The organism is Pseudomonas sp. zfem002, assembly GCF_032621685.1.
Taxonomy (GTDB): domain Bacteria; phylum Pseudomonadota; class Gammaproteobacteria; order Pseudomonadales; family Pseudomonadaceae; genus Aquipseudomonas; species Aquipseudomonas japonica.
This window is the reverse complement of record NZ_JAVYJH010000014.1, coordinates 171767-220171: the sequence shown is the minus strand read 5'-3', so window position 1 is coordinate 220171 and position 48405 is coordinate 171767. Positions and strand designations below refer to the sequence as shown.

General features: G+C 66.0%; 45 protein-coding genes, 1 rRNA gene and 1 pseudogene (1 of these 47 running past the window's edge). 22 read left to right on the top strand and 25 right to left on the bottom strand.

Annotation, left to right across the window (positions count from 1 at the left end):
* Window positions 1-95: ribosomal RNA gene (gene rrf / locus RTI28_RS17650) — 5S ribosomal RNA — on the top strand; the annotation flags it as partial.
* A 134-nt stretch (window positions 96-229) separates the two neighbouring features.
* On the opposite strand, the gene queD is transcribed toward rrf, so the two are convergent.
* Both queD and RTI28_RS17640 read right to left on the bottom strand, forming a co-directional pair.
* On the bottom strand, window positions 230-586 hold the full coding sequence (gene queD, locus RTI28_RS17645; protein ID WP_316921653.1) for a 6-carboxytetrahydropterin synthase QueD: 357 nt from the start codon (window positions 584-586) through the stop codon (window positions 230-232).
* Window positions 587-638: 52 nt separating this feature from the next.
* On the bottom strand, window positions 639-1718 hold the full coding sequence (locus tag RTI28_RS17640; RefSeq protein WP_316921652.1) for a patatin-like phospholipase family protein: 1080 nt from the start codon (window positions 1716-1718) through the stop codon (window positions 639-641).
* A gap of 157 nt (window positions 1719-1875) precedes the next feature.
* Between RTI28_RS17640 and RTI28_RS17635 the strand changes: the two genes are divergently transcribed.
* The 4 genes from RTI28_RS17635 to RTI28_RS17620 are packed head-to-tail and all read left to right on the top strand — an operon-like array spanning window position 1876 to window position 4485.
* Window positions 1876-2184 (top strand): PepSY domain-containing protein, encoded by a 309-nt coding sequence (locus RTI28_RS17635; protein WP_316921651.1) that lies wholly within the window; start codon window positions 1876-1878, stop codon window positions 2182-2184.
* Window positions 2184-2498 (top strand): PepSY domain-containing protein, encoded by a 315-nt coding sequence (locus tag RTI28_RS17630; RefSeq protein ID WP_316921650.1) that lies wholly within the window; start codon window positions 2184-2186, stop codon window positions 2496-2498. Before RTI28_RS17635 ends, RTI28_RS17630 begins: the two co-directional genes overlap by 1 nt.
* Window positions 2498-3166 carry a response regulator transcription factor gene (locus RTI28_RS17625; protein WP_316921649.1) on the top strand — a complete coding sequence of 223 codons (669 nt, stop codon included), beginning with the start codon at window positions 2498-2500 and terminating at the stop codon, window positions 3164-3166. Before RTI28_RS17630 ends, RTI28_RS17625 begins: the two co-directional genes overlap by 1 nt.
* Window positions 3163-4485, top strand: coding sequence for a sensor histidine kinase (locus tag RTI28_RS17620; RefSeq protein ID WP_316921648.1), 1323 nt, complete (start codon window positions 3163-3165; stop codon window positions 4483-4485). The genes RTI28_RS17625 and RTI28_RS17620 overlap by 4 nt, the downstream gene beginning before the upstream one ends.
* 163 nt (window positions 4486-4648) lie before the next feature.
* Here the strand turns inward: RTI28_RS17620 and RTI28_RS30390 are convergent, their stop codons facing one another.
* Together RTI28_RS30390 and RTI28_RS30385 are read right to left on the bottom strand one after the other, a co-directional pair.
* Complete coding sequence (locus RTI28_RS30390) at window positions 4649-5404, bottom strand: methyl-accepting chemotaxis protein (protein ID WP_401253566.1); 756 nt, start codon at window positions 5402-5404, stop codon at window positions 4649-4651.
* Between the two features lie 102 nt (window positions 5405-5506).
* Window positions 5507-6577, bottom strand: a pseudogene (locus RTI28_RS30385) (HAMP domain-containing protein); the annotation flags it as partial.
* Window positions 6578-7067: 490 nt separating this feature from the next.
* Between RTI28_RS30385 and RTI28_RS17610 the strand changes: the two are divergent.
* Complete coding sequence (locus RTI28_RS17610) at window positions 7068-8387, top strand: Na+/H+ antiporter family protein (protein WP_316921646.1); 1320 nt, start codon at window positions 7068-7070, stop codon at window positions 8385-8387.
* Between the two features lie 155 nt (window positions 8388-8542).
* Here RTI28_RS17610 and RTI28_RS17605 read toward each other — a convergent pair whose 3' ends face one another.
* The 3 genes from RTI28_RS17605 to RTI28_RS17595 all read right to left on the bottom strand — a co-directional run bounded on the left by RTI28_RS17605 (window position 8543) and on the right by RTI28_RS17595 (window position 13166).
* Window positions 8543-9559 (bottom strand): FecR family protein, encoded by a 1017-nt coding sequence (locus RTI28_RS17605; protein ID WP_316921645.1) that lies wholly within the window; start codon window positions 9557-9559, stop codon window positions 8543-8545.
* Window positions 9560-9745: 186 nt separating this feature from the next.
* Window positions 9746-11515: an acyl-CoA dehydrogenase C-terminal domain-containing protein gene (locus RTI28_RS17600; RefSeq protein ID WP_316921644.1), complete on the bottom strand. Its 1770-nt coding sequence runs from the start codon at window positions 11513-11515 to the stop codon at window positions 9746-9748.
* A gap of 28 nt (window positions 11516-11543) precedes the next feature.
* A complete protein-coding gene (locus RTI28_RS17595) occupies window positions 11544-13166 on the bottom strand; it encodes an acyl-CoA synthetase (RefSeq protein ID WP_316921643.1) in 1623 nt (540 codons plus the stop codon).
* 209 nt (window positions 13167-13375) lie between these two features.
* On the opposite strand from RTI28_RS17595, the gene RTI28_RS17590 reads away from it, so the two are divergent.
* Both RTI28_RS17590 and RTI28_RS17585 read left to right on the top strand, forming a co-directional pair.
* On the top strand, window positions 13376-15172 hold the full coding sequence (locus RTI28_RS17590) for a PAS domain S-box protein (protein ID WP_316921642.1): 1797 nt from the start codon (window positions 13376-13378) through the stop codon (window positions 15170-15172).
* A gap of 14 nt (window positions 15173-15186) precedes the next feature.
* On the top strand, window positions 15187-15813 hold the full coding sequence (locus tag RTI28_RS17585; protein WP_042125594.1) for a response regulator transcription factor: 627 nt from the start codon (window positions 15187-15189) through the stop codon (window positions 15811-15813).
* Between the two features lie 80 nt (window positions 15814-15893).
* On the opposite strand, the gene RTI28_RS17580 is transcribed toward RTI28_RS17585, so the two are convergent.
* Entirely contained in the window at window positions 15894-16214 is a 321-nt protein-coding gene (locus tag RTI28_RS17580) for a YqjD family protein (RefSeq protein ID WP_042125592.1), read from the bottom strand.
* Between the two features lie 132 nt (window positions 16215-16346).
* On the opposite strand from RTI28_RS17580, the gene RTI28_RS17575 reads away from it, so the two are divergent.
* Window positions 16347-16613, top strand: coding sequence for a hypothetical protein (locus tag RTI28_RS17575; protein ID WP_316921641.1), 267 nt, complete (start codon window positions 16347-16349; stop codon window positions 16611-16613).
* A gap of 3 nt (window positions 16614-16616) precedes the next feature.
* Here the strand turns inward: RTI28_RS17575 and RTI28_RS17570 are convergent, their stop codons facing one another.
* A complete protein-coding gene (locus RTI28_RS17570) occupies window positions 16617-17090 on the bottom strand; it encodes an LEA type 2 family protein (RefSeq protein WP_316921640.1) in 474 nt (157 codons plus the stop codon).
* Window positions 17091-17281: 191 nt separating this feature from the next.
* Here RTI28_RS17570 and RTI28_RS17565 point away from each other — a divergent pair, with 191 nt between their 5' ends.
* From RTI28_RS17565 to RTI28_RS17550, 4 genes are all read left to right on the top strand, one after another.
* The gene (locus tag RTI28_RS17565) at window positions 17282-17575 is read left to right on the top strand and encodes a hypothetical protein (RefSeq protein ID WP_316921639.1); all 294 of its coding nucleotides are present in this window, start codon (window positions 17282-17284) and stop codon (window positions 17573-17575) included.
* 24 nt (window positions 17576-17599) lie between these two features.
* Window positions 17600-18748 carry a PQQ-dependent sugar dehydrogenase gene (locus RTI28_RS17560; protein ID WP_316921638.1) on the top strand — a complete coding sequence of 383 codons (1149 nt, stop codon included), beginning with the start codon at window positions 17600-17602 and terminating at the stop codon, window positions 18746-18748.
* Between the two features lie 134 nt (window positions 18749-18882).
* Entirely contained in the window at window positions 18883-19992 is a 1110-nt protein-coding gene (gene zapE / locus RTI28_RS17555; RefSeq protein ID WP_316921637.1) for a cell division protein ZapE, read from the top strand.
* A gap of 10 nt (window positions 19993-20002) precedes the next feature.
* A complete protein-coding gene (locus RTI28_RS17550) occupies window positions 20003-20593 on the top strand; it encodes a DinB family protein (RefSeq protein WP_316921636.1) in 591 nt (196 codons plus the stop codon).
* On the opposite strand, the gene RTI28_RS17545 is transcribed toward RTI28_RS17550, so the two are convergent.
* The 5 genes from RTI28_RS17545 to RTI28_RS17525 all read right to left on the bottom strand — a co-directional run bounded on the left by RTI28_RS17545 (window position 20583) and on the right by RTI28_RS17525 (window position 26178).
* On the bottom strand, window positions 20583-21017 hold the full coding sequence (locus tag RTI28_RS17545; RefSeq protein WP_316921635.1) for a YqaA family protein: 435 nt from the start codon (window positions 21015-21017) through the stop codon (window positions 20583-20585). The genes RTI28_RS17550 and RTI28_RS17545 overlap by 11 nt on opposite strands.
* 75 nt (window positions 21018-21092) lie before the next feature.
* A complete protein-coding gene (locus RTI28_RS17540; RefSeq protein WP_316921634.1) occupies window positions 21093-22880 on the bottom strand; it encodes a monovalent cation:proton antiporter-2 (CPA2) family protein in 1788 nt (595 codons plus the stop codon).
* Between the two features lie 128 nt (window positions 22881-23008).
* Entirely contained in the window at window positions 23009-23437 is a 429-nt protein-coding gene (locus RTI28_RS17535) for a DUF411 domain-containing protein (protein WP_316921633.1), read from the bottom strand.
* Between the two features lie 136 nt (window positions 23438-23573).
* Window positions 23574-24464, bottom strand: coding sequence for a copper resistance protein B (locus tag RTI28_RS17530; RefSeq protein WP_316921632.1), 891 nt, complete (start codon window positions 24462-24464; stop codon window positions 23574-23576).
* Entirely contained in the window at window positions 24457-26178 is a 1722-nt protein-coding gene (locus RTI28_RS17525; protein ID WP_316921631.1) for a copper resistance system multicopper oxidase, read from the bottom strand. The genes RTI28_RS17530 and RTI28_RS17525 overlap by 8 nt, the downstream gene beginning before the upstream one ends.
* A 158-nt stretch (window positions 26179-26336) precedes the next feature.
* On the opposite strand from RTI28_RS17525, the gene RTI28_RS17520 reads away from it, so the two are divergent.
* Window positions 26337-27083, top strand: coding sequence for an SDR family oxidoreductase (locus tag RTI28_RS17520; protein WP_316921630.1), 747 nt, complete (start codon window positions 26337-26339; stop codon window positions 27081-27083).
* Between the two features lie 79 nt (window positions 27084-27162).
* On the opposite strand, the gene RTI28_RS17515 is transcribed toward RTI28_RS17520, so the two are convergent.
* The 4 genes from RTI28_RS17515 to RTI28_RS17500 all read right to left on the bottom strand — a co-directional run bounded on the left by RTI28_RS17515 (window position 27163) and on the right by RTI28_RS17500 (window position 32509).
* Entirely contained in the window at window positions 27163-29232 is a 2070-nt protein-coding gene (locus RTI28_RS17515) for a PAS domain-containing sensor histidine kinase (protein ID WP_316921629.1), read from the bottom strand.
* 56 nt (window positions 29233-29288) lie between these two features.
* Window positions 29289-30698: a GntR family transcriptional regulator MpaR gene (gene mapR, locus RTI28_RS17510; RefSeq protein ID WP_042125561.1), complete on the bottom strand. Its 1410-nt coding sequence runs from the start codon at window positions 30696-30698 to the stop codon at window positions 29289-29291.
* Between the two features lie 40 nt (window positions 30699-30738).
* Complete coding sequence (gene ccoG / locus RTI28_RS17505) at window positions 30739-32148, bottom strand: cytochrome c oxidase accessory protein CcoG (protein WP_316921628.1); 1410 nt, start codon at window positions 32146-32148, stop codon at window positions 30739-30741.
* A 121-nt stretch (window positions 32149-32269) separates the two neighbouring features.
* Window positions 32270-32509, bottom strand: coding sequence for a DUF3203 family protein (locus RTI28_RS17500; RefSeq protein ID WP_316921627.1), 240 nt, complete (start codon window positions 32507-32509; stop codon window positions 32270-32272).
* A 144-nt stretch (window positions 32510-32653) separates the two neighbouring features.
* On the opposite strand from RTI28_RS17500, the gene RTI28_RS17495 reads away from it, so the two are divergent.
* Window positions 32654-33169 carry an MgtC/SapB family protein gene (locus RTI28_RS17495; RefSeq protein ID WP_316921626.1) on the top strand — a complete coding sequence of 172 codons (516 nt, stop codon included), beginning with the start codon at window positions 32654-32656 and terminating at the stop codon, window positions 33167-33169.
* Between the two features lie 573 nt (window positions 33170-33742).
* Here the strand turns inward: RTI28_RS17495 and RTI28_RS17490 are convergent.
* From RTI28_RS17490 to RTI28_RS17480, 3 genes are all read right to left on the bottom strand, one after another.
* The gene (locus RTI28_RS17490) at window positions 33743-34642 is read right to left on the bottom strand and encodes a hydroxymethylglutaryl-CoA lyase (RefSeq protein WP_316921625.1); all 900 of its coding nucleotides are present in this window, start codon (window positions 34640-34642) and stop codon (window positions 33743-33745) included.
* Between the two features lie 23 nt (window positions 34643-34665).
* Window positions 34666-35067: a MerR family transcriptional regulator gene (locus RTI28_RS17485; RefSeq protein ID WP_042125551.1), complete on the bottom strand. Its 402-nt coding sequence runs from the start codon at window positions 35065-35067 to the stop codon at window positions 34666-34668.
* 203 nt (window positions 35068-35270) lie between these two features.
* Window positions 35271-35930 carry an HAD-IA family hydrolase gene (locus RTI28_RS17480; RefSeq protein ID WP_316921624.1) on the bottom strand — a complete coding sequence of 220 codons (660 nt, stop codon included), beginning with the start codon at window positions 35928-35930 and terminating at the stop codon, window positions 35271-35273.
* A gap of 80 nt (window positions 35931-36010) precedes the next feature.
* On the opposite strand from RTI28_RS17480, the gene lexA reads away from it, so the two are divergent.
* From lexA to RTI28_RS17460, 4 genes are read left to right on the top strand one after another with little or no spacing between them, the layout of a single operon-like run.
* On the top strand, window positions 36011-36628 hold the full coding sequence (gene lexA / locus RTI28_RS17475) for a transcriptional repressor LexA (protein ID WP_042125548.1): 618 nt from the start codon (window positions 36011-36013) through the stop codon (window positions 36626-36628).
* Window positions 36628-37245 carry a translesion DNA synthesis-associated protein ImuA gene (gene imuA / locus RTI28_RS17470; RefSeq protein ID WP_316921623.1) on the top strand — a complete coding sequence of 206 codons (618 nt, stop codon included), beginning with the start codon at window positions 36628-36630 and terminating at the stop codon, window positions 37243-37245. Before lexA ends, imuA begins: the two co-directional genes overlap by 1 nt.
* A gap of 6 nt (window positions 37246-37251) precedes the next feature.
* On the top strand, window positions 37252-38673 hold the full coding sequence (locus RTI28_RS17465; protein ID WP_316921622.1) for a DNA polymerase Y family protein: 1422 nt from the start codon (window positions 37252-37254) through the stop codon (window positions 38671-38673).
* Complete coding sequence (locus tag RTI28_RS17460) at window positions 38649-41747, top strand: error-prone DNA polymerase (protein WP_316921621.1); 3099 nt, start codon at window positions 38649-38651, stop codon at window positions 41745-41747. Before RTI28_RS17465 ends, RTI28_RS17460 begins: the two co-directional genes overlap by 25 nt.
* Before the next feature lie 3 nt (window positions 41748-41750).
* On the opposite strand, the gene RTI28_RS17455 is transcribed toward RTI28_RS17460, so the two are convergent.
* A complete protein-coding gene (locus tag RTI28_RS17455; RefSeq protein WP_316921620.1) occupies window positions 41751-42572 on the bottom strand; it encodes an aldo/keto reductase in 822 nt (273 codons plus the stop codon).
* Window positions 42573-42721: 149 nt separating this feature from the next.
* Complete coding sequence (locus tag RTI28_RS17450) at window positions 42722-43618, bottom strand: LysR family transcriptional regulator (protein WP_316921619.1); 897 nt, start codon at window positions 43616-43618, stop codon at window positions 42722-42724.
* A 132-nt stretch (window positions 43619-43750) separates the two neighbouring features.
* Between RTI28_RS17450 and RTI28_RS17445 the strand changes: the two genes are divergently transcribed.
* Together RTI28_RS17445 and RTI28_RS17440 are read left to right on the top strand one after the other, a co-directional pair.
* Complete coding sequence (locus tag RTI28_RS17445; protein WP_316921618.1) at window positions 43751-44449, top strand: CoA transferase subunit A; 699 nt, start codon at window positions 43751-43753, stop codon at window positions 44447-44449.
* 37 nt (window positions 44450-44486) lie between these two features.
* A complete protein-coding gene (locus RTI28_RS17440; protein WP_316921617.1) occupies window positions 44487-45143 on the top strand; it encodes a CoA transferase subunit B in 657 nt (218 codons plus the stop codon).
* 208 nt (window positions 45144-45351) lie between these two features.
* Here RTI28_RS17440 and RTI28_RS17435 read toward each other — a convergent pair whose 3' ends face one another.
* A complete protein-coding gene (locus RTI28_RS17435; protein WP_316921616.1) occupies window positions 45352-46278 on the bottom strand; it encodes a LysR family transcriptional regulator in 927 nt (308 codons plus the stop codon).
* A 138-nt stretch (window positions 46279-46416) separates the two neighbouring features.
* Between RTI28_RS17435 and RTI28_RS17430 the strand changes: the two genes are divergently transcribed.
* The gene (locus tag RTI28_RS17430) at window positions 46417-47646 is read left to right on the top strand and encodes an acyl-CoA dehydrogenase (RefSeq protein WP_316921615.1); all 1230 of its coding nucleotides are present in this window, start codon (window positions 46417-46419) and stop codon (window positions 47644-47646) included.
* 60 nt (window positions 47647-47706) lie between these two features.
* Here the strand turns inward: RTI28_RS17430 and RTI28_RS17425 are convergent, their stop codons facing one another.
* Window positions 47707-48405, bottom strand: partial view of a TerC family protein gene (locus RTI28_RS17425; protein WP_316921614.1) — the 3' portion only. The gene runs 297 nt beyond the window's last position; only the last 699 of its 996 coding nucleotides appear in the window; its start codon lies beyond the right edge, outside the window; the stop codon is at window positions 47707-47709.

Here is a 48405-nt window from a genome sequence, read left to right as displayed (position 1 = left end):
GAACCACCTGATCCCATCCCGAACTCAGTAGTGAAACGACGCATCGCCGATGGTAGTGTGGAGCTTCTCCATGTGAGAGTAGGTCATCGTCAAGATTCAATTCCGAAACCCCTATCTGCTGATGCAGGTAGGGGTTTTGTCTTTTCCGCTGCGAAAAATCGATGTGCAGAAAAAAGGGCTTGCCGGATAACCACAGCAAGCCCTTCTTGATTGCCTAAAAACGATAGCGTCAGTCGCCGGTGTACTCGCAACCGCTGGTGCAAGTTTCGTGGATACGTACCTTGCTCAATTCTGGCAACAGCGGCTTGACCTGATCCCAGATCCACTTGGCGATCACTTCGCTGGTCGGGTTTTCCAGGCCGGGAATGTCGTTCAGATAGTTATGGTCCAGTTGCTCGTAGAGCGGCTTGAAGATCGCCTTGATCTCGGCGAAGTCGCGAATCCAGCCAGTATGCGGATCCAGCGGGCCGCTCAGGTGCAGGGCGACCTTGAACGAGTGGCCGTGCAGGCGACCGCACTTGTGACCGGCGGGGACGTTCGGCAGGCGGTGTGCCGATTCGAAGGTGAATTCCTTGAAGATTTCCACGGATTAATAACTCTGAGAACCAATGCTGGGGCGCAGTTTACCAGCAAGGTCGCTACAAGGGTTGCAGATGGTCGCCCAGCGCGCCGCGCTCGACCCATTCGAGAAACTGGTCGCCCAGGCGCCGGCTTTCGCTCATTGCCGTGTGCCAGTAACGCTGGCGTCCCGCGGCGTCACCCATGAAGCGCTTGAAGTCGCCGCGGTCCGGCAACTTGCCGTATGGCAAGCGCGCCAGATACTGCGGCGATGGCGCGAGCAGCAGCACGTCCTGCAGGCGATCGGTATCGCCGCGGCGCCAGGGCAGGGCCTTGTCGAACCAGCCGGGAATCACTTTGTCGGTGAAGTGCGGGTAGAGCACGATGTCCTCACCGCTGTAGGGCAGGTCCAGGTGATAGTCGAGCAGACCGCCGTCGCGGTAGGTGCCGGCCCCGGCGCCGGGAATGTCGCGCACACCTTCCATCACCATCGGGATCGATCCGGACGCCAGCAGTGCATGGCGCAGGTTGTCCCCGGCCAGTGGCAGGTAGCGCGACGGGAAGTCGGTCAGCGCATGCAGCGGCGGCGCGCTGCGGGCGTCATGCAGGATGATGCGTTCGAAATGGCGGGCCAGGCGCGGCCGACCCAGCAGGTTGTCGGCGATCACCGACGACAGGCCGATGCCCAGGCGCCCGCGGTGATCGTCGGCGAGCAGGCCATGGCTTTTCACCACGACGATGTTCAGCCGGTAATCGGGGTTGTCGAGGATGCTGGCGTCACGTCCTTCGAGCAGGTCGTCGAGCATGCGCTGACAACTCGCCGAGACCTCGGCCTGGGTCACGCCCCTGGCGAAGTCCTGCGCGGTATACAGGTCGCCAAGGCGGCGGATGGCCGTGGCCGGGTCCGGCAGACAGGCGCTGGCGAAGCGCCAGGAGCCGATCGAGGCGCCGATCAGCGCGCGCTCCCGTGGCGCACTCGGTAGCCAGTCGCCGAACAACGCCAGGTCCAGCCCCTGGATACCCAGGGCCTTGGGGCCGCCGGCGGCGCCCGGTAGTACGCCGACATCCGCCGCGCCGAGACCGCGTTGGTGAATCCGGGCCAGCGCGCGTTTGCCCGCCTTGAGGGTCAGCGCAGGATAGTTGCTGTGGATGGCGGTCATAAGGGTCTCGCTCTGCCGAAGCCGGCAAGTATAAGGAATCCCCGCGAGGGTGCGGGGCAGAGCTGCGCTATCATGTCGCCAGCCGTTTTCAGGTTCAATTAAGTTCGCCTGGGTAGACTTTCCACCGTACCCGATTGACCTTTCTGGAGAAACCAACATGAAAATCCTGACTACCCTGTTCGCTACCGCCGCCCTGGCCCTGAGTGCCAACGTCGCCCTGGCCCAGGACGTACAACCCGATGAAGTGGTGAAACTGGTGCAGAGCCAGCAGATCCAGCCCCTCGATGCCCTGAAGCAGAAAGCCCTGGCCCAGCATCCGGGCGCGACGGTGAAGGACAGCGAGCTGGAAAACGAATATGGCCGCTACATCTACAAGGTCGAGTTGCGTGACAGCAAGAACGTCGAGTGGGACGTGGACATGGATGCCAAGACCGGCGAAATCCTGAAGAACGTCCAGGACAACTGATGCCGTACCTCTCGCGCAAGGCCCGCTGGGCGTTGCCTGCCCTGCTGGCCTTCTGCTCGCTGGCCCTGGCTCGCGACCTGGACCAGGACGAAGCCCTGCACCTGCGTCGCGAAGGCGTGATCCTGCCGCTGGAACAGCTCCTGCAATCGGCCCTGGGGCGTTATCCCGGGGCGCGCTTGCTGGAGGCCGAACTGGAGGAGGACGATGATGTGTATGTCTACGAAGTCGAGCTGCTGACCGGCGAAGGCGTGGTCCGCGAGATCAAGCTGGACGCCGCCAGTGGCACGCTGCTCAAAGATGAGGAAGATGACTGATGCGCCTGCTCCTGGTCGAGGACAATGTCTCCCTCGCCGATGAACTGACTGCCAGCCTGCAGCGCCTGGGCTACGCGGTGGATTGGCTGGCCGATGGCCGCGACGCGGTCTGGCAGGGGGCCAGCGAACCCTATGACCTGATCGTGCTCGACCTCGGTCTGCCCGGCATTCCCGGGCTCGAAGTGCTGCAGCAGTGGCGCGCCGGTGGCTTGCTGGCGCCGGTGCTGATCCTCACCGCGCGCGGCTCCTGGGCCGATCGCATCGAAGGGCTCAAGGCCGGTGCCGACGATTACCTGAGCAAGCCGTTTCATCCCGAAGAGCTGCAACTGCGCATCCAGGCCCTGTTGCGCCGTGCCCGCGGCCTGGCCAACCAGCCGACCCTGGAGGCCGCCGGCCTGCATCTGGACGAAGGCCGCCAGTGCGTCAGTCGCGACGGCGAGGATGTGCAACTGACCGCCGCCGAGTTTCGCCTGCTGCGCTATTTCATGCTGCATCCGCAGCAGATCCTGTCCAAGAGCCATCTGGCCGAGCACCTCTACAACGGTGAAACCGAACGCGACTCCAACGTCCTCGAAGTGCATGTCAACCACCTGCGCCGCAAGCTCGGGCGCGGGGTGATCGAAACCCATCGCGGCCAGGGCTATCGGTTCGGCGGGGCGGTGCAGTGAGGTCGATCCAGTCACGCCTCAGCCTCGGTCTGGTCGGGGTGCTGGTGGTGGTCGGACTGGCCCTGGCCCAGGTCAGCCTGTGGTTGTTCGAAGTGGGCCTGCATCGTTACCTGGAAAGCGGCCTGCGCAAGGAAAGCGAAAACCTTCTGGTGGCCATGGTCCAGGGCCCGAATGGCATCGAACTGGACCAGCGCAGGATTTCCGCAGCCTACAACCGGCAGTTCTCCGGTTACTACTTCCGCATCGACTTCGACGGCAAGACCTGGCGCTCCCGCTCGCTCTGGGATGCCGAACTACCACAACCGCCGGCCGCCGGACTGCGCGATGACCTCGAACTCGGGCCGGAAGGCCAGCAACTGCTGGTGTTGCGTGCCGACTATCGCCGCCAGGGCCAGGCGATCTCCATCAGCGTGGCGCAGGACTACACACCGATGCGCGACGGCTTTCGGCGCCTGCAGCAGATCGGCCTGGGGCTCGGCCTGCTGGCGCTGATCCTGGTCCTGGTCCTGCAGCGCCTGATCGTCAAGCGCTCGCTGAGTCCGCTGGAGCGCGCCCGCGAACAGATCGCGCAACTGCAACAGGGCAAGCGCACGCAACTGGACAGCCAGGTGCCGAGCGAGCTGGAGCCGCTGGTAGCGCAGATCAACCATCTGCTGGCCCATACCGAGGACAGCCTGCGCCGTTCGCGCAACGCCCTGGGCAATCTCGGCCATGCCCTGAAAACCCCGCTGGCGGTGCTTCTCAGCCTGGCGTCCAGCGAGCGTCTGCGCGACTCGCCGGAGCTGGCGGCGCAGTTGCGCGAACAGCTGGAGCAGATCCAGCAGCGCCTCAGTCGCGAACTGAACCGCGCCCGCCTGGCCGGCGATGCCTTGCCCGGTGCGCATTTCGATTGTGCTGTCGAGCTGCCTGGTCTGCTGGCGACCCTGGGCATGATTCATGGCGATGGTCTGCTGATTCGCCATGAAGTGGCCGCCGGCCTGTCCCTGCCCTGGGATCGCGAGGATTTGCTGGAACTGCTCGGCAACCTGCTGGACAACGCCTGCAAATGGGCGGACAGCGAGGTCTGCCTGGGCATCCGGCAGGCGCCGGACAGCTATCAGCTATGGGTCGACGACGACGGCCCGGGCATTCCTGCCGATGCCCGCCAGGGGGTGCTGGAGCGTGGTGCGCGGCTGGACGAACAGGTCGCCGGGCATGGTCTGGGACTGGGTATCGTGCGCGATATCGTCGAGGCCTGGCATGGCCGGGTGGAGTTGCGCGAGAGCCCGCTGGGTGGGCTACGGGTGCATATCGAGCTGCCGCGCAGGGCAGGGCGCTGACTTCGCCGGCTGCAAGGCCCCTGTAGGAGCGCAGCTTGCTCGCGAAAGGACCGCGCAGCGGTCCCGGCGATTTGATTGAGTCCACCCATCTGGGACCACTGCGCGGTCCTTTCGCAGTGGTTCGTCACACGACAAGCCAGCGCCTGCAGAACGCGCGTGAATATCAGACCTGGAAGTGATCCATCAGGCTCTGCTGCTGGTTGGCCAGGCTGTTCAGCGCCTGGCTGACCCGCGCCGATTCCTCGGCCTGGTGCGACAGCGACTCGGTGACGTCGCGGATGGTCGCCACGTTGCCGCTGATTTCCTCGGCCACTGCGCTCTGTTCCTCGGCGGCGCTGGCGATCTGCAGGTTCATGTCGGTGATCACCGCCACCGCCTCGCCGATCTGGCGCAGCGCGGTCACCGCCTGGCCGACCTGCTCGACGCTACCCTGGGCCTGGCGATGGCTGCTGTCCATGGCGCCCACCACCTCGCGGGTACCGGCCTGCAACTGCTCGATCACCTGGCGGGTTTCCTCTACCGACTCCTGGGTGCGCTGGGCCAGGTTGCGCACTTCGTCGGCGACCACCGCGAAGCCGCGTCCGGCTTCGCCGGCACGAGCTGCCTCGATGGCCGCGTTGAGCGCCAGCAGGTTGGTCTGTTCGGCGATGGAGCGGATCACTTCCAGGACCGAACCGATCTTCTCGCTGTTCTCGGCCAAACCTTCGACCTGACCCATGGCGGTGTTCATGTTGGCGGCCAGGGCATCGATGCTGCTGGTGGTCTGGCCGATCACCGCCAGACCCTGGCGGGTGGCCTGGTCGACGTCGCGCGCCGCCTGGGCCGCCTGGGCCGCGCTGCGGGCGACGTCGTGAGCGGTGGCGCTCATTTCATGGGACGCGGTGGCCACCTGATCGACCTGGCGATACTGCTGCTCCATGCCGGCGCTGGTCTGGCTGGCGATGACCGAGGACTTGTCAGCGGTATCGCGGGCGGCATGCACCGAGCTCTTCACTTCGGCGATGGTCGGCTGCAGCTTGTCGAGGAAACGGTTGAACCAGCCGGCCAGCTCGCCCAGCTCGTCCTGCTTGTTGTAGGCCAGGCGGCTGGTCAGGTCGCCGTCGCCGCTGGCGATCTCGCGCAGGCGGTGGGCGACATGCAGGATCGGCCGGGTCACGCCGCGGGCCAGCAGCCAGATCAGCAGCAGGCCGATCACCGCGGCCAGCAGGCCGAGCCCCAGTTCGATCATCGCGCCGCTGGTGTTGCGCTGGTCGAGTTCCTGCTTGAGCGTTTCGGCCGGGCCGGTCAGGGCGCTTTCCGGGACGTCCAGCAATACGCCCCAGGGCTTGGCGCCCGGGGTCGGCGAGAACGAGGCGAGGACCTTCAGCCGGCCAGCATGCTGGATGCTGTGCAGCGCGGTGCCGTCACCGAGCAGGCGCATCAGTTCGGCGCCGCTGTCCTTGTCCACGTCGGTATAGCGCTGGGCCAGCTTGCCGGCATCCGGGCTGTAGCCGGCGAGCAGGCCGGCCGGAGTGATGATGCCGATCTGCGTCTGGCCGCCGTACAGGTTGGCGCTGGCCTGCTTGCTCAGGGCCTGCAGGCTGTTCAGGTTGATGTCGATGGACAGGGTGGCGATGACTTTGTCATTGACCATCAGCGGGAACACGATGCTGGTCATCAGCACCTGCTGGCCGGCGATCTCGTAGAAGTAGGGTTCGGTGATGCAGGTCTTGCGCGTGGTGCGCGGGCACACCGACCAGGTGTTGGCCGGCTCGCCGCTCGGGCCGATGGTGGTGTCGGCCATGTCCCGCTCGGGCAGGGCCATGGAGGTCAGCTGGCCCGGGCTCGGCTGCGACCAGTAGAGGGCGAACCGTCCGGTTTCGTTGCTGCCGATGGCGGCCTGGTCGGCGAACAGTTCGTCCTTGCCGTCCAGCGCGTTCGCTTCGAACACCAGCGACAGGCCGAGCAGTTCGGGGTTGGCCTGCAGCGCCGAGCGCACCTGGCGAGTCAGGTCCTCGCGCAGGTCGAAGGCATCGAGGAAGCGTTTTTCCGCCTGTTCGCGGAGGAACAGCACCTGGCGCGAGAAACCGGCGCCGTACTGGTAGGCATCCATGAACTGGCGGCGGATGTTCAGCGCCTGGACTTCGCCCTGGGACTCGATGCGGCCTTCGGCGGCTTCGGTGAGCATCTGCATGCTGCTGGCCTTGACCAGATCCGTGGTGTGCTCCATGCGATACAGCGAAAGACCGACCAGCAGGGTGACGATGCCAGCGAGGCAAAGTCCGGCCAGCAGGGTGATCTTCCATTGGATGGAAAGCTGTCTGAGGGACATTTGGCGAATCCTTTGAACCAGAAGAAATGGGCACTGCCGTCTGTAACGGCCGCTGCACCTGTTTCTTTATTCAAACAGTCAATTGAATTGCGCCGTTTTCGGTCATTCAGGCGACCCTCGCACCTCTATGGAGCGTTGTACTTTGACAACGGGGGAGGGCTGCTTCAGAGTGTGCGCCTTCCAAAAAACATACCGTCAATCGGCCATTGCCTGAGGGCAAATCTGTCGCCGACGCTGTCGCTTTTTCTTCGTTTCAAGGGGTTCGCAGAGAATGAATGCAGTCATTGCCGCGGTCGGCATCATGCTGATACTGAGCCTGTCCCGCGTGCATGTGGTCATCGCCCTGATCATCGGCGCGCTGGTGGGTGGGCTGGTCGGTGGTCTGGGTATCGAGGGCACGCTCAAGGCCTTCAACGGCGGTCTGGGCGGCGGTGCCACGGTGGCGCTGTCCTATGCCTTGCTTGGCGCCTTTGCCGTGGCCATCGCCAAGTCCGGCCTGGCCCACGCCCTGGCCGATCGCGCCCTGGCGATGTTCCATGGGCAGAGCGAAGCCCGGGGCGTGCGGGTCAAATGGCTGCTGGTCGGCCTGATGCTGGTGGTGGCGATTTCCTCGCAGAACATCCTGCCGATCCATATCGCCTTCATTCCCCTGCTGGTACCGCCACTGCTGTATGTCCTGACCCGCCTGCAGATCGACCGGCGCCTGGTGGCGTGCGTCATCACCTTCGGCCTGATCACTCCCTACATGTTCCTGCCGGTGGGCTTCGGCAACATCTTCCTGAATGAAATCCTGCTGGCCAACGTGGCCCGCAGCGGTGTCGACGTCAGTGGGGTGAACGTCACCCAGGCCATGGCCATTCCCGCCGCGGGCATGCTCGTCGGGCTGCTGATCGCGGTGTTCTTCAGCTATCGCCGCAAGCGGGTCTATGACCTGGAAAAGATCGAGCAGGTCGAGCAGGTGGCGGTCAGCTACAACCCCCTGACCCTGGTCGTGGCGGGCTGTGCCATTGCCGCGGCGTTCATCATCCAGTTGTGGCTGGACTCGATGATCATCGGTGCGCTGGTCGGGTTCCTGATCTTCTCGGTGTCCGGCATCGTGCGCTGGAAGGACACCGACAGCCTGTTCACCGAGGGCATGAAGATGATGGCGATGATCGGCTTCATCATGATCGCCGCCTCCGGTTTCGCCGAAGTGATGAAGGCCACCGGCGAGGTCAAGACCCTGGTGGAAACCTCGGCGGCCTGGATCGACCACAGCAAGGGCATCGGCGCCCTGCTGATGCTGCTGGTGGGGTTGCTGGTGACCATGGGCATCGGCTCGTCGTTCTCCACCGTGCCGATCCTCGCGGCGATCTTCGTGCCGCTGTGTGTGCAGTTGGGCTTCGATCCGATCGCCACCGTGTGCATCGTCGGTACCGCGGGTGCCCTGGGCGATGCCGGCTCGCCAGCCTCGGACTCGACCCTGGGGCCGACCTCGGGGCTGAACGTCGATGGCCAGCACCACCATATCTGGGACACCGTGGTGCCGACGTTCATCCACTACAACCTGCCGTTGCTGGCGGCGGGGTGGGTGGCGGCGATGGTGTTGTAAAACCCGGTTCCTGGCCGACAGAAATCCCTGTAGGAGCTGGCTTGCCTGCGAAANGACCGCGCAGCGGTCCCCGATAGCGGTGAGGTCTGGGACCGCTGCGCGGTCCTTTCGCAGGCAAGCCAGCTCCTACGGGGGGCGCATTGAGGGGAGGGGCTTCAGCCCTTCTTCGGCGGTGGCGAAATCCGGTTCAGCACCGTATCGCCATTCTTGTCCTGGGTCAGATACACCGGCAGCACCTTGGGCAAGGTGCGCACCAGGCGCTTCACGTCGCCGGTGTTGTAGATCCCGCTGATGCGGACACTGCCAGTGCTTGCGTCGGCCAGGCGCAGCGGGTTTTCCAGGTAGCGGTTGATCAGCGGCAGGGCCTGGTCGAGGGTCAGGTTGTCGATCACCAGCTTGCCGTTGCGCCACGCCAGGCTGCTGTCGCTGGCGTAGGTCTGGTTCAGGCTCGGCTCCAGGTCGCCGGCCTTGTAGCTGGCCTGCATGCCCGGGCCGAGGCGATAGCCGCTGCCGAGCTTGAAGCTGTCGCTGCTGACCAGCACCGAGCCTTCCACCAGGGTCACCTTGACCTGGTCCTGGTACTTCCACACGTTGAACTGGGTTCCGGTGACCTGGGTCTGGCCGCTGCCGGCGCGCACCACGAACGGGTGCTGCAGGTCATGGCTGACCTTGAAGAAGGCCTCGCCCTTGCTCAGGACAACGCGGCGCTCGTCCTTGAAGCGCAGGTAGCGCAGGGACGTGCCAAGGTTCAGCTCCACCTCGCTGCCGTCCCCGAGGGTCACGGTCCGGCGGCTGTCGCTGCTCTGCTCCGATTGGTAGTCGTTGGGCAACCAGCCCTGTTCCCAGCCGACCCAGCCGGCCAGTGGCAGGGCCAGCAGGGTGATCACCGCCGCCGACGCATAATGGCGCGCACGCTGCGGTTGGGGCTTTGGTTTCACCGGCAGTTGTAGGATCTGCGCAGGGGCGGGAGGGCGCGGCAGGTGGTCGGCGGTGATCCAGATTTCCTGCATCGCTTCGAATTCCTGGCGATGCAAGGGGTTGGCATTCAGCCATTGTTCGAACTCGGCGTGTTCCTCGACGGTACAGTCGTCAGCGTGCAGGCGCATGCACCAATGCGCGGCGGCATCGGTGATGGCATTGAGTTCGGCATCGCTGGGGCTGACCTGATTCATTGAAACTCCCGGTTTTGGCCATTCTACCCTTGGCAGGCAGGCAGCAGGAACCAAGATCATGGCGAATCACTATCAGTTGTAAGATTTATTTGCAGGAAACCCCCTGCAAAATCGATTTTTCCCGCACAAACCGACCAAAGGTCGGCAGATCATGGCAAACCGTGTGGCTTGCCATGTCCCGCTCACTCAGAACTGCTCGGCCTCGAGCCCGAACAGGCTATCGCTGCCCGCCTGGATGCTGGCCTGCAAGGACAGTGCCCGCGGCAGCAGGCGGGCGAAGAAGAACGCTGCCGTGGCCAGCTTGGCCTCGTAGAAGTCCGGCTCGTCGGCACGCCTGGCCAGGGCGGTAGCAGCCATGCGCGACCACATGTAGGCGTAGCTCACGTAGCCGAACAGGTGCAGGTACTCCACCGACGCCGCACCGACCGCGTTGGCATCCCGGGTGGCCTGTTCACGCAGCCACTGGCTGGTGCTCTCCAGGCGTTGCAGGGCGTCCAGCAACGCTTCGGCATGGGGCGGCGCGCTGGCGCAGAAGGTGCGGATTTCTGCCGCCAGCAGGGCCAGGGACTGACCGCCGTCGGCCACCACCTTGCGGCCCAGCAGGTCGAGGGCCTGGATGCCGTTGGTGCCTTCGTAGATCTGTGCGATGCGCACATCGCGCACCAGTTGTTCCTGGCCCCATTCGCGGATGTAGCCGTGGCCGCCGAACACCTGCTGGCCGAGCACGCAGCTTTCCAGGCCGGTGTCGGTGAAGAACGCCTTGGCCACCGGGGTCAGCAGCGCCACCAGGCGTTGCGCCGCCTCGCGGTCGCCGGCGTCCTCGGCGTACTTGGCGCTATCCAGCTGCTGGCCGACGTAGGTGGCGAAGGCACGTCCGCCCTCGGTCAGGGCGCGCATGGTCAGGAGCATGCGCCGCACATCGGCGTGGACGATGATCGGGTCGGCGATCCGGTCCTGCGCCTGTGGGCCGGTGGCCGCGCGGCTCTGCAGGCGATCCCGGGCATAGGCCACCGCGCTCTGGTAGGACGCCTCGGCGCAGCCGATGCCCTGGATGCCGATGGACAGGCGCTCGTAGTTCATCATGGTGAACATCGCCGCCAGGCCGCGGTTGGGCTCGCCCACCAGGTAGCCGACGGCGCCGTCGAAGTTCATCACGCAGGTGGCGGAGGCCTTGATGCCCATCTTGTGCTCGACCGAGCCGCAGCTCACTGCGTTGTCCACGCCCAGGCTGCCATCGTCGTTGACCATGCGCTTGGGCACCAGGAACAGCGAGATGCCCTTGGGCCCGCTCGGCGCGTCCGGCAGCCTGGCCAGGACCAGGTGGACGATGTTCTCGGTCAGGTCCTGGTCGCCGCCGGTGATGAAGATCTTGGTCCCGCTGATGGCGTAGCTGCCATCGAGCAGCGCTTCGGCCTTGCTGCGGATGATGCCCAGGTCGGTACCGGCGTGGGGTTCGGTCAGGCACATGGTCCCGGCCCATTCACCGCTGTACAGGCGCGGCAGGTACAGCGCGCGCAGTTCGTCGCTGGCATGGGCGTCGATGGCCAGGCAGCAGCCGGCGCTCAGCGCCGAGTACAGGCTGAAGCTGCAGTTGGCGGCGTAGAGCATTTCCTCGAACTGCACCGCGAGCATCTTCGGCATGCCCATGCCGCCGTGCTCGGGGTTGCCCGCCAGGCCGACCCAGCCGCCGTCCTTGTAGGTGCGCCAGGCCTCCTTGAAGCCGTCCGGCGTGGTGACCTTGCCCGCGTCGAAGCCGACCCCCTGTTCGTCGCCGCTGCGGTTGAGCGGGGCGATCAGCTGGCCGGTGATCTTCGCCGCTTCTTCGAGGATGGCGTCGGCGGTCTCGGCATCCACCGCGGCGGCCAGGGCCGGCAGGCGTGCCCACTGGGCCGGGCCCTGGAACACTTCATGGAGGACGAAGCGCATGTCGCGCAGCGGGGCATTGAATTCAGGCATCGTGTTTCTCGCAAATAAGGAAGAGGGATCAGAGCGCCTTGGTCCAGTCGCGCAGCAGGTACTTCTGGATCTTGCCGGTGGAGGTCTTCGGCAACTCGCGGAAGACCACGGTCCTGGGCAGCTTGAAGCCGGCCAGGTGTTCGCGGCAGAAGGCGATGATCTCGGCTTCGCGGGTGTCTTCGTAACCGGCCTTCAGGGTGATCCAGGCACAGGGGGTCTCGCCCCATTTCTCGTCCGGACGGGCGACCACCGCGGCCTCCAGCACCGCGGGGTGGCGGTAGAGGGTGTCTTCCACCTCGATGGTGGAGATGTTCTCGCCGCCGGAAATGATGATGTCCTTGAGCCGGTCCTTGATCTCGACGTAGCCGTCCGCATGCCACACCGCCAGGTCGCCGGTGTGGAACCAGCCGCCGCGGAAGGCCTCGGCGGTGGCCTCGGGGTTCTTCAGGTAGCCCTTCATCACGGTGTTGCCGCGCATGAAGATCTCGCCCAGGGTGTTGCCGTCGCGCGCAACCGGTTCGAGGGTCTGCGGGTCGGCGACCATCAGGCCCTCCAGGGTGGCGTAGCGCACGCCCTGGCGCGACTTGATCCGCGCCCGTTCCTGCAGCGGCTTTTCATCCCACTCGGCATGCCAGGCGCACACGGTCACCGGGCCGTAGACCTCGGTCAGGCCATAGACGTGAGTGACCTTGATGCCCATTTCCTCGACGGCGCCGATCACCTTGGCCGGTGGCGCGGCGCCGGCAACCATGGCGTTGACCGGATGGTCGATCGCCGCCTTGGCCGAGTCCGGCATGTTGATCAGTGCGTTGAGCACGATCGGCGCGCCGCACAGGTGGCTGACCTGGTGCTCGCGGATCAGGGTGAGGATCTTCTGCGGATCGACGCGCCGCAGGAACACATGGGTGCCGGCCAGGGCGGTGACGGTCCACGGGTAGCACCAGCCGTTGCAGTGGAACATCGGCAGGGTCCACAGGTACACCGGGTGGTTGCCCATGGCCCAGGTCATCTGGTTGCCGAGGGAGTTGAGGTAGGCGCCGCGGTGGTGATAGACCACGCCCTTGGGGTTGCCGGTGGTGCCGGAGGTGTAGTTCAGCGAGATCGCCTGCCACTCGTCCTCGGGCCACTGCCAGGCGAATTCGGGGTCGCCCTCGGCGAGGAAGGCCTCGTAATCCAGCTCGCTGACCGCGCAGCCTTCGCCGTACTCGGGATCGTCCACATCCACCACCAGCGGCGGATGGCTCATCAGTTGCAGGGCGGCGCTGATCACCTTGTGGAACTCGCGGTCGGTGATCAGTACCTTGGCTTCGCCGTGTTCCAGCATGAAGGCGATGGCTTCGGCGTCGAGGCGCACGTTGAGGGCATTGAGCACCGCACCGATCATCGGTACGCCGAAGTGCGCCTCGAGCATGGCCGGGATGTTCGGCAGCATCACCGCCACCGTGTCGCCCTGGGCGATACCGCGACCGGCGAGGGCACTGGCCAGGCGCCGGGAGCGCTGGTAGGTTTCCCGCCAGTTGCGCCTGATCGAACCGTGGATCACCGCGGGATAGTCGCCGTAGACGGCGGCGGTGCGTTCGATGAAGCTCAGCGGGGTGAGGGCGACATGGTTGACGGGGGCGGGCTGCAAACCCTGGGAGAAGATAGACATACAAGCGTGGTCCTGTGCAGGAGGCAGCCCACGCCGAAGCGTCTGCTGAAACCTCCGATGGCTGATTGTTAGCTCTGATCAGGTTTCATGGAACGGGCTCACGGGGTGCCGGTTCCGGTGGTGCAATTTTTACGCTGTTCGCCATGTTACATGGAAGATAGACTATAGCAATATGGTATAAGTACTATAAAAATAGCGGAGCCATTGCTGTGACCTCGATTCCCTCGGCCTTGCTCGACAAGGACCCGCAGCCTTCGTTGCTGCTCGATGCCGGTGCCGTCCTGCGCGCGGCCAACCCGGCCATGCTCGCCGAACTCAACGGCTGGCCGCCGCAGAGCCTGGCGCTGCTGCTGCCGGCCAACCATGCCGCGCTGGTCAGCGCCTGCCTCGGCCAGCAGCGGGCGATCAGCGACGTCGAGAGCCAGGCCGGTGAGCGCATCCTGCTGTGGACTTTCATTCCCGCCGGTGCCGACCAGGTCATCGCCCGCTGCCGCGACGCCACCGGCGAACGCCGGGCCGAACGCGAGGCGGCCCAGGCCCGGCGCCTGTACCGGTTGATCACCGAGAACACCACCGACCTGATTTCCCGGCACACCCCCGACGGTTGCTTCCTCGATGCGTCGCCGGCCTCGTACCGCCTGCTCGGCTACTGGCCGGAAGAGCTGCGTGGCGTCGCGGTGCAGTCGCTGCTGCATCCCCACGATAGCCGCCAGTACCTGGCCCTGGCTTCGGCGGCGCTGGAGCGCGATGGCTACCAGACCATGACCTGCCGGCTCCGCCATCGCGATGGCCGCGACCTGTGGTTCGAGATCGCCAGCCGGGCCATCCGCGAAACCTATACCGGTGCGGTGGTGGAGATCGTCAGCGTATCGCGGGATATCAGCGTGCGCATCGAGGCCCAGGAAAACCGCCGGCGCCTGGCCGAGGTGGTGGAGGCCAACACCGACCTGGTGCTGTTCACCGACCCGGACGGGCGCCTGACCTACCTCAATGCTTCGGCGCGCCGTGCGCTGGGCCTGACCGATGTGCAACTGGCGCCACGCCTGCGCGAACTGCTCGATGGCGAGGCCTTGCAGCGCCTGGATGCCGAAGGCTGGCTGTGCGCCGAGCGCGAGGGCGTCTGGCAGTGCGAGGCGCGGCTGGCACCGTACCCTGGCGGCGCGGCATTTCCGGTCTCGCTGGTGTTGCTGGCGCACAGCGCCGCCGGCGGCGAGCGCTACTACTCGCTGGTGGCCCGCGACATGACCGAACGCGAACTGCGCGAGACCCAGCAGCGTCGGCACCAGGACGAACTGGCCCATACCGCGCGCCTGGTGACCCTCGGCGAACTGGCCTCGGGGATTGCCCACGAAATCAACCAGCCGCTGGCCGCGGTGCTCAACTATGCCGCCGCCAGCCAGCGTTACCTGCACGCCCTGGAGCGCGATCCGCAGGCCGCCGGCCGGGTCGCCCAGGGCCTGCAGCGGATCAGCGAACAGGCGACCCACGCCGCCGAAGTGATCAAGCGCCTGCGCGCCTTCCTGCGCAAGGAGCCGCGGCGTCTGCAGGCGCTGTCGGTGGCCGCGGTCGCCCGCGAGGCGGTGCGTCTGTGCGCGTGGGAGGCCAATCAGGCGCAGGTGACGATCGAGCAGCGAATGACGGACAATCTGCCGCCGGTCTACGCCGACCGTGTCCTGCTCGAGCAGGTGCTGCTCAATCTGCTGCGCAACGCCATCGATGCCAATCGCGAGCGCCAGCCCGGGCAGCCGTCGCGGGTGCTGCTGTGTGGCGAGCAGGAAGGCGCGCGCCTGCTGATCCGGGTGATCGACCAGGGGCCAGGGGTGGCGCCGGAGCAACTGGACGGCATCTTCACGCCGTTCACCACCAGCAAGCCCGAAGGGCTGGGCCTTGGCCTGAGCATGAGCCGGAGCATCGTCGAAGGCTTCGGCGGCACCTTGTCGGCCAGTCCGGGCGAGGGTGGGGGATTGATTCTGAGCTGTCGGCTGGCGCCGGCGGCGAGTGTTTGAACAAGGGGATTTTGATGCAGGATCCGAAGGTCTATGTGGTCGACGATGACCAGGGCATGCTCGACTCCACGGTCTGGTTGCTCGAGTCGGTGGGCCTGGAGGCATTGCCATTCACCAGCGGCCAGGCGTTTCTCGACGCCTGCGAGGGCGACCTGCCGGCCTGCGTGCTGCTCGATGTGCGCATGCCCGGCATGGGCGGCCTGAGCGTGCAGGAGGCGCTGCGGGCGCGGGGCATCGACCTGCCGGTGATCTTCGTCAGCGGGCATGCCGACGTGCCGATCGTGGTGCGCGCGTTCAAGGCCGGTGCCTGCGATTTCATCGAGAAACCCTACAACGACCAGATGCTCCTGGACAGCGTGCAGGAAGCCCTGGGGCGCTCGTCGAAAGTCCAGGTCGGCAGCCGCCAGCGCGACGCCGTGCAGGCGCGCATCGACAGCCTGACCCCGCGCGAGCGCGATGTCTTCGTGCCGTTGGTGCAGGGCTATACCAACCGGGAGATCGCCGAGCAACTGGAGGTCAGTGTGAAGACCGTGGACCTGTACCGCTCGCGGGTGATGAAGCGCATGCAGGCCGAGCATCTGCCGGAACTGGTGGGGATGGCGATTGCCTGTGCGGTGGTGGACCCGCTGCAACTGCGCTGATTGAGCGTGGTGGACCCATTACCCCCGTAGGAGCGGGCAAGCCTCGCTCCTACGGAGGAGGGCGGTGGCGGGCCTGCGTTTCAGGGGCGCCGCCCCAGCAACAACCCGATCACCAGGCCGAACCCCGCCGAGATCGCCACGGTCTGCCACGGATGCCCGCCAATGTAGTGCTCGGTGGCATCCACCACCGGCCTGGCCTTGTCGCGCACCGTGCCCACCGCGCGGCTGGCCTGCTTCAGCTTCAGTTGCAACTGCGCGCGCAGGGTCTCGGCGTCCTCGCCGACCAGCGCGGCGCTGTCGTTGAGCAGTTTTTCCGATTCTTCGATCAGCGCCTGCAACTCGCTGAACGCCTGGTCCTTGATCTGCTCGCTGTCGCTGTGCTGCGTGGTTTTCCTGGCCATCTACGCTTCCTCGAAGAAATGATCGATCGTCCTCAATGGATGCCCGCTCGTACGGAAAGTTGCAGCGGTTTGCCGGGCATCGGCGGCTACAGTGTAAGATAACGCCCATTTTCAAGTGGCAGGAATTACCCCATGAGTTTCAATCTGGCCAACAAGAGCTTTGCCGAACGGGCCGAGATCGAAGACGAAAAATCCCGGCTGTTCGAGCTGTGGCAGACCAACCTGGCCAAGGCCAAGGGCGAAGCCGCCCGGCTGATCGGCGAGAAGCCGCGGCGCAAGGGCAAGTGGGCGGAGTGGGTACGTGCCGAGCTGGACGGCATGGCGCCACCGGAGTACGCCAACATGGTGCGCAGCGAAGTCAACAAGCTGATGGCCGCGGCGAGCGCCAGCAAGGCCTGATCGTCAGCGCGGCAGTTCGAAGGTGCCGCGGTCGTGGAAGCGCATGCTGCCGAAGGCGCCGCCAGCCAGCTTGCCGCGCACCTCGTAGGGCATGCCGTCGAGGCTGCTCATCCGGCTCAGGCCCAGGGCCTGGCGCAACACCGAAAACGCCGTGATGCTCACGGGCACCGTCAGCACTTGCTCGCTGAAGCGGCCGATGCTGCCGCGCTGGTCGCTGACCCCGGCCGCCAGCGGCTGGCCGTTCACCTCCAGGTTCAATGCCAGGCCATCGAATTCGATCGGCGTTTCATTGGGGTTCTGCACCCGCAGTTTCACCGCCATGCGCAATTCCAGGTCCTGGCCGGGCAACGGCTCGATACCGATCACGCTGATGTTTACCGGGTCCCGCCCCTGGAACAGCGCGCAGGCCGACAGGGTCAGCACTAGCAGCAGGCCTAGGGTATTGCGCAGCGCACGCGAAAAAAGGTGGGCGGGCATGGGCGGGATCTCCAGCAAAGCGTTGTCCCGGAGTGTGGCAAATGCACGGCGACAGCGAAAGCCGAACACTTGGGCAACTCTTTCCCCTGTAACAAAATGAATCACCTGCGCCGGTCGTGGCGCTTTCTGCGCGAACCTCTCGCGGCTTAGGCTATCCAACCGTTGAGATGCCACTGTGCGGGAGGTGCTCCATGTCACGACGAATCCTGGCCGCGGCCCTGCTCCTGGCGCTCGGCAGTGGCCTGACGCTGAGCGCGGGCGCCGGTGATCCGCGCAGCGGTCCGATCCGCGAGATCAATCCCAACAGCCAGCAAGGCAGCGTCCCCGCCACGCCGCCCGTGCGCGGCCCCTCCACCCAGCCCGACACACGTCTGCCGACCCTCGAAAACCGCGGCATCGGCAATGGCGACAACCTGCGCCGCGAACAGCGCCCGCCGCGCCTGGAACCCATCCGTCCACCCCGCGACTCACAGCGTGCGCCGTGATCGCGCCTCAGAAAGGAATCCCGCATGATCTCACGCGCCTGGCTGCTTGCCTTCGCCACCGCCGCACTGCTGCCCTCGATCGCCCACGCCGCGCCTGAACGGACCTTCCCCAGCGAGGAGGGCACGCTCAAGGTCGCGACCCTGGCCGAAGGCCTGAAGCATCCCTGGGCCCTGGCGTTCCTCCCGGACGACCAGGGCATCCTGGTCACCGAGCGCCAGGGCAACCTGCGGGTGATCGCGGCCGAGGGGCGAGTCGGTGCGCCGTTGAGCGGCGTGCCGGAGGTCTGGGCCAAGGGCCAGGGCGGCCTGCTCGATGTCGCGCTGTCGCCGACCTTCAAGGAGGACCGCCTGGTGTATCTGTCCTACGCCGAGGGCGGCGGCGAGGAGGGCAAGGCCGGTACCGCGGTGGGCCGCGGACGGCTATCGGGCGATCTGACCCGGCTGGAGGATTTCAGGGTGATCTTTCGCCAGGAGCCGAAGCTGTCCACGGGCAACCACTTCGGTTCGCGCCTGGTGTTCGACCGCGACGGCTATCTGTTCATTGCCCTCGGCGAGAACAACCAGCGTCCCACCGCCCAGGACCTCGACAAGCTGCAGGGCAAGGTGGTGCGCATCCTGCCCGATGGCGAGATTCCCAAGGACAATCCCTTCGTCGGACAGCGCAACGTGCAGCCGGCGATCTGGTCCTACGGCCACCGCAACCAGCAGGGCGCGGCGCTCAATCCCTGGACCGGGCAGTTGTGGACCCACGAGCATGGTCCGCGTGGCGGTGACGAGATCAATATCCCCAAGCCCGGCAAGAACTACGGCTGGCCGCTGGCGACCCATGGCATCAACTACTCGCTGACGCCGATTCCCGAAGCGCAGGGCAAGGAGGTGCAGGGCACCGTGGCGCCGCATCATGTCTGGGAGAAGTCCCCGGCGATCAGTGGCATGGCGTTCTACGACGGCGGGCGTTTCAAACCGTGGGACCACAATCTGTTCATCGGCGCGCTGGCGGCGCAGGAAGTGATTCGCCTGGAACTGAAAGGCGACAGGATCGTCCATGAAGAGCGCCTGCTCGGCCAGTTGAATGCCCGTATCCGTGATGTGCGGGTAGGGCCGGACGGGTTTCTCTATCTGCTGACCGATGACGAGGATGGGCAGTTGTTCAAGGTCGGGTTGGCCGAGTAGTTATCGGGGCTGCTGCGCAGCCTTTCGCGAGCGGAGCTCGCTCCTGCTGGATCCGCGCAGCATTGCGCCCAAATCCTTACACAATGCAAGGCATTCCTGGGTTACCCTGTGCCCTTTTTCCCACAGGGCCCTTCATGTCCAGCGATACCCCCCTGGCGCTCTACCAGCAGGCCATCGGCGAACGGGGTTTCGTCGTCGATCCCGCCCAGGAAACGGCTGTCGAAGCCTTGCAGGCCTGTTTCGACGCCGTGCGGAGCGGCAGACCCGCGCCGGGCGTGTACCTCTGGGGCCCGGTCGGCCGGGGCAAGACCTGGCTGATGGACCAGTTCCACCGCTGCCTGAGCATCCCCGCGCGGCGCCAGCATTTTCACCACTTCATGCGCTGGACCCACCAGCGCCTGTTCCAGCTCAACGGCACCGCCGATCCGTTGCGGGCGCTGGCCCGGTCACTCGCCGACGAGATCCGCGTGCTGTGTTTCGACGAGCTGTTCGTCAACGATATCGGCGACGCGATCATCCTGGGCCGCCTGTTCCAGGAGCTGTTCGAAGCCGGTGTGGTGGTGGTCGCGACCTCCAACCAGCCGCCGCGACAGTTGTACGCCGATGGTTTCAACCGTGAACGCTTCCTCCCGGCCATCGCCGCCATCGAGGCATCCATGGCGGTGGTGCCGGTCCACGGCGAGCAGGACCACCGCCTGCACCCCGGCGCTGGCCAGCAGCGCTACTGGTTGCGCCAGGCGGACCAGCCCTGCGCCCTGGCGGCGCTGTTCTACACGCTGAGCGGCGATCAGCCGTGCAGCGCTGCCGACCTGGCCGTCGGTTACCGCAGCGTGCAGGTCATCCGGCGCAGCGAAACGGTGCTCTGGTGCGACTATTCGCAGCTGTGCGAACAACCCCTGGCAGCCATGGAGTTCATGGCCCTGTGCGAGCGTTTCGAGGCGATCCTGCTCAGTGCCGTGCCGGCCCTGGGGGCGCCGCGGCAACCGGGACGGATCGCCCGTGGCACCGAGGATGGCATCGAACGGGTGGTGGCCGGCGATCGCGAATTGCCGCAACTGTCGCCGAAGGACAACGGCGTGCGCCGCTTCATCGCGCTGGTCGACGAATGCTACGACCAGCGCGTGGCGCTCTATCTGGAGGCCGAAGTTCCCCTGGAAGCGCTCTACACTCAAGGGTATCTGGAGTTCCCGTTCCGACGGACACTCAGCCGTCTGCGGGAAATGCAATTGCAACGTTTCCGCTGAGGACGTGCACATGAGCGAGCCACTGTCGCACCACCTGCTGACCCTGGCCTACAACAATGCCTGGGCCAACCACCGCCTGTACAAGGCCTGCCGGCAACTGAGCCGCGACGAGTTCGTCGCGCCGCGTTGCAGTTTCTTCCCGTCGATCAAGGCCACCCTCAACCACCTGCTCACCGTCGACTGGTTCTACCTGCAGGCGCTGGAGTGCGAGCTGCGCGGCGAGCCCGCGGACGAAGAGGCCGGGCGTTTCTTCGAGCCGCAGGAGCCGTTCGACGACGCCGAACAGCTGCAACGCGAACAGGCGCAGAGCGACCGCCGCCTGATCGCCTATTGCAGCCAGTTGCGCGATGACCAGTTGCAGCGCTATGTGAGCATCGTGCGCCCCGAACGGGTCCAGCGCGACCAGCGCCTGCGCCTGCTGGCGCATCTGTTCGAGCATCAGATTCACCACCGCGGCCAGGTTCACGCCATGCTCGCGGAGACCGACGTGCGTCCGCCGCAACTGGACGAGTTCTTCTGCGAGGAAGAAGCCCACCTGCGTGCCCAGGATTTCGCCGAGCTGGGCTGGACCGAGGCGATGATCTGGAAAGTCAGTGGCTGAACCAGCCCAGGGTGATCAGCGCCAGCACCAGGTAGCGTGCGCCCTTGGCGATCGTGACCAGCAGCACGAAACGCCAGAACGGCTCGCGCATGATGCCGGCGATCAGGGTCAGCGGGTCGCCGATCAGCGGCATCCAGCTCAGCAGCAGCGACCACTGGCCGTAGCGTCGATAGCGTTGCTGCGCCTTGTCCAGTTGCGCGGCGGAAAACGGGAACCAGCGCTTGTCGCGCCAGCGTTCGATGGCCCGGCCGAGCAGCCAGTTGACGATCGAGCCCAGGACATTGCCCAGGGTCGCCACCAGCAACAGGCTGGCCAGCGCCCCTGGCTCATGCAGCAGCAGGCCGACCAGCACGGCCTCCGATTGCAGCGGCAACAGCGTGGCGGCGCCGAAGGCGGCGAGAAACAGACCCCAGTAGCTCAGCACGGTATGGGCAACATCATTTTCCAAAGGCCTTGTAGGATATTTCTCGCTGCCCGGCGCAGCCAGCGCCGATATGCATCACGGCGTATCCGACTCGAACAGGCGTTGCAGTTCCACCCGGGCTTCCTTGGCCGTCTGCATCACCTTGTCCTTGTCATCGCGGACCCGACCCTGGGCCGCCAGCACCTCCTCGTCATGCCGGGTGAAACGGCGAATCCGCTCGTCCGCCTGCTGCTCGCTCAAACCCAGCCCGACCAGGGCCATGCGGCTCATCTCCAGGCTGGAGTGGAAGGTCTCGCGAATCGGTTCGGCACCCACGTCCACCAGCTTGTGCACGTGCTGGCGGTTGCGCGCCCGGGCCAGCACCTTCAGGTGCGGGTACAACTGCTTGACCCGCTCGGCAGTGCGGGTGGTCGCCTCCGGATCGTCGGTGGTGATGACCAGGTACTCGGCCTCGCCAACCTTGGCCGCATGCAGCACTTCGGCACGCTGCGGATCGCCGTAGAACACCGGTGCTTCTTCGAACAGGCGGGTCATCTCGATGGCATCCACCGAGGTGTCCAGGGCGATGAAGGGAATCTGCTGCGCCCGCAGGATGCGCGCGACGATCTGGCCCATGCGGCCCATGCCGACGATCACCACCCGCGGCGCATCGCCGGCGATGACCTTGTACTGCTCGGGCACTTCGCGGGGCGCCGGCGGACGCTTGACCAGTCGCGCGCAACCCAGCAGCAGGAGCGGGGTGATGGCCATGGACAGGGTGATGGTCATCAGCAGCAGGTCGTAGGTCTGCGCATCGAACAGGCCCTGGTCGCGGCCCAGCTTGAACACCACGAAGGCGAACTCGCCACCGGCGGCCAGGACCACGCCGAGACGCAGGGCGTTGAGGGTGTTCAGGCCACCGGCGAAGCGCCCGACCAGCATCAGCAGCACCAGTTTCACCGCGACCAGCAACAGGGTCAGGCCGATCAGCAACAGCGGCATGTCCAGCAGCAGGCGCAGGTTGGCGCCCATGCCCACGCTGATGAAGAACAGGCCCAGGAGCAGGCCCTTGAAGGGTTCGATCTGCGATTCCAGTTCGTGGCGGTATTCCGAGTCCGCCAGCAGCAGGCCGGCGAGGAAGGCGCCGAGGGCCATGGAAATTCCCGCCTGTTCCATCAGCCAGGCAGTGCCGATCACCACCAGCAGCGCGGTGGCGGTGGAGACTTCCGGCAGGCCGCTGCGGGCCACGATGCGGAACAGCGGTCGCAGCAGGTAGCGCCCGCCGACGATGACGATGGCGATGCTGGCGAAGACCCGCAGGCCATGGCCCAGGCTGTCGCCGTGGCTGGTGTCCGGGCCCGTGGCGGCGAGCAGCGGGACCAGGGCGATCAGCGGAATCGCGGCGATGTCCTGGAACAGCAGGATGGCGAAGGCCAGGCGACCGTGCGGGGCGTTGAGCTGCTTGTTTTCGGCCAGGCTCTGCAGGCCGAACGCGGTGGACGACAGGGCCAGGCCGAGACCGAGGACGATTGCCGCCGGCAGCGACTGGGCGAAGCCGAACAGGGCGATGCCGCCGATCACCGCGCCCGTCAGCAGGACCTGGGCCAGGCCGACGCCGAACACCGATTTGCGCATCAGCCACAGGCGCCGTGGCGACAGTTCCAGGCCGATGATGAACAGCAGCAGGACCACGCCCAGCTCGGAAATGTGCGCGACGCTCTGGGTATCGCGGATCAGTCCCAGGGCCTGCGGGCCGATGACCACGCCGGCGAGCAGGTAGCCGAGCACGGCACCGAGTTGCAGGCGCTTGGCCAGGGGCACGCTGATGACGGCGGCCAGCAGAAAGATCACCGCGGTTTGCAGAAGGCTGCCTTCGTGTGGCATCGCTCGGACTCCATGAGCTGCGGGGGCAGCGTTGAAAAAGGAGCAGGCATTCTGCAGGCGCGACCGGATTCAGACAATCCAGGTCGGGAAAGACAGATTGTCCCCTTGGCAGGGACAATCCGGTCTGATCAGTAGCGCGCCACCACTTCGTCCTTGCCCTCGGCGGTCAGGCCGATGACCTCGTAGGCGTCCTTGTGATCGCCCATTTCCATGCCCGGCGAGCCCATGGGCATGCCCGGCACGGCGATGCCCTTGAGGTCCGGGCGCTTGCCCAGCAGGGCAATCTGTTCGGCCGGGACGTGGCCTTCGATGAACTGGCCGTTGAGCACGCCGGTATGGCAGGAAGCCAGGCGCGGGGCGACGCCGAGTTTCTGCTTGACCGCGCTCATGTTCGGCTCGACATGGTCGTTGACCGTGTAGCCGTTGTCGCGCAGGTGGGTGATCCACTCCTTGCAGCAGCCGCAGTTCGGATCGCGGTAGACATCGATGGTCTGGCCGGCCTGGGCCAGGCTGCTCAGGGCCAGCAGGCCGAGGGTGATCAGGTTCTTCTTCAGCATAGGTATCTCCTTTGTATTTCAGGCTTGGGACCGCTTTGCGGTCCTTCGCGGGCAAGCCGCGCTCCTACGGGGCCGGCGACTTCCTGGTAGGCGCGTGGCTTGCCCGCGAATGGCCGCAAAGCGGCCACCCTCATGGTCAGAATCTCAATCGAACCCCCGCCACCCAGCGCGTCTGGCCGATATCGCCGGCTTCGTCGCGGATCAGCTCGGCGCTACTGCCATAGGCCCGGTTGAAGCTGACCCCGACATAGGGCGCGAACCCCGGCGTGATCTCATAGCGCAGGCGCAGCCCCGCTTCACTGTCCGACAACCCCGCGCCCTGGCTGCGGCTGCGGTCGTCACGCCCATGGAGGTTCAGTTCCAGGCTCGGCTCCAGGCGCCAGCGTTGAGTCAGGAGGATAGCGTAGGCGGCCTCCAGGCGCAGCGCGGTCTGTTGTCGCTCACCCGCGTACAGCGTGGCTTCCAGCTCGAAGTTGTACAGCGGCGTGCCCTGGATACCGAAGGCGGCCCAGGTCTGGCCGCTGGCCGGCTTGAAGTCCTGGCGCACACCCGCGACCACCTCCCACCACGGGCTGACGGCATGCCCCCAGAGCGCCTGCAACTCGGCCTTGTGCGTGCGGCCCTGTTCCCGTTCGCCTTCGCTGCGCAGCCACAGGCGGTCGATATCGCCGCCGATCCAGGCGTTGCCGTTCCAGTTCAGCGCGCTGCTGTTTTCGAAGTTCTGGTACTCCAGTTGCTCGACGGTCACCGCCCAGTTGATCTGCCGGTCATGCACCTGGTGCCCGGGCAGCGGCGGGAAGGCGGCCTGGCGGTCGGCGTCGGTGATCGGTCTGAGCGGTGTGCGCGGCGGCTGCGCGGTGGTCGTCATGCCGCCGTGATCCATGCTGGCATGATTCATCGCGCCGTGGTCCATGCTGCCGTGGTCCATCGTCGAATGGTCCATGGCCGCTGCGCGCAACTGCTCGCTACCCAGCAACAGCAGCAGGGCGAGACCGCCGAGCAGGGGCCGGTTGAGTCGTTCATTCATCGACGCGCACCTCGCGGAACATGCCGGTCTCCATGTGGTAGAGCAGGTGGCAGTGGTAGGCCCAGCGGCCCAGGGCATCGGCGCTGACCCGGTAGCTGCGGCGGCTGCCTGGCGGCATGTCGATGGTGTGCTTGCGTACCTGGAAGCGGCCGTGCTCGTCCTCCAGGTCACTCCACAGGCCGTGCAGGTGAATCGGGTGGGCCATCATGGTGTCGTTGACCAGGGTGATGCGCAGGCGCTCGCCATAGCGCAGGCGCAGGGGCTCGGCGTCGGAGAAGCGGATGCCGTCGAACGACCAGGAAAAACGCTCCATGTGTCCGGTCAGGTGCAGTTCGATCTCCCGTCCCGGCTCGCGGCCGTCGGGATCGGCGAAGGTGCTTTTCAGGTCGGCGTAGGTCAGCACACGGCGGCCGCTGTCGCGCAGGCCGAGACCGGGATCGTCGAGCTTGGCCGTGGGCATCATGGTCTGCATGTCCACCAGCGGGTTGCCGCTTTCCGAGTGCGGATGTCGTTGCATGCCCGGCATGGCGTGGTTCATGCCGGCCATGCTGGCGTGATCCATACCCGCCATGGCGCCGTGATCCATGCCCTGCATGTCGCCATGGCCCATGTCCGCCATGCTCAGTCGCGGCCGCGGATCCAGCGCCGGCACCACGGCGCTCAGGCCGGGCGCGCGGGCCAGGGTGCCGCGGGCGTAGCCGCTGCGGTCCATGCTCTGGGCGAACAGGGTGTAGGCCGGGGCATCGCCGACGCTGACCAGCACATCGTAGGTTTCCGCCACCGCCAGGCGCAGTTCGTCCACCGTCACCGGTTGCACCGGCTGGCCGTCGGCGGCGATCACCGTCAGCTTCAGGCCGGGAATGCGGAAGTCGAAATAGGTCATCGCCGAGCCGTTGATCAGGCGCAGGCGCAGGGTTTCGCCGGGCTGGAACAGGCAGGTGAAATTGCCTTCCGGGGCCAGGCCATTGAGCAGGTAGGTGTAGGTGGCGGCGCTGACATCGGCGATGTCCGTGGGCGTCATGCGCATCTGCGCCCATTGCCCGCGTTCGGCCAGGGTCGCGCTCCAGCCGTCGCGGGCGACGTCGTCGATGAAGTCACCGACAGTGCGTTGCTGGCGATTGAAGTAGTCCGCCTGCTTCTTCAACTGCGCCAGCAGGGCCGTGGGTTGCTCGTCGCTCCAGTCGCTGAGCAGGAGCACGCAGTCGCGCTGGTAGACGTGGGGCTCCGGGGTCTTCGGCTCGATGACGATGGCACCGTAGACGCCGGCCTGCTCCTGCAGCCCCGAGTGGCTGTGGTACCAGTAGGTGCCGTGTTGCTCCAGGGTGAAGCGGTAGAGGTAGTCGCCGCCGGGCTCGATACCGGCGAAGCTCAGGCCCGGCACGCCGTCCATGTTGGCCGGGAGGATGATCCCGTGCCAATGCAGCGAGGTGCTTTCCTCCAGGCGGTTGCGCACCCGCAGGGTCACCGTGTCGCCTTCGCGCCAGCGCAGCACCGGGCCGGGCAGGCTGTCGTTGATGGTCAGCGCGGTGCGTGGGGTGCCGGTGATGTTCACTGCGGTCTGGCCGATGAACAGCTCGAAATGCTGGCCGTCCAGTTCGGCGAAATCGTGGGGACCGCGGGCCCAGGCGTGCGGGCGCCAGAGACCGAGGCCGCCGAGGGCGCCGGCGGCGGCCAGGCCCTTGACGAAGGTGCGTCGGGAGGGAAGGTGAGGCATAGGGCGTCGTGTCCATCAACAGGGATGGCACGACCTTATTCTGATAGTCCTGTCAGAAAGCTGAGTAGTGAATTACAGATTTGTCAGCTGGCGTCGCAGGCTTTGCGCCAGCTGCGGACTGCGCTAGCCTTGCGCGGTTGAATACCAGTGGGGTCGTCATGGACAAGGTCATCATCATCACCGGAGCCAGTCGCGGCATCGGCGCCGCCACCGCGCTGCTGGCCGCGCGCCAGGGTTACCGGATCTGCATCAACTATCACGCCGACGACGCCGCGGCCCAGGGCGTACTGGCCCAGGTCCGTGAGCTGGGCGCCAAGGCGATTGCCGTGCGCGCCGACGTCAGTGTCGAGGACGAGGTCATTCATCTGTTCAACCAGGTCGATCACGAGCTGGGCCGGGTCACCGCGCTGGTCAACAACGCCGGGACCATCGGTCAGAAGAGCCGGGTCGAGGAAATGTCCGAGTTCCGCCTGCTGAAGCTGATGAAGACCAACGTGGTCGGGCCGATCCTCTGCGCCAAGCACGCCCTGGCGCGGATGTCGACGCGGCATGGCGGCAGTGGCGGCAGCATCGTCAACGTCTCCTCGGTGGCCGCACGCCTGGGCTCACCCAACGAATACGTCGACTACGCCGCCTCCAAGGGTGCCCTGGACACCTTCACCCTGGGCCTGGCCAAGGAAGTGGCGGGCGAGGGCGTCCGCGTCAATGCGGTGCGGCCGGGGTACATCTTCACCGGCTTCCATGCCCTGAGCGGCGATCCGGAGCGGGTCAGCAAGCTGGAGCCGAGCATCCCGATGGGCCGCGGCGGGCAGGCCGAGGAAGTCGCCGAGGCGATCATCTGGCTGCTGTCGGACAAAGCGTCGTATTCGACCGGGAGTTTCATCGATCTTGGCGGCGGGCGCTGAGACGCTGTAGCGAAACGTCAGGTTCCCTCACTGCTGCCACACCTGCTGCGCCGTAGCGCAAATCGGTGTGGCAGCAGCTTCAGCCCCGATCCCCCAGCATCTGCTCCACCCGCAGCACCAGCGCTTCCAGCCCGAACGGCTTGGTCATCACGCTCATCCCCGGCGCCAGTTGCCCGTCGCTCAGCGCGGCGCTTTCGTCGTAGCCGGTGATGAACAGCACCGGCAACCCCGGGTGCACCAGACGCAGCGCTTCCGCCAGCTGCTTGCCATTCAGCCCGCCGGGCAGGCCGATGTCGCTGATCAGCAGGTCCGGTGGCGGCCCGTTGCGCAGCGCCGGCAGGGCGGTCACGCCGCTGTCGTAGACATCGACCCGGTATCCCGACTCCTCCAGCACCTCGCCAATCACCATGCGCAGGGTTTCCTGGTCTTCCACCAGGACGATATGCACGCCACTGCCCTGGACGGCGAGGGGTGTCGCGGCGCCCGTTGCCTGTTGCGCCGCCGGCTGTTGATGATGCCGCGGCAGGTACAGTTCGATGCGCGTGCCCTTGCCCGGTGCGCTGACGATGCGCAGTTGCCCGCCGGACTGGCGCACGAAGCCGTAGGCCATCGACAGGCCGAGCCCGGTGCCCTGGCCCAGCGGCTTGGTGGTGAAGAACGGATCGATGGCCCGTGCCGCCACCTCGGCGGACATGCCCAGGCCGTTGTCCGCGACACTCAGGCGCAGGTAATGCCCGGCGGCCAGGTCCAGCGGCGGCCCGCGTTCTTCGTCGAGGCTGAGGTTCTCGATATGGATGTCGATCAGTCCACCACCTGGCAGGGCGTCCCGGGCATTGATGCACAGGTTGAGCAGGGCGCTTTCCAGTTGCGGCGGGTCGATGAAGGTCGGCCACAGGTCGTCGGCGAAATGGCTGCGCACTTCGATGGACGGACCGACGCTGCGGCAGATCAGTTCCTGCATGTCGCTGATCAGGCTGCCGACGTGGGTCGCCTGGGGCAGCAGGGTCTGCTGGCGGGAGAACGCCAGCAGCCGATGCACCAGCGAGGCGGCTCGCTGGGCCGAGCCGCTGGCGGCGTCGAGCAGCGGGCCGAGATCGGCATGGCGCTCCTGCTGCAGGCGCTGGCGCATCAGCTCGTGGGCACCGAGGATGCCACCGAGCAGGTTGTTGAAGTCATGGGCGATACCGCCGGTGAGCTGGCCCACCGCTTCCATCTTCTGTGCCTGGCGCAAGGCTTCCTCGGCGCGCAGCAGACGCTGCTGTTCCGCGACCCGGGTGCTGATGTCATAGGCGAACAGGTAAGCCCCGCGCAGCGTGCCGTGCTCGTCATGGAGGACATTGAAGCGCTGCTCGTAGTGCCGGCGGCGTTCGCCGCTGCCGAACTCGCCGGTCTCGATGAACGCCTCGCCGGCCAGGGCCCGGCGCCACAGGGCCAGGCCGCGGGCGCAGTCGGAGGGATGGCGACGCAGGGTGTATTCGACGCGGTCGCCGATCGTGGGGGCTTCATCGTAGAGGTAGCGGAAGTCGCGCAGCGCCTGCTGGTTGATCGCCATCCAGCGCAGGTCGGGGCTCACCACCTGGACGCAGGCGACGCTGTTGTCCACCAGCTTGGCCAGCAACTGGCGCTCGGCCACGGTCTGCAGGACGCGCTGTTCCAGTTGCTCATTGAGTTGTTGCAGGGCCTCCTCGGCGCGCCGGCGTTCGGTGACGTCCTTGAACAGCACGGCGACCTGGCGACGTTCGAGCGGTTCGATGCGGAAGGTGGTGACCGAGAGGACGCGGCCGGTGGCCACCAGTTCCTGTTCGAAGTGCAGCGGCTCGCCGGTACGCAGCACCGCGCCGTAGCGGGCCACCCAGTCGTCGGCCTCGTCCGGTACCATTTCCCGCAGTTTCTGTCCGACCACGTTGGGGATGCCGGCATGCCGCGCATAGGCGGCGTTGGCCAGGACGTGGATGTAGTCGCTCAACGGGCCGTGGGGGCCATCGAAGAACTCGATGACACAGAAGCCCTCGTCCATGGTGTCGAAGAGAAAGCGGTAGAAGTCTTCGTCCAGCGGCTGCTGCTGTGCCAGTTGTTGTTCGAGGGCAGCATTGCGCTGTTGCAGCTCACGCAATTGCAGGCGCAGTGAATCGAGTTCGCTGGAAGGCATGGAAAAGTCCGAACGCAAGCCAATGCCGCCACTTTAGACCGACGGCTGGCTGGCGGCTAGAAAGAACGTACGATCCTTCCCAGGGTCTCCATGGCTTTTTCCGACTGCTCGCTCCACGGGCTGCCGTAGTTCAGGCGAATGCAGTTACGGAAGCGCCGGGTCGGCGAGAAGATCGGCCCCGGGGCGATGCTGATGCCCTGGGCCAGGGCCATCTGGAACAGCTTCAGGGAGTCCATGCCTTCCGGCAGTTCCAGCCAGAGGAAGTAGCCGCCGGAAGGATGGCTGACCCGCACCGTCGCCGGAAAGTAGCGGCCGATTGCGGCGAGCATGGCGTTCTTCTGCTCTTCCAGGGCATAGCGCAGACGCCGCAGGTGGCGGTCGTAGCCGCCGTGCTGGAGGTAGTCGGCGATGGCCGCCTGGGCCGGCATCGAGGCGCACAGCGAGGTCATCAGTTTCAGGCGCTCGATCTTCTGCGCGAAACGCCCGGCGGCGACCCAGCCGATACGGTAGCCCGGGGCCAGGCTCTTGGAAAACGAACAGCAGTGCATCACCAGGCCTTCGCTGTCGAAGGCCTTGGCCGGCTTCGGCGCCTGCTGCGCGTAGTACAGCTCGGCGTAGACGTCGTCCTCGATCAGCGGCACCTGGTGCTGGCGCAACAGCTCGACCAGGGCGCGCTTCTTGTCCTCCGGCAGGCTGGCGCCCACCGGGTTCTGGAAGTTGCTCATGCACCACACGGCCTTGACCGGATGCCGTTCCAGGGTCTGCGCCAGCACGCCGAGGTCGATGCCTTCGCGCGGGTGCACGGGAATTTCCACGGCCTTGAGCTTGAGCCGTTCCAGCACCTGCAGGCAGGCATAGAAGGCCGGGGCTTCGATGGCCACCAGGTCGCCCGGCTCGGTCACCGCCTGCAGGCACAGGTTCAGCGCTTCCAGCGCACCGTTGGTGATCAGCAGTTCCTCCATCGGCAGCATCAGCCCGCCGACCATGTAGCGCAGGGCGATCTGCCGGCGCAGTTGCGGATTGCCGGGCGACAGGTCGGTGACCACCATGCGCGGGTCCATGTCGCGCGTAGCGCTGGCCAGGGAGCGGGCCAGGCGCTGCAGGGGAAACAGCGCCGGGCTGGGGAAGGCCGAGCCGAACGGCACGGTGTGTGGATCCTTGATCGACTCGAGGATGGAGAACACCAGCTCGCTGACATCCACCTCGGTGGACTCGCTGGCCGGCTCGCCGATCTGCGGCTCGCTGAACGGCCGCGGGGCATGGGCGTTGACGAAGTAGCCCGAGCGCGGCCGGGCGCGGATCAGTCCGCGGCGTTCCAGCAGGTAATAGGCCTGGAACACCGTGGACGGGCTGACCCCGTAGGTCTGGCTGGCGTAGCGCACCGACGGCACCCGTTGCCCGGGGCCGAGGACCCCGGTGTAGATCAGTTCGGCAATGTCGTCGGCGAATTTCTCGTAGCGTTTCATCATGGCTCTGCAGGTTCGGCGGGCAACGCAGTGTAGGGGATCAGCGGTTCAGCGGCGCAACGAAACGGCTGCGGGCGACGCTGCGAATCGCTGGCTGGTCGCTGTCCACCAGTTCGAAATCCAGCTCCAGGGAACTGCTGGCGGGGCGATCGGCGAGCATCGCCACCGAGACCGGCACCTCGGCCATTTCCCCGGCGGGGATGCTGAAGCGTGTCTTGCCGTGCAGTTCGAAGCCCTCGGCGTCGAGCAGGCGCAACTGGTATTCCTGTGGCTGCTGGGTCTTGTTGATGACCTTGAGGATGTAGATGTTCTCGATCTGGCCCTGGGCGTTCTCGCGGAACAGGCCGCGGTCCTTGATCACGTCCATGGAGACCATCGGGCGCTCGTGCAGGGCGATGACCAGGGCGCCGATCATCACCACCAGCACCGTGACGTAGCCGAGCAGACGCGGGCGCAGCCAGTGGGTGCGGCCACCCTGCAGGGTGTGCTCGGACTTGTAGCCGATCAGGCCGCGCGGGTAGTTCATCTTGTCCATGATGCTGTCGCAGGCATCGATGCACGCCGCGCAGCCGATGCATTCCATCTGCAGGCCGTCGCGGATGTCGATGCCGGTGGGGCACACCTGCACGCACATCTGGCAGTCGATGCAGTCGCCCAGGCCCTTGGCGTGGTGGTCGACTTCCTTCTTGCGCGGCCCGCGGGTTTCGCCGCGGCGCGGATCGTAGGCCACGGCCAGGGTGTCCTTGTCGAACATCACGCTCTGGAAGCGCGCGTATGGGCACATGTGCATGCACACCGCCTCGCGCATCCAGCCGGCGTTGATGTAGGTGGCGCCGGTGAAGAACAGGATCCAGAACAGGCTGACGCCACCGGCCTGCAGGGTGAACAGCTCCTCGGCCAGGGGCCGGATCGGGGTGAAGTAGCCGACGAAGGTCAGGCCGGTGAGCAGGCTGATGGCCAGCCACAGGCTGTGCTTGACGGCGCGGCGGGCCAGCTTGTTCGGGCCCCAGGCTGCCTTGGCCAGCTTCATGCGCTGGTTGCGGTCGCCCTCGGTGACCTTCTCGCACCACATGAACAGCCAGGTCCAGGTGCTCTGCGGGCAGGTGTAGCCGCACCACACCCGTCCGGCGAAGACGGTGATGGCGAACAGGCCGAAGGCGCAGATGATCAGCAGGGCGGAAAGGAGGATGAAATCCTGCGGCCAGAAGGTCGCGCCGAAGATGTGGAACTTGCTTTCCGCCAGGTCCCAGAGCACTGCCTGGCGACCGTCCCAGTCGAGCCAGGCGGTGGCGAAGAACAGCAGGAAAAGGAAACCCGCGCCACCCAGGCGCAGGTTGCGGTACAGACCGGTGAAACTGCGGGTGTAGATGTGTCCGTCGCTGCTGGCGGCCTTCTTCTTGTGGGACGGCTCGGCAACTTCGACGATCTGGACAGGGATGTGTTCGCTCATGGTTCGTCGCTCATCAGGCCTCGATCAGGCCAGAACACTATGGCGACCCATCTGTTTGCATAACAGGCTCAGGTATTTGTCGAAAAACCGTATCAGATGCCTCTGGAAATGCCCCGGGGCCTTAGATTATCGAGCCCGGAACGCTGCTCTTCAGATGCCTGCGACCATCCACCGCACCCGCCACGGTCAGTGCGTCGGCCTCGGCTTCGGTGATCGGCACGCGCTTGCCGGCCAGTTCCGCGACCGACATGCGCAGGTGCTCGTCGGTCAGCACCTGCACTTCCTCGGCGGCGCCTTCGATATTCAGGTCTTCGCCGATCAGCGTGCAACGGCGGGTCTGTTCGTCGATCTCGATGGGCATGGCGTGATCCTCGTCACGGGGGGCTTACCGCTTGTGACCGCAGCGCGGCGCGGGTTGCCCCCGGCAACCGATCAGCGGTCGCGTCGCACTTTGCCGGGGCGCCCGTTGTCCATCGTCTGACTTCCCTGACAATGGACGATGACCATGGACGCCTGGTGGCACGAAGTGTGGGTGACCCTGGTGGCGGAATTCGCCGATATCACCGATGCCAAGCAGTTGACCCAGGTCTCGGTGCGACTGCTGATGGCGGCGCTGCTGGGCGCGGTGCTGGGCTTCGAGCGGGAGATGAAGGGCAAGGCCGCCGGCGTGCGCACCCATATGCTGGTGGCGATCGGCGCGGCGCTGTTCGTCCTCGTGCCACGCATGGCCGGGGTCGACGATGCGGCGCTGAGCCGGGTGGTGCAGGGGATCGTCGCCGGCATCGGCTTTCTCGGCGCCGGCACCATTCTCAAGGGCCACGATCAGGACGCCAGTCACGTCAAGGGCCTGACCACCGCGGCCGGGCTGTGGATGACCGCCGCCATCGGCGTTGCCGCCGGCATGGGCCGCGAGGCCACGGCGCTGTTCAGCACGGTGCTGGCGCTGGTGGTGCTGGGCGTGATGCCCTGGGTGGTGGACTTGCTGGAGGGGAAGGAGGAAAAGCGGGACGAGGGTGGCTGAAAAAGGCCGGAATGCACTGAGGGGAGCCGAAGCTCCCCTCAAAGATTGTTGCGTGCTCTTTTTTTGTTATTGGAGGGCGGTCTATTGTTGTTTTTGGCAACCGTTGCCTCTTTGGTGCTTGTGCGATCCCCATCCGGGATCAAGAGCAAACGTATTTTTTTGAGCGCTGATCGACCTTCATCATTGCTGATCCAACCGTGACGGGCGCTACCTTGAGGTAGTTTTATTGTTCTCTGCCTGGTTGCGGGGCACGCCCCCGAAAAGTCATCCACTTCAAAAAAATCAGTTAGCTTCGTCTCTGCCGTATTGTTCTTGTTGTGTCAGATCCGTTACGTCTTGTTTTTATTGGGTTTGCCGCATTTTTTATTCTTGTTGTGCCAGAGATATAGCAGGTGCCGTGCCAACTTTTCAAAACCCAATGAAATCAAGGGTTTGACCGGTTGGAGAAAAATTCTGGCACGGGAAAATCCGCTGATTTGTTTCCGTGTTACCCGGTTTTTCCCTGGGAAGTGTGAAGGCGGTAACACTTTGTGACCTCACGCGAGGTGTTACCGCCACGTTTCAGCCGCGGATTCAGCAGGCGTTGCGCGCACGCGCTACACGGGAGCCGGTGGTGCGTCCGAGCACCAGACTGATGCGCTGGCCGGCTTCGATGAGCTTTTCCAGGTCAATGCCGGTCTCGATACCCAGGCCTTGCAGCATGTACAGCACGTCCTCGCTGGCGACGTTGCCGCTGGCACCCTTGGCGTACGGGCAGCCGCCGAGGCCGGCGACCGAGCTGTCGAAGACGCTGATGCCTTCCAGCAGGCTGGCATACACGTTGGCCAGGGCCTGGCCGTAGGTATCGTGGAAATGCCCGGCCAGCTGCGGGCGCGGCACCTGGGCGCCGACCACGTTGAACAGGTGGCGGGTCGCGCCCGGGGTGCCGGTGCCGATGGTGTCGCCGAGGGAGACTTCATAGCAGCCCATCTCGTACAGTTCGCGGGCCACCGCGGCGACCTGGACGGCATCCACCTGGCCCTCGTAGGGGCAGCCGAGCACGCAGGACACGTAACCGCGCACCCGCACACCGTGCTGGCGCGCGGCGTCCATGATCGGCACGAAGCGTTGCAGGCTCTCGCTGATGGAGCAGTTGATATTGCGCTGGGAGAAGGACTCGGACGCAGCGGCGAACACCGCCACTTCCTTGACCCCGGCACCCAGCGCGTCCTCGAAGCCGCGCATGTTCGGGGCCAGGGCGGCATAGGTCACCCCGGGCTGCTGGCGGATGCCGGCGAAGACCTCGGCCGAGCCGGCCATCTGTGGCACCCACTTGGGCGAGACGAAACTGCCGACTTCGACGTAGGACAGGCCGGCGGCGGTGAGGTCGTCGACCAGGCGCACCTTGTCGGCGACGCTGATCGGTTGGGCTTCATTCTGCAGACCGTCGCGAGGACCGACTTCGACCAGACGAACTTTGGCGGGCAATGGCATGGCGTGGGGTTTCCTGATGGGGCTCAATGGCCGTTGTTCTGTTTGTTCAGGGTGGCCGTCAGCGCTTGCATGCAGCGCTCCTCGGCGGTGTCCAGTTCCAGCTGCATCTGCTGGATGTCGAGCAGTTGCTGTTCCAGCTGGGCGCGGCGTTCGGCGATCTTCGCCAGCATGCTGTTGAGCTGCTTGGTGTTGCCCCCGCTGGGGTCGTACAGCTCGATCAGTTCGCGGCATTCGGCGAGAGAGAAACCAATGCGCTTGCCGCGCAGGATGAGTTTCAGGCTGACCTTGTCGCGGGCCGAGTAGATGCGCTCCAGGCCGCGGCGTTCAGGGCTGAGAAGCCCTTGTTCCTCGTAGAAACGGATCGCCCGGGTGGTGATGTCCAGCTCGCGGGACAGGTCGGAAATGCTGTAGGTCTGGCTGCTCATGGGGGACTCTGGGGGAAGGCAATGGGCCTAACCTAAAGCCAGGTTGACGTTTACGTCAAGGTGATTGACGGGGCAGGTTCGCGCTTCATCGCTGGCAAGCCGGCTCGCACAAGGCTCTGCGCTGTTTTCTGTAAGCGCTGGGGGCCCTGTGAAGCTGGCCGGGTGGCGTTCCGCTTGCCAGCGATGAATGGGTCAGGCGAAAACTATCTTTCGCCCATCCGGGCAATCACTTCCCACAACCGCGGATCCTCGAAATCCTCCACCGTCAGGCTCGCTCCCGCGGCCATCAACGCCTGCGCCGACTGGCTGGTGGTCAAGCCCACGGTGAAGATCCCGGCGCCGCTGGCGGCCTTCACCCCGGGCACCGAATCCTCGAACGCCAGGGCCGTTTCGGCCCGTGCAGACAATCTCTGCAAACCGGTGAGATAGGGCAGTGGGTCCGGCTTGGCCCGGGCCAGTTCCTCGGCCACCAGCACAGGCTCGAAACGTCCCGTCAGCCCCAGCGCGGCGAGCATGTGCTCGGCATTGGCCCGCGGCGCATTGGTCACCACCGCCATGCCGATACGGCGGCCTTGCGCGTACTCCAGCAGGCGCAGCAGGCCGGGCGTCGGCTGCAGGGTTGGCGACAGCTCGCGAAAACGGGCCTCCTTGCGCTCGGCGAAGGCCAGATGCTCGCTCAGTGGCCGGTCCGGAAACAGGTAACGGCACAGGTCGGCATTCGCCCGTCCGCTGATATGCGCCTCGAATTGCGCCTCGGTCAGCGTGCGGCCGTCCTCGTGCAGCAGTTGCTGCATGGCCAGCAGATGGAGCTTGTCGGTATCGGCGAGGGTGCCGTCGAGATCGAAGAGCAGGGCGTCGAGCATGGGGAACATCCGGTAACAGTGACTGGCCATCATACCTGCCGATCGGCGGGGCTGGTCAGCGCGAACGGAAAAGAGTACAAATGTGCTCCATGACCAGACTCTCTCCCAAACGCAGCGCCATTCTCGCCTTCATCCGCGATCGCATCGCCGGAGAAGGGCGGCCGCCCAGCCTCGCCGATATCGCCCAGACCTTCGGCTTCGCCTCGCGCAGCGTGGCGCGCAAGCATGTCCAGGCCCTCTGCGAGGCGGGTTTCATTGAAGTCACCCCGAACCAGGCGCGGAGCATCCGTCTGGCCGGGCCCCTGCGTCGCCCCGAAGTGCTGGAGATCCCGGTGCTCGGCCAGGTCGCCGCGGGGCGGCCGATCGGTCCGGACGTGGATATCCACGAGCAGCTGATGCTGGATGCCCACCTGTTCAGCCGCACCCCCAGCTATCTGCTCAAGGTCCGTGGTGACTCGATGATCGACGACGGCATCCTCGATGGCGACCTGGTGGGCATCCGCCAGCAGGCCGAGGCCCGCGACGGGCAGATCATCGTCGCCCGCCTCGATGGCGAGGTGACCATCAAGCGCTTCGAACGCGGCGTCGGCCATTACCGCCTGCTGCCGCGCAACCCGGCCTATGCGCCGATCATCGTCGGCCCGGAGCGCGACTTCGTCATCGAAGGGGTGTTCTGCGGCCTGGTGAGGCGCGACTGATGGGCGCGGTGGTCAGCCTCGACGGGCTGCTCGACACCCGCAGGGTGTGGAAGGGCCGGCCGCTGGCCGAGGCGCATGGCCTGCAACCCACCGGGCATGCCGCGCTGGATGCCGTGCTGCCGGGGGGCGGCTGGCCGCCGGCGGCGCTCAGCGAACTGCTGCTGTCCGCCGAGGGCGCCGGCGAACTGCAGCTGCTCTGGCCCAGCCTGGCGCGCTTGAGCAAGGCGGGGGAGCGGGTGGTGCTGGTGGCGCCACCGTTCATTCCGTACCCGCCTGCCTGGCAGGCGGCGGGGGTCGACCTGCGCTGGCTGGCGGTGGTCGAGGCCGATGCCGGTGAAAGCCTCTGGGCCGCCGAGCAATGCCTGCGCTCCGGCAGTTGCGCCGCCGTGCTGTGCTGGCCGCAACGCGCCGACGACCGCGCCCTGCGCCGTCTGCAGGTGGCCGCGGAAACCGGCCAGGCCCTGGCCTTTGCCTGTCGCGACCAGGCCGCGGCGCTCAATCCTTCGCCTGCCGCCCTGCGTATCGCCATCGACACCCGGCCGGCGCAATGGCGGGTGCTCAAATGCCGTGGCGGACTGGCGCCAAACCGCCCGATCGCTGTCGGATACACGGGGTGAAGTGCCATGCTCTGGGCCTGCATCCTGTTGCCGCAACTGGCGCTCGACAGCGTCCTGCGTGGACGTGACGACGCCGACCAGCCGCTGGTCCTGCTCAGCGGTCCGGCCAATCGCCGGGTGCTGCAGGCGGTCAATCCGGCCGCCCGTGCCCTCGGCCTGCGCGCCGGCCTGAGCCTGACCAGCGCCCAGGCCCTGGCCCAGGGTTTCACCACGGTCGAACACGATCCCGCCGCCACCGAGCGCCAGCAGCGACTGCTCGCGGCCTGGGCCTACCGCTTCAGTTCCCAGGTCAGCCTGCATTACCCCCGGGCGCTGCTGCTGGAGGTGCAGTCCAGCCTTGCCCTGTTCGGTCCCTGGCCGCGTTTCGAAGCGCGCCTGCGCGAGGAGTTGCGGGCCCTGGGCTTCAGCCATCGCATCGTCCTGGCCAGCAATCCGGTGGCGGCGCGCATGCTGGCCAACGCCCATGATGGCCTCGCCGCCAGCGATCCCGAGACGACCCGCGGCGCCCTGGCGGCCATGCCCATCGAGCGTCTCGGGCTGCCGGCGGAAGCCGCCACGGCCTTCACCCGCATGGGCCTGCGTCGGCTCGACCAGGTGCTGGCACTGCCCCGCGACACCCTGGCCCGGCGTTTCGCCGCCGAGGTGCAGCTGCATCTCGACCGCCTGCTCGGCCTGCGCGCCATGGCCCTGGACTGTTACCTGCCGCCGGACCGTTTCGAGTCGCGCCTGGAGCTGAATTTCGATGTGGAATCCAGCCAGGCCCTGCTGTTCCCGCTGCGCCGGATGATCGAGGACCTGGCCGCCTTTCTCGCCGGACGCGATGCCGGGGTACAGCGCTTCAGCCTGTTCCTGGAGCATGCCGAAGGCGCCGACACCCTGCTGCAGGTCGGCCTGCTGGCGGCCGAACGCGAGGCCGGGCGGCTGCTGGAACTGGCCCGTGGGCGCCTCGAGCAACTGACGCTGCGAGCGCCCGTACGCAATCTGCGCCTGAGCGCCGAGGAACTGCCGGCCTTCGTGCCCCAGGCCGGCGAGCTGTTTTCGGCACGGGCCCAGCAACAGCAGAACTGGGAGCAACTGCGCGAACGCCTGCGCGCGCGTCTCGGCGACGACGCCGTGCGCGCCGTGGGCGTGGTGGCCGATCATCGTCCGGAATGCGCCTGGCGCAGCGCCGGTCTGCCTGCGGCGAATGCCGGTGGCTGCACGGCGCCGCGTCCCGGCTGGCTGCTGGATGAGCCCCGGGCGTTGCCGCTGAACGGCCTGCGCCTGCTGGCCGGGCCGGAACGCATCGAGTCCGGCTGGTGGGATGGCGGCGATGTGCGCCGCGATTACTACCTGATCGAGACCGCGTCCGGCCAGCGCGGCTGGGCCTATCGCCAGTTCGGTGACGACCGCGACAGCCCGCTGTGGCTGCAGGGCTGGTTCGCATGAGCGGCTATGCCGAGCTGCACTGCCTGTCCAACTTCAGTTTCCAGCGCGGTGCCTCCAGCGCCCTGGAGCTGTTCGCCCGGGCCAGGGACCAGGGCTACCAGGCGCTGGCGATCACCGACGAATGCACCCTGGCGGGGATCGTGCGGGCCTGGCAGGCCTCGCTGAAGACCGGCGTGACGCTGATCGTCGGCAGTGAAATGCGTGTGGAAAACGGGCCCAGGCTCGTCCTGCTGGTGGAGAACCTCAGCGGTTACCAGCACCTCTGCGCCTTGATCACCCGCGCCCGGCGCCGGGCGGAGAAGGGCAGCTATCGCGTGCTGCGCGAGGACTTCACCCAGCCCATGGACGGACTGCTCGCGCTCTGGGTGCCGGACGCGCCGGACGATCCCGCCCCCGGCCGCTGGCTGCGCGGGATCTTCGCCGAGCGCCTGTGGCTGGCGGTGCACCTGCACCACGGGCATGACGACCGCCAGCGCCTGCACGACCTGCTGCAACTGGCCCGCGAGCTGGACATCGAGCCGCTGGCCTGCGGCGATGTGCATATGCACAGCCGTGGACGGCGGGCCCTGCAGGACTGCATGACTGCCATTCGCCATCACACCACCGTCGCCGAGGCCGGGCATCGCCTGTTCGCCAATGGCGAGCGCCATCTGCGTGCCCTGGAGCAATTGAGGGCGCTGTATCCGCCGGCCTTGCTGGAGGAAAGCACGCGGATCGCTGCGCGTTGCCACTTCGATCTCAAGCGTGATCTCAAGTACCAGTACCCCCATGAAGTCGTGCCCGCGGGCTACGACGCTGCTGCCTGGTTGCGGGAACTGTGCGAGCGCCGTATTCCCGAACGCTGGCCCGGGGGTATCAGCGACAAGAACCGGATCGCCCTGGAACACGAACTGACCCTGATCAGCGAGCTCGGATACGAATCCTATTTCCTCACCGTCCATGACATCGTCCGCTTCGCCCGCGAGCGCGGGATTCTCTGCCAGGGGCGCGGTTCGGCGGCCAACTCGGTGGTGTGCTTCGTCCTCGGCATCACCGAGCTGAACCCAGGCACCACCAGCCTGCTGTTCGAACGCTTCCTGTCCCGCGAGCGCAACGAGCCGCCGGATATCGACGTGGACTTCGAGCACGACCGGCGCGAGGAAGTCCTGCAATACGTGTTCAACCGCTATGGTCGTCATCGCGCGGCGCTGACCGCCGTGGTCAGCACCTACCATGCCTCGGGTGCGGTACGGGATATCGGTCGGGTGCTGGGCCTGCCGCCGGACCAGCTGGGCGCCTTGTCCGACTGCTGCGGGCGCTGGAGCGATCGCGTGCCTTCGGCGGAGCGTCTGGTCGAAGCCGGCTTCGACCCGGACAGCCCGCTGTTGCACCGGGTGCTGACGTTGACCGGCGAGCTGATGGGTTTCCCCCGTCACCTGTCGCAGCACCCTGGCGGTTTCGTCATCAGCGAACAGCCGCTGGACAGCCTGGTACCGGTGGAGAACGCCGCCATGGATGAACGCACGGTGATCCAGTGGGACAAGGACGACCTTGACGCCGTCGGCCTGCTCAAGGTGGATGTGCTGGCGCTGGGCATGCTCAGTGCCTTGCGGCGCTGCTTCGATCTCTACCATCTGCACCGCGGGCGACGCCTGAGCATTGCCGGGATCCCCGCGGACGACCGGCCCACCTACGACATGATCAGCCGTGCCGACACCATCGGCGTGTTCCAGATCGAGTCGCGGGCGCAGATGGCCATGTTGCCGCGGCTCAGGCCGCAGGAGTTCTACGACCTGGTGATCCAGGTGGCGATCGTGCGACCGGGGCCGATCCAGGGGGACATGGTCCATCCGTACCTGCGTCGGCGTAACGAAGAAGAGCCGGTGGTTTATCCCTCGGAAGAGCTCAAGGCCGTCTTCAAAAGAACCCTGGGCGTGCCGCTGTTCCAGGAACAGGTCATGTCCCTGGCCATCGTCGCCGCCGACTACACCCCCGGCGAGGCCGATGAGCTGCGTCGCTCCATGGCCGCCTGGAAACGCCATGGCGGACTGGAGCCACACCGTATTCGCCTGACCGAAGGCATGCTGCGCAATGGCTACGACCTGGAATTCGCCAACCGCATCTTCGAACAGATCAAGGGCTTCGGCAGCTACGGCTTCCCCGAATCCCACGCCGCCAGTTTCGCCCTGCTGACCTACGCCAGTTGCTGGCTCAAGTGCCATGAGCCGGCGATCTTCGCCTGCGCCCTGATCAACAGCTGGCCCATGGGCTTCTACAGTCCGGACCAGATCCTCCAGGACGCGCGTCGCCACCAGATCGAGATCCGCCCGGTGGATGTGCGGCACAGCCACTGGGATTGCACGCTGGAGCCGGGGGCGGGCGGGGCGCTGGCCCTGCGTATCGGGCTGCGGCAGATCCGCGGTTTCCGCCAGGAGGATGCCGAGCGCCTGGTCCGGGTGCGGGAGGCGCGGGCCTTTCGTGATGTCGGCGACCTGTGCCTGCGCGCCGAACTGGATGGCCGCGCCCGCGACCTGCTGGCCGATGCCGATGCGCTGTCGGCGCTGGCCGGACACCGTTACCAGGCGCGCTGGGAAGTGGCGGCGGTGCAGGCGCAACTGCCGCTGTTCGCCGCCGTCGAGCCGACCCCGGAAGTGGCGGTGCAACTGCCGGCGCCGAGCATTGGCGAAGAGCTGTTCGCCGACTACGACAGCGTCGGCACCACCCTCGGTCCGCATCCGCTGGCCTTGCTGCGCCGCCGCCTCACCGGCCTGGGTTGTCGCAGCTCGCGGGCGCTGGACGATGTCGAGCACGGCGACAGCATCAGCGTGGCCGGGCTGGTGGTCGGCCGGCAGCGCCCGCAGACCGCCAGCGGGGTGACCTTCGTCACCCTGGAGGACGAGTTCGGCATGCTCAACGTGGTGGTCTGGCGCGACCTGGCCGAGCGCCAGCGGCGGGTGCTGGTGGGGGCGCAGCTGATGCAGGTGAGGGGCAAGCTGGAGTTCGCCGATGGCGTGCGCCATCTGATCGCCCGCCGCCTGGAGGATCTCAGCCCGTTGCTACACGGGCTGAATGTGCGCAGCCGGGATTTTCACTGAGGTTCAGACCATGGCCAGGCGCTGCTTGCGGGTCGGTGGCGCAAATGCCTGGTCCAGCTCGCGCAGGTCTTCGTCCGTCAGCTGCAGGCGGCCCGCCGCGGCATTGAGCTGGACATGGCGGGGCTCCACCGCCTTGGGAATGGCGATCACCCCGTCCTCGCGGGTGACCCAGGCCAGGCTGACCTGGGCCGGGGTGACGCCGTGGCGTTCGGCGATCCGCGCCAGCACCGGGTGGCGCAGCAGGCGCCCGGCCTGGGCCAGCGGACAGTAGGCCATGACCGGCACCTGCTGCGCGCGGCACCAGGGCAGCAGGTCGAATTCGATGCCGCGCTGTTCCGGGTTGTACAGCACCTGGTTGGTGGCGCAGGCGGGGTTGGCCAGTTCGCGCATGTCGTCGGTGTCGAAGTTCGAGACGCCCCAGCGGCCGATCTTGCCGGCCTCGCGCAGGCGCTCGAAGGCTTCGACGGTTTCCTCCAGCGGGTACTGGCCGCGCCAGTGCAGCAGGTACAGGTCGATCTGGTCGCTGCCGAGGCGCTTCAGGCTGCGTTCGCAGGCGGCGATGGCAGCCTGGCGGCTGGCGTTGTGCGGATAGACCTTGCTGACCAGGAAAACCTGGTCGCGGCGGCCGACCAGGGCTTCGCCGAGCACTGCCTCGGCACCGCCTTCGGCGTACATTTCCGCGGTGTCGATCAGGGTCAGGCCGAGGTCGATGCCCTGTTGCAGGGCGGCGACTTCGCGACGGCGCTGGCCGGGGTCCTCGCCCATGTTCCAGGTGCCCTGGCCGATGACGGGGACCTGGTGGTTGCCCAGTGTTGTATTCCTCATCTATGAAACTCCTCCTGAATTTTCGCTGTGGCTGATGGCCTCATCGCAGGCTTCGCCAGCTCCCACAAGGTTCGCGGTGTACGCGGTTCCTGTGGGAGCTGGCGAAGCCTGCGATAGGGCCCGCAATCACAACACAACCAGAAACTGATTCAGCTCAATGCCGGGGCCGTCACTTCGGTCACCAGCACATCCAGCACCGCCTGCGCCGCCGCCGACAGCTTGTGACCCGCCAGCATGGTCACGCCGATCCGCCGCTCGATACTCGGCTCCACCAGGGCCACGCACTGCGCTCCCAGTTCACGCATCTGCCCGATGCACAGGGCCGGCACCGCACTGACCCCCAGGCCATTGGCGACCATCCGGCCAATGGTAGACAACTGATGGCTTTCGAAGGCCACCGCCAGCTTGCCGTGGTCCGCCGCCACATGCCGTTCCAGCAGCAGGCGTACCGCCGACGGGCGCTGCAGGGCGATGAAATCCTCGCGCAGCAGCTCCTTCCAGCTGACCTGGGCCTGCCCGGCCAGCGGTGAATCCCTGGGGACCACGGCCACGAAACGGTCCAGGTACAACGGCCTGAACAGCAACGGCTCGCCGGCCTCCGGCTCGAAACCGATACCCAGCTCGACCCGGCGGTGACGCACCAGTTCCAGCACCTGTTCGTTGATGACGTCGTGCACCGTGACATTGACCCGCGGGTAGCGCTCGCGGAACAGCTTGAGCACCGGTGGCAACAGGTTGCCGGCGAAGGCCGGCATGGCGGCGATGGACACCCGGCCCAGTTGCAGGGTGAAGCGCTGGCGCAGCAGTTCCTCGGTGTTGTCCCAGTCTGCCAGCAGTTGCCGCGCCAGCGGCAGCAGCACTTCGCCCTCCGGAGTCAGGCTGACGCTGCGGGTGGTACGGCTGAGCAGGGCGCCGCCAAGCTGCTCTTCGAGACTCTTGATGGTCAGGCTCAGGGCCGGTTGCGACAGGTGCAGGTGCTCGCAGGCCTGGGCGAAGCTCTGGCAGGTGGCGACAGCGACGAAGGCACGCAGTTGTTTGAGGTTCATGGGATTGTTTTGAATTCCAAATCAATCAATGAGAAAAACAAAATTAACAAATCAGTCGAGTCAGGTGAAGATGCGCGTCAGACGCTTCCCGACAGCTCGTCGGGCTCCTACAACGACAACAAGGCGGATCACATGGCCGGACTGGACAAGCGCGTAGCAACCTATGAACAGGCCCTCGAAGGCCTGACCGACAACATGACGGTACTGGCCGGCGGTTTCGGTCTGTGCGGCATCCCCGAGAACCTCATCGCCGAGATCAAGCGCCGCGGCGTCAGCGGCCTGACCGTGGTGTCGAACAACTGCGGCGTCGACGGTTTCGGTCTCGGCGTGCTCCTGGAAGACCGCCAGATCCGCAAGATGGTCGCCTCCTACGTAGGCGAGAACGCCGAGTTCGAGCGCCAGTTGCTCAGCGGCGAGCTGGAAGTGGAACTGACCCCGCAAGGCACCCTGGCCGAGAAGATGCGTGCTGGCGGCGCCGGCATTCCGGCGTTCTACACCGCCACCGGCTACGGCACCCCGGTCGCCGAAGGCAAGGAAGTCCGCGAGTTCAACGGTCGCCACTACATCCTCGAAGAAGCCATCACCGGTGACTTCGCCATCGTCAAGGGCTGGAAGGCCGACCACTACGGCAACGTGGTGTACCGCAACACCGCGCAGAACTTCAACCCGCTGGCCGCCACCGCCGGCAAGATCACCGTGGTCGAGGTCGAGGAAATCGTCGAGCCGGGCGTGCTGCTGCCGAGCGAGATCCATACCCCGGGCATCTATGTCGACCGGGTCATCGTCGGCACCTTCGAGAAGCGCATCGAAAAGCGCACCGTCAAAGCCTGACCCGTCCCCGCACAAGAACAACGAAGAGATCCTGACCATGGCACTTACCCGCGAACAAATGGCCCAGCGCGTCGCCCGCGAACTCAAGGACGGCTACTACGTCAACCTCGGCATCGGTATCCCGACCCTGGTGGCCAACTACGTCCCGGCGGATATGGACGTGATGCTGCAATCGGAAAACGGTCTGCTCGGCATGGGCGAGTTCCCCACCGAAGGCCAGATCGATGCCGACATGATCAACGCCGGCAAACAGACCGTGACCGCCCGTCGTGGCGCCTCGATCTTCAGCTCCGCCGAGTCCTTCGCCATGATCCGCGGCGGTCATGTCGACCTGACCGTACTGGGTGCGTTCGAGGTCGATGTGCAGGGCAACATCGCCTCCTGGATGATCCCCGGCAAGCTGGTCAAGGGCATGGGCGGGGCGATGGACCTGGTGGCCGGTGCCGAGAACATCATCGTCACCATGACCCATGCGTCCAAGGACGGCGAATCCAAGCTGCTGTCGCACTGCAGCCTGCCGCTGACCGGTGCCGGTTGCATCCGCAAGGTGCTGACCGACCTGGCCTACCTGGAAATCGAAAACGGCGCCTTCATCCTCAAGGAGACCGCGCCGGGGGTGAGTGTCGAGGAAATCATCGAGAAGACCGCGGGCAAGCTGATCGTGGCCGACGATGTGAAGGAAATGACCTTCTGATCCTTCTGGTGGTCTTGAGGGCCCTATCGCTGGCAAGCCAGCTCCTACAAGGTTTGTGTCGACCGGTGGGCCTGAGTACGGCACGGACCCTGTGGGCACTGGCTTGCCAGCGATAGCGCCCTCGAGGACACCAGACCATCCTGAGTAACATCACAATCGCGGNNNNAGGGAACCACGCATTCCCTGGCTCCGCGATTGTCCTTTGCGCCTACTGCTGCGCCTCGCGCTCATCCTGCGCCACCACGGCCTGGCACAATTCGATCATCTGCTCGCGCATCCAGCGGTTGGCCGGGTCCTGGTCGGTGCTTTCGTGCCAGTACAGATGGGTTTCCAGCGGCGGCACGTCGTTCACCGGCAGGCTCACATAGTTGAGGTTGTGCCGGCGGGCGAAACGCTCGGGCACGGTCATCACCATGTCGGTCTGCTGCATGACCTGCGAGGCCATCAGGTAATGCTGCGAGCGCAGGGCGATGCGCCGCTGCAGGCCCATCTTGCCCAGCGCCAGGTCGACATAGCCCAGGCCATTGCGCCGACTGGAAATATGGATGTGGGTCAGCCCCATGTACTCGTCGAGGCTGATCCTGTCTTTCGCCAGCGGATGGCCCTGGCGCAAGGCGCAGACGAACCGATCCTGTATCAGCTTGACGTGGCGTACCTGCGGGTCGGTGTTGAGCGGGGCGTCGACGGCGAAGTCGAGACGACCGGCGGCCAGTTCCTTGGTGGTTTCGCGGCGCTTGCACAGGAAACTCTCGATCACCACCGCCGGCGCCAGGCGGCGCAGGCGCTGGAACAGTGGCGGCAGGATCACCGCCTCGGTGAGGTCGGTCATGCTGATGCGGAAGGTCTTGTTCGCCTGCAGGGGGTTGAAGATGCGGCTTTCCTGCACCGACACGCGCAGCAGCGACAGGGCATTGCGCACCGGGCCGATGATGTTCTGCGCCATGGGCGTCGGCACCATGCCCTGGGCGGTGCGCACGAACAGCGGATCGTTGAACGTCTCGCGCAGCCGGGCCAGGGCGTTGGACACCGCCGGCTGGGTGATGCCGACGATCTGCCCGGCACGGGTCAGGTTGGCTTCGGTGTAGATCGCATCGAAGACGATGAACAGATTGAGGTCGACCTTGTTCAGGTTCATGGGCGCCACTCTTGTAGGTGTTATGGGTCGATCATATATCGCTTATGAATGTTTATACACGTCGAAAATAGACTAGGTGGATTTTGCTCGGTGATCTAGCATCCATTCCAGATCCCTTTCACACAGAAGGTACTGCTCATGGATTTCGCATATTCCCCCAAGGTCCAGGCCCTGCGCGAACGTGTCACTGCGTTCATGGACGCCTATGTCTATCCCGCCGAAGCGGTGTTCGATCAGCAGGTCGCCGAGGGTGATCGCTGGCAGCCGACCGCCATCATGGAAGAACTGAAGAACAAGGCCAAGGCCGAAGGCCTGTGGAACCTGTTCCTGCCGGAGTCGGAGCTGGGTGCCGGGCTGACCAACCTGGAATACGCGCCGCTGGCCGAGATCATGGGCCGCTCGCTGCTCGGGCCGGAGCCGTTCAACTGCTCGGCGCCGGACACCGGCAACATGGAAGTGCTGGTGCGTTATGCCAACGAGGAGCAGAAGCGCCAGTGGCTGGAGCCGCTGCTGCGCGGCGAGATCCGTTCCGCCTTCGCCATGACCGAGCCGGACGTGGCGTCGTCGGATGCCACCAACATGGCTGCCCGCGCCGTGCGCGATGGCGACGAGTGGGTCATCAACGGCCGCAAGTGGTGGACCTCCGGTGCCTGCGATCCGCGCTGCAAGGTGATGATCTTCATGGGCCTGAGCAATCCGGACAACCCGCGCCACCAGCAGCACTCGATGATCCTCGTGCCTACCGATACCCCCGGTGTGAAGATCGTCCGGCCGCTGCCGGTGTTCGGTTATGACGACGCGCCGCATGGCCACGCCGAAGTGCTGTTCGAGAATGTGCGGGTGCCTTACGAAAACGTGCTGCTGGGCGAGGGCCGCGGTTTCGAGATCGCCCAGGGGCGTCTCGGCCCGGGTCGCATCCACCACTGCATGCGTTCCATCGGCATGGCCGAACGGGCGCTGGAACTGATGTGCAAGCGTTCGGTAGAGCGCACCGCCTTCGGTCGTCCGCTGGCGCGGCTGGGCGGCAACATCGACAAGATCGCCGACTCGCGGATGGAAATCGACATGGCCCGCCTGCTGACCCTGAAGGCGGCGTACATGATGGACACCGTCGGCAACAAAGTGGCCCGCAGCGAAATCGCCCAGATCAAGGTGGTGGCGCCGAACGTGGCCCTGAAGGTGATCGACCGGGCGATCCAGATCCATGGTGGCGCCGGGGTCTCTGCTGACTTCCCGCTGGCCTACATGTACGCCATGCAGCGTACCTTGCGCCTGGCCGACGGGCCGGACGAGGTGCACCGGGCGGCGATCGGCAAGTACGAGGTGGGCAAGTACGTGCCGAAGGAGCTGCTGCGCAGCGGTCACTGAGTTCTGGAGAACGCCGCAAAACCCTGTGGGAGCGGGAACCCGCTCCCACAGGTTGGCTGATCAACTGTCCTTCTGCGGCACCTTCTCATCCCGCGTCCTGAACAACGACAGCAGCACCCCTCCCGCGAGCAAACCGAACGTCACCCCCAGCGACACCAGCGCCGGAATCTTGCCGATGAACCCGTGCAGGAAGATCTTTCCGCCGATGAAGATCAGCACCAGCGCCAGCGCGTACTTGAGGTAGACGAAGCGGTGCATCAGCGCCGCCAGGGCGAAGTACAGCGCGCGCAGGCCGAGAATGGCGAAGATGTTCGAGGTGTAGACGATGAACGGGTCCTGGGTGATGGAGAAGATCGCCGGCACGCTGTCCACGGCGAACACCAGGTCGGCCAGTTCGATCAGCACCAGGGCGAGGAACAGCGGCGTGGCGTAGAGCAGCGCCCGGGTCTGTCCGGGAGGCGTCAGGCGCACGAAGAAGTGTCCTTCGTGCAGGCGGTCGGTGACCCGCATGTGCTTTCTGATGAAGCGCACCAGCGGGTTGTTGGCCAGGTCCGGGTGGGCGTCCTGGCGGCTGAACAGCATCTTCACCCCGGTCACCAGCAGGAAGGCGCCGAAGACGTAGAGAATCCAGTCGAACTCCTTCACCAGTGCGCTGCCGACGCCGATCATGATCGCCCGCAGCAGCACCACGCCGAGAATCCCCCAGAACAGCACGCGATGCTGGTAGCGCCGGGGAATCCCGAAAAAGCCGAAGATCAT

Coding starts and splice junctions, on each gene's coding strand:
- RTI28_RS17640 (WP_316921652.1), bottom strand. CDS start 1,718: ATGACCGCCATCCACAGCAACTATCCTGCGCTGACCCTCAAGGCGGGC.
- RTI28_RS17635 (WP_316921651.1), top strand. CDS start 1,876: ATGAAAATCCTGACTACCCTGTTCGCTACCGCCGCCCTGGCCCTGAGT.
- RTI28_RS17630 (WP_316921650.1), top strand. CDS start 2,184: ATGCCGTACCTCTCGCGCAAGGCCCGCTGGGCGTTGCCTGCCCTGCTG.
- RTI28_RS17625 (WP_316921649.1), top strand. CDS start 2,498: ATGCGCCTGCTCCTGGTCGAGGACAATGTCTCCCTCGCCGATGAACTG.
- RTI28_RS30390 (WP_401253566.1), bottom strand. CDS start 5,404: ATGGAGCAGCAGTATCGCCAGGTCGATCAGGTGGCCACCGCGTCCCAT.
- RTI28_RS17610 (WP_316921646.1), top strand. CDS start 7,068: ATGAATGCAGTCATTGCCGCGGTCGGCATCATGCTGATACTGAGCCTG.
- RTI28_RS17605 (WP_316921645.1), bottom strand. CDS start 9,559: ATGAATCAGGTCAGCCCCAGCGATGCCGAACTCAATGCCATCACCGAT.
- RTI28_RS17600 (WP_316921644.1), bottom strand. CDS start 11,515: ATGCCTGAATTCAATGCCCCGCTGCGCGACATGCGCTTCGTCCTCCAT.
- RTI28_RS17595 (WP_316921643.1), bottom strand. CDS start 13,166: ATGTCTATCTTCTCCCAGGGTTTGCAGCCCGCCCCCGTCAACCATGTC.
- RTI28_RS17585 (WP_042125594.1), top strand. CDS start 15,187: ATGCAGGATCCGAAGGTCTATGTGGTCGACGATGACCAGGGCATGCTC.
- RTI28_RS17580 (WP_042125592.1), bottom strand. CDS start 16,214: ATGGCCAGGAAAACCACGCAGCACAGCGACAGCGAGCAGATCAAGGAC.
- RTI28_RS17575 (WP_316921641.1), top strand. CDS start 16,347: ATGAGTTTCAATCTGGCCAACAAGAGCTTTGCCGAACGGGCCGAGATC.
- RTI28_RS17570 (WP_316921640.1), bottom strand. CDS start 17,090: ATGCCCGCCCACCTTTTTTCGCGTGCGCTGCGCAATACCCTAGGCCTG.
- RTI28_RS17565 (WP_316921639.1), top strand. CDS start 17,282: ATGTCACGACGAATCCTGGCCGCGGCCCTGCTCCTGGCGCTCGGCAGT.
- RTI28_RS17560 (WP_316921638.1), top strand. CDS start 17,600: ATGATCTCACGCGCCTGGCTGCTTGCCTTCGCCACCGCCGCACTGCTG.
- zapE (WP_316921637.1), top strand. CDS start 18,883: ATGTCCAGCGATACCCCCCTGGCGCTCTACCAGCAGGCCATCGGCGAA.
- RTI28_RS17550 (WP_316921636.1), top strand. CDS start 20,003: ATGAGCGAGCCACTGTCGCACCACCTGCTGACCCTGGCCTACAACAAT.
- RTI28_RS17540 (WP_316921634.1), bottom strand. CDS start 22,880: ATGCCACACGAAGGCAGCCTTCTGCAAACCGCGGTGATCTTTCTGCTG.
- RTI28_RS17535 (WP_316921633.1), bottom strand. CDS start 23,437: ATGCTGAAGAAGAACCTGATCACCCTCGGCCTGCTGGCCCTGAGCAGC.
- RTI28_RS17530 (WP_316921632.1), bottom strand. CDS start 24,464: ATGAATGAACGACTCAACCGGCCCCTGCTCGGCGGTCTCGCCCTGCTG.
- RTI28_RS17525 (WP_316921631.1), bottom strand. CDS start 26,178: ATGCCTCACCTTCCCTCCCGACGCACCTTCGTCAAGGGCCTGGCCGCC.
- RTI28_RS17520 (WP_316921630.1), top strand. CDS start 26,337: ATGGACAAGGTCATCATCATCACCGGAGCCAGTCGCGGCATCGGCGCC.
- RTI28_RS17515 (WP_316921629.1), bottom strand. CDS start 29,232: ATGCCTTCCAGCGAACTCGATTCACTGCGCCTGCAATTGCGTGAGCTG.
- mapR (WP_042125561.1), bottom strand. CDS start 30,698: ATGAAACGCTACGAGAAATTCGCCGACGACATTGCCGAACTGATCTAC.
- ccoG (WP_316921628.1), bottom strand. CDS start 32,148: ATGAGCGAACACATCCCTGTCCAGATCGTCGAAGTTGCCGAGCCGTCC.
- RTI28_RS17500 (WP_316921627.1), bottom strand. CDS start 32,509: ATGCCCATCGAGATCGACGAACAGACCCGCCGTTGCACGCTGATCGGC.
- RTI28_RS17495 (WP_316921626.1), top strand. CDS start 32,654: ATGGACGCCTGGTGGCACGAAGTGTGGGTGACCCTGGTGGCGGAATTC.
- RTI28_RS17490 (WP_316921625.1), bottom strand. CDS start 34,642: ATGCCATTGCCCGCCAAAGTTCGTCTGGTCGAAGTCGGTCCTCGCGAC.
- RTI28_RS17485 (WP_042125551.1), bottom strand. CDS start 35,067: ATGAGCAGCCAGACCTACAGCATTTCCGACCTGTCCCGCGAGCTGGAC.
- RTI28_RS17480 (WP_316921624.1), bottom strand. CDS start 35,930: ATGCTCGACGCCCTGCTCTTCGATCTCGACGGCACCCTCGCCGATACC.
- lexA (WP_042125548.1), top strand. CDS start 36,011: ATGTGCTCCATGACCAGACTCTCTCCCAAACGCAGCGCCATTCTCGCC.
- imuA (WP_316921623.1), top strand. CDS start 36,628: ATGGGCGCGGTGGTCAGCCTCGACGGGCTGCTCGACACCCGCAGGGTG.
- RTI28_RS17465 (WP_316921622.1), top strand. CDS start 37,252: ATGCTCTGGGCCTGCATCCTGTTGCCGCAACTGGCGCTCGACAGCGTC.
- RTI28_RS17455 (WP_316921620.1), bottom strand. CDS start 42,572: ATGAGGAATACAACACTGGGCAACCACCAGGTCCCCGTCATCGGCCAG.
- RTI28_RS17450 (WP_316921619.1), bottom strand. CDS start 43,618: ATGAACCTCAAACAACTGCGTGCCTTCGTCGCTGTCGCCACCTGCCAG.
- RTI28_RS17445 (WP_316921618.1), top strand. CDS start 43,751: ATGGCCGGACTGGACAAGCGCGTAGCAACCTATGAACAGGCCCTCGAA.
- RTI28_RS17440 (WP_316921617.1), top strand. CDS start 44,487: ATGGCACTTACCCGCGAACAAATGGCCCAGCGCGTCGCCCGCGAACTC.
- RTI28_RS17435 (WP_316921616.1), bottom strand. CDS start 46,278: ATGAACCTGAACAAGGTCGACCTCAATCTGTTCATCGTCTTCGATGCG.
- RTI28_RS17430 (WP_316921615.1), top strand. CDS start 46,417: ATGGATTTCGCATATTCCCCCAAGGTCCAGGCCCTGCGCGAACGTGTC.